Origin of the sequence: Allostigmatella hybrida, from assembly GCF_020103775.1 — a bacterium.
GTDB lineage: Bacteria > Myxococcota > Myxococcia > Myxococcales > Myxococcaceae > Hyalangium > Hyalangium aurantiaca.
Genome location: NZ_JAHXBH010000019.1, coordinates 1 through 57671 on the forward strand (window position 1 = coordinate 1; position 57671 = coordinate 57671).

Sequence of the window (57671 nt, forward strand, 5' to 3'; positions counted from 1 at the left end):
ACTGCCCGCTCCCTTCAGTCACTTCGACTTCAGGGACGCGGTTTACCCCCTGCACGAACTTTCTTCCGATGGCTTAGGGAGAGCCCCAGGTCATGCCGCCCGTCGCCGAGACCGTACCGCCCGTGTAGACGGTGCTGTTGGTCCAGGCCCAGCTCCCTGGAGACGAGGCGTGAACGCCCAGCGTGTACCGGCACGTGTTCGTGTGGGTGCAGGTCTTGGAGCCTGAGCCTCCGCTCGTCCCGGTGATGGTGCCCGTCACCGTCATGCTCTCCACCGGAACATCACACGTGGTGGTGAAGTGGAAGTACATCAGCCCATTGGGCGGCAGATTGAAGTGCGGGCCCGTGATGGTGGCCGTGCAGGTGGCCGTGGAGGCCTTTACGTCCGCCGCCGCCGTGCTGAGCGATGCCAAGCCCATGAGAATCCATGCCGTCATGTCCCAACCTCCGTGAAATGCACCTGCAGGTCCGCAGGTGCACGCCCAGTATCCATGCCTTCTCAGGGAAGGTCTTTCATAAAAACGCCAATCGCGTGGCGGGATTCTGTTTCAGTCAAGCGCATGGGACTTTGCTTGATGACCTGGAACTGCCCGGGCCAGAACCAGAGCAGCAGGTAGGGAAAAGACAGCACGAAGAGGCCCGTGGAGTAATTGACCAGCGCGACGAAGAACCCCATGAAGAGGTAGAGCGCGAAGACAGCCAGGTCCTTGGGGGTGGCCTTCACCTCTTCCATGGGGACCCCCAGCCGGCTGCGGAGCGCCCCGAGGTTCTCGGCCAACATTCCCTCATGGTATGTCTGCTGGAAGAGGTTCCGGCTGCGGCGGCCGCGGAGGAAGGCTTGCAACGCCTTGCGCGGTGCGAAGAACATGCTCTGGAAGAGCACGAAGAGATCAAAGTACCAGCCCACGAGGCAGTTGGCGCAATGGCTGCCCAACTCCCAGCCCGCGACCTGCGCTTCTCCCTGCCAATCCACGCCATATTCGGTCACCAGGTGGTGGATGTCGTGCAGGGGCAGGGTCCGTTTCCGGGCAGGCGAATTCCACGTGTAGACCGTCAGGGGTCCAATGGACCCCTTGATCCAATTCTTGCCGTAGCTCGATGCATCAATGCCCGAGGCTTCGAAATAGCGGTCGAGGCCTTCACCCACGGACAAGCTGTTGTCATAGCGCAGAGAGGTATTCATATTTTCCGGATTATCGGCGGAGTCATTTTTTTTGTTGCTTTTCCGACTCTATTGACCTGTCCGTGAGCCGCGTTCCAGTTCTCCGCGGCCGCGTTGGCACAGCGAAGGTGACGGGGGTTGGAGCCAACCGGCGCATCGACGTGAGGCCCTGACCCGGCGGCAGGAGGGGCCTCCCAGCTCCCCATGCGGCGGGACAGTGGCTAGGTTCCGGACAGCGCACCCATGGGCCTGGAAGCCCTCGCGCGGAGCGGCCCCGAACCTGCCATGGACCTCTTCCCGCCCCCTATGCCCTCCACCACGCGCTGCCGGGCTGGCTGCGCCGGCTGGAGCCTGTCGAGCGCCGTTACAGAGCACTTCCCCACGGTGGGCACCCACCTGGAACGGTATGCGCGGGTCTTCCCCGCGGTGGAGATCAACTCCTCGTTCTACCGGCCGCACAAGCCCGCCACCTATGCCCGCTGGCGTGACAGCGTTCCCGAGACGTTCCGCTTCTCGGTGAAGGTTCCCAAGACCATCACCCACGAGCTTCGGCTGCGCGACGCGAGGGAGCCGCTCGAGCGCTTCCTGCGCGAGGTGGGCTCCCTGGGGGAGAAGCTGGGCTGCCTGCTGGTGCAGCTTCCCCCCAGCCTTCGCCACGAGCCCGAGGCGGCCCGCGAGCTCTTCGGGGCCCTGCGTGAACGGACCCCGGTCGCCATCGTCTGTGAGCCCAGGCACCCGACGTGGTTCACGGATGAGGCCTGGCAGCTGCTGGCGGAGTTCCAGGTAGCCTACGTGAGGGCCGACCCACCCGCGGTGCATGCGCCTCCGCCGCCCGATGGGCAGGTCGTGTACTACCGGCTGCACGGCTCGCCGAAGATCTACTACTCGGAGTACTCCGAGCCGTACCTGGAGGCGCTGGCCACGAGCATCTCCGCGCATGAGCGGGCCGGGCGGCGGGTGTGGTGCATCTTCGACAACACGGCGGAGGGCGCGGCCGTGCCGAACGCGCTCTCGTTATCGGGGAAGCTCCAGCAGCACCGCCGGTAGCTACGGGTGCGGCGCCTATGGGAGTGCCGGCTCCCAGCGCTCGACCTTGACCGTCAGCGGGCGCTCCAGGTCGTCGCCGAGCAACTGGACATTCTTTCCATCGGACTTCACGTCCATAGCCCCGCGGCCATGGAACCGAAGGTTGCTCCTTGGATGGCGGCCTTCTTGCCTTCAAGGATCTTGCTCAGGAGCGGTTTGCTAGATCACCCGCTCCATCATCACCAAGTCGGTCAACGCCACTGATCCGTTGTCGGCACGCCTGACGCGAAGGTCAGGGACGACCCTGTGCACGGTGCTAAACCCAAGCTTTTCGTAAAACGGTCCGGCAGTTTGGGTGCCAAGGTGAATGGTGCCTACGCCTTCCATCCGTAAGAAGTCGATCAGCGCCTCGCCAAGTTTCCGCCCCGTCCCTGGGGGCAGGCCCGTATCCAAGGTCATCGTTGAGAGATAGCAGAAGCGGGCGCCGTCCCGGTCATGAACCGCCCCGCATGCGCCGCCCCGAAGCTCGCCTCGTCCATCGTGAAGTTGCAGCGCGAAGCTCGGCCTAATCTTCTCGTCAGCCTCGTTTACTGCTTCCACGTAGAGTGTGCGGCCAGGCCTGCGGACAGCCCTGTCTTTCTCGAAATAGCAGGTGAAATCAGGGCCAGCGGGCATGTCAATTCGGGTCATCCGGTAACCTGCCGCTGCAAGGGGAGCAGCCAACTTGTCACCAAACGTTGTCAGGATCACGATGCGCCCGATCGGATCTCCGGCCTGTTCCAATGCGGCGATCCGTCTGTCTATATAGACAGACGGATCGAGGAGTAATGGGCTTGTCTCGGGCGCACCGAGCTCAGGATACTCCACAAAGACTTGAGGGTTGAAGCCGAACTCAGCTTCTCGCGCCTGGAACAGAGCGAATAGCTCTGTTGCGATACGGTCCAGACTTGGCTGTCCGGCAGCGCGCCGCCTGTGACTGGTCAGCTTCAGTTCCGAGTCAGCAAATCTCACAAGCTCGCCCCTCGATTGGACCCACATGCCGCTGTAAGGGCCGTGAGCAGCTGAAGTCTTTGAAGCTTAGGCTCGAAACGCGCCGTCTGGATCCGGTCTCGACACGGTGGTTCTGTAATGAACGAACGATCCCGCTGAAGCGGGACGGGCATTGCCCTCCCTCACGCCCCGGGTTCGGTCAAGGAGCGGGCGATCTCATGCAGTTCCTGGCTGTTGAAGGGCTTCCTCAACTCCACCAGGTGCTCCGTTCCGAACTCCCGGACGATGTCCTCCCAGGAGTAATCGGAGTACGCCGAGCAGAGCACCACCGGCTGCGAGGGCGCCACCTTGCGCAGGTGCCGCAACGTCTCCAGCCCATTCCAGCCAGGCGGCATGCGGTAGTCCAGGAAGACCACTGCATACGGCCGGCCGGTGGACACGGCCTCCTGGACCTTGGCGACCCCCTCCTGCCCCTGGAAGGCCGAGTCCAATTCGAACGTGGGCATGACCACTTTCTCCTCGGAGGCCTCCGGCCCAAAGAGCGCCTCCTCCAGCAAGTCCAACTCCTCTTTGCCCTCACTCGGCTCCGGACAAAGGATCCGGTAGAAATCCGTGTGGATGGCCTCGGAGTCGTCGATGACCAGAATCCGTTTCTTATCCATGGGTGGGCTCGCTCTGGCGCTGGGGCTCTGCGGGGAGGTCCAGGATGAACGCAGCCCCCTGCCCCACCCCCTCACTCTGAACGGACAAGGAGCCCCCGAGTTCCTGGGCGGCCAGCGCGCTGGAGTGTAGACCAAAGCCGTGCCCCTCCTCGCGGGTGGTAAAGCCATACTGGAAGATGCGCGTCTGCATGTCTGGGGCAATGCCAATACCGTTGTCCTGGACCTCGATGCGAATGTGCCCGGCGGAGGAGCGCGCCAGCTTCAGCGTCATCCGGCGCTCGTCTTGAGGCACCGCTTCCAAAGCGTACTTGGCATTGCTGATCAGGTTGACCAGGATCATCAGCACCTTGTGCTTCTCGGTCAAGACGGGCGGCAACGGCTCGAGGCTCCGCTCCACCTTCACCGCGTGGCGGCCGAGCGCAGCCAGATTGATGCGCAGGGCGTCCTCCACCAGTTCCTGGAGATTGACGGGCTCCAGGAGCTGGGGCGTCCGCGCGTAGCGCTGCTGCAGCTTGACGATGGCGCCGATGTGCTCGGTGTGCCGGCTGACATCCCCCATCAGGACGTGAAGCGCCTGCCCCTCCTCCTGCATGTGCTTTCCCAACCGGCTCAGGAAGGGAAGCACATTCTGCCCGCGCTTATCCTGCGTGAGGAAGGTGGCAAGGTCCGCCTGGTGCTGCTCACACAGGGACACCACCCGGCTCAGGCGGTCGAACTTCAGCCCGGTCAGCCGTTGCCTGGCCAGCATGGCCGCGGTGGTGACGCTGTTGAGCACGTTGCCGACATTGTGAAGGACGTTGGTGGCGACCTCCGCCCTGCCCACTTGGCGCGCGGTGTCCAGGAGCTTGCGGTGGAGCTGCTTGAGCTCCAGGGTGCGCGCTTCGACGCGCAGCTCCAGCCCCTCGTTGGCCTGCTTCAGGGCCTCCTCGCGCCGATGCACCTCGGCGGCCATGAGCTGGAAGCCTTGGGCCAGCTGCCCCAGCTCGTCCTCGCGCGAGGTGTCCATCTGGAGCTTGAAGTTGCCGGACGCCACCGTGGTGGTGGCTTGCGTGAGGTTCAGCAGCGGACGGGTGATCTGCTCCCGCAGCACCCAGTACATGACGGTCAGCTCCAGGAGCAGGGACAGCACGCCGAACAGCAGGACATAGCGCGCCGCCTGGAATGCCGCCGAGGTCACCTGGTGCTCCGGCAGCACCGTGACGAAATTCCACCCGGGGCCCCGTATCACGGAAATGGCCGCGTACTCCCCCTGCTCGGGGATTTCCTGCACGTTTTCGCGCGGCGCGCGGTTCATCACCCGGTCGAAGATGTTCTTCAGGTGGACTTGTTCCTCCTCGGAGCCGAACTTCGGGGTGGCGCCCCCGCGTGGCCCGGGAGGACGCAGGATGTTGTAACCCTCCGTGGCCCCCTCCATGTTCAGCGCGGGGTGGGCGATGACCTGGCCATCATCCCGGAAGAGGATGTCGTACGCGCCTGGCAACTGATTGTGGAGGGTGCGGTCCATCAGATCCTCCAGCAGGATGTCGTGGCTGATCGTCGCGACGTGGCGCCCGTCCACGTCCACAGGCGTGGACGCCGACACCATCCAGAGCTTGGCGGTCGGCTCCACGAAGATGCCAGTCCACGCCGGCTGCCTCCGCGCGTTGTGCTCGGGCGTGCTGAGGCTGAAGAGCTCGAAGGGGAGCACCGAGAAAGTGGCCTCGACATCACGGCAAAAGGCCGGTTTCTCCGGCCAGAAGCTCACGAATGCTCCGCTCGGGAACGTGATGTAGGTATTCTTGAAACGAACGAGGAACGCAGGCCCATACTGGGAGAGCACGTCATACGAGGCCAGGAGCGTCCTGCGGAGCGCTGCATCGGGCTGTACCCCCTTGGGGATGAAGACACAGGGCATCTTCGTTCCATCGAACCGCTCGGGCCGGTCACGAATGGAGCCGTCTGGCAGTGGCTGGAACAGACTGTCGAAACGCGCGCTCGGATCCTCCTGGCCCAGGCCCTGGAGCCGCTCCTTCAGCACCTGCCGGAGGAGGCGCTGGTTGTCCTCCGCAAGTACGAAGATGACCTGCTCTCGCTGGCTGCGCTCCGAAACGTGCCCCTCCAGCCGGACCAAGGCCTCGGCGCGCAAGGCGTTGAACATGTGGAGGTAGCTGAAGAAGGTGCTCAGGGCGATGATGACCGCGATGCGCACCCCCATCTTGATGAGCGTCGAGCGGGCCAGGGAGGAGTGAATTCTGGACATGGCAGCTTGCTATCTCCTGGAAAACACTCAGCTTTCCGGGCTGTAGCATGTATTCTAGCACCCGCCGTCTGCTTCCACACCGTTCGCCTTCAATCGATAGACGCGCTGGTACTACTCAAAGAGGCCGGTGGGGAGGCCATCCAGACTGACTTGGTTCTTTTCCCGCCAATAGTCTTCAATGCCTTCCACACCCTTGGCTCTGGCCCAGGCGTCCATCTGGGGGCGTTCTTCCTGATACTCAAAGAGCGGCACCCCGTAGCCGCATGAGGTTTGAACCAGGTCGAAGTCCAGGTGAACCATCTGCCGTGCCCCGAGCGGAGCACTCCCTTCGAAGTGCTCTCTCAGCCGGTGGGCGAACTCGGCACTGTCACGGTGGATCACGCGGCCCCTGCCATAGAGGCGCATGATCAGGGGTGGCCCGGCCATGGCGCAAAACATGATTGTCAAACGGCCATCCGCTTTGAGGTGCGCAGCGGTCTCGTTGCCGCTTCCAGTCCGGTCCAGATACATCACCGCGTTGTCACCCAGAACGCGGAACATGTCTGTGCTGCGCGGCGAGACGTTCACGTGCCCCGTTGGGGCTGCCGACGCAGTGAAAAACATGTGCTGCTCAGCGATGAAACGATGGTGATGCGCTTCGAGCCGTGGGAACTGCTTTGCCATTCATACACCATGCCATTCTTGAACAAGACGGAGCCAGGTTTGCCAGCCGTACAGAAAGCGCGTTTAAAGGAGGCCCAGATCATTGCAGCCTGTGTGGAATGGAGGAAGGCCTGCGGTCCCAATCCCTAAAGACAGCAGAGAAAGGAATACCGGGTCTATTGGGGAAGCAGGCGCCTGAAGCGGAGCACTTTTCTGCATAATTCGCTTGGCTCGGGCATCCTTCATATTGTGAAAAGATGGGAATGAAGATCGGCAGATACGAGATCATCCGCAAGCTGGCGATGGGGGGCATGGCCGAAGTCTTCCTGGCCAAGGCCGCCGGTCCGCTGGGCTTCGAGAAGACCTTGGTGCTCAAGCGCATCCTCCCGCACCTGGCGGACGAGCCCACCTTCGTGGAGATGTTTCTCGCCGAGGCCAAGCTGGTCGCGCACCTGACCCATCCCAACATTGTCCAGATCTTCGACTTCGGCGAGGCGGACAACGCGTACTTCCTGGCCATGGAGTACATCGATGGCCCGAACCTGCGCACGCTCATCAAGCGCGCCATCGCGCTCGACCATCCCTTGTCCCCTGCCATTTGCGCGAAGATCGTCGCGGCGGCGTGCGAAGGTCTGGCCTATGCCCACGACTTCCGGGATCCGGTCACCCAGAATCCCATGGGCCTCATTCACCGCGACATCAGCCCGGACAACATCATGTTGTCGCGGCAGGGCACGGTGAAGGTGGCGGACTTCGGCATCGCCAAGGCCGCGGGCTACGGTCCTCAGACGCAAGAGGGCGTCCTCAAGGGCAAGCTCGCCTACATGGCGCCGGAGCAGCTCAAGGCAGCCCCCCTGGACCGGCGAGCCGACGTCTACGCGCTGGGCATCGTTCTCTACGAGCTGCTCACCCGCTGCAAGCCCTTCGAGGCAACGACGGACGCCTCCCTCATGCGGGCGATCCTTTTCGAGGAGTTCGTTCCCGCCCAGGAGCGGCGCCCGGATCTTCCTGAGCCCCTGCAGCGGATTCTGGCCCGCGCGGTGGCACGCGAGCGCGATCAGCGCTACCCGGACTGTTTTGCCCTGCAGACAGACCTGGAACGTTTCGTCCTCGCCACCGGCGAGCCGTTGAGCAGCTTCTCCGTCTCGGGCCTCATCACCCAGCTGGGCCTCGAGCCCCAGGAGAGCGCGCCGCCCCCCAAGCGGGAGGAGCGCACCCTTCATACCAATGCCCTGCGCACCATCCTGGAGCCTGGGCAGCAGGAAGCGGCCCCCACGGAACCTGCCCCGTCCACCCCCGTGGGCCTCCTTCGGCCGGAGCTCAAGACGGCCCGGATCTCCAAGCCCGAGCACAAGGCGATCTCCGCTGGAACCAACGCCCCCTCCGCGCGCACGTCCGGGATCACCAGTGCCGGAAAGCCGAAAACCCCTCCGCCGGTCCCGTCCGCGGAGGACTTGGATGACATCGCCCAGTTCGAAGCCTCGCTGCGCAGCTCGGTCCGCCGGAGGCAGTGGCTGTTGCCCACCCTGCTCATCTTGACGGCGGTGGGAGGCGGCGGTCATTACCTCTGGCGCCAGGGCGCGCTCCCCTTTCTGGCTGCCTCCTCGGCCGAAGCCGCCGTTGTGGCACCTCCCGAGTCCTCCGCCGAAGAGACCGCTCCCTCTCCCGCCCCCTCGGAAGCGCTCTTCGCGTCGCCTCAGCCCCTCATGGCGCAGGACGTACAGCCCGCTTCCGCTGGCGCGGCGCCGGCCAGCGCCCCCACTCCCGAGGAAGGGAAGCCCGGCCTTCGCAGTGCCCCCTCCAAGAGCGGACTGGTCGACTTCCGCCTGGCCTCCGCCACCCGCGTCCTCCTCAATGGACAGGACGTGGGAGTCACTCCCTTCATGCCGCTGGAAATTCCCGAGGGCCGGCACACCGTCCGCTTCATCAATGCGAAGATGGACAAGGACGTCACCCGTACCATCTCGGTCAAAGCGGGCCGCACGTACGTCCTGAAATACAACCTCAACAAGAATTAGGGCAGCCACCCCATGGACGAGCCGCTGGAGATACAGCGGTACGCGGCCGAGGCGTTCGCCGAGGCGGGCTAGAAGAATTTAGGAGGGACAGCGTGTACGCTCGTACCGAGCATGCTGAACATTCCAGGGTACAGGGTTCTGGGCACGATTCGTGGGACGGGCTCGAACGTGCTGTTCCAGGCGGTGCGTGAGGCCGATGGCCTGCCCGTCATCATCAAGACGCCGATGGCCCCCTCTCCGGGGCCCCAGGAGCGTGAGCGGTACCGCCGGGAGTTCGGCATCCTTCAGCGGCTGCGGGACGTGCGCGGGGTGGCCAGACCCTATGCCTGTGAGCGGCTTCACGAGCGGCCCGTGTTGCTGCTGGAACGGATCCAGGGCGCGTCGCTCGCCGAGTCCACCGGCCAGCCGATGGAGTTCTCCCTGCTCCTGCGCCTGGCCATCTCCCTGGCCTCGACGCTGGCGGAGATCCACCACCGCCATGTCATCCACAAGGACATCAAGCCCTCCAACATCATCCTCGAGCCGTCGGGAGAAGGGCGGCTGATCGACTTCGGGGTGGCCACGCTGCAGAAGGTGGAGCACCTCGATGCGGCCCCCCCTCCCATCATCGAGGGAACGCTGGCGTACATGTCGCCCGAGCAGACGGGACGGATGAACCGGGGGCTGGATTACCGCACCGACTTCTACTCCCTGGGCGTCACGCTCTACGAGCTGTTGACGGGGAAGCGGCCGTTTCACGGGCGGGACGCGCTGGAATGGTTCCACGCGCACATGGCCCAGGTCCCGGTGCCACCGCTCGAGCTCAACCCGGAGGTACCGCCGGCGCTGTCGGCCATCGTGCTGAAGCTGTTGGCCAAGGCCGCGGAGGACCGCTACCAGAGCGCCGAGGGGCTCAAGGCCGACCTGGAGCGGTGCAGGGAGGCGCTGGGAGAGAAACGGCCCGCCATGTTCACGCTGGGTGAGCGCGACACGCCCAACCGGTTCCAGGTGCTGCCGCGGCTCTATGGCCGCGAGGCCCAGGTGGCCTCTCTGCTCCAGGGATTCGAGCGCGTCGCCCAGACGGGGCGCTCCGAGCTGTTCCTGGTCAGCGGCTACTCGGGCATCGGCAAGTCCTCGGTGGTGCAGGAGCTGCACAAGCCGGTGGTGCAGCGGCGCAGCTTCTTCCTGAGGGGCAAGTTCGACCAGTTCCAGCGGGACATTCCCTATGCCACGCTGGTCCTGGCCATCCGCGAGCTGGTGCAACAGCAGCTGTCCGGGAGCGAAGAGGCGCTGGCGCAGTGGCGCGAGCGGCTGAACGGGGCATTGGGGGACGAGGGCCAGGTGCTCGTGGACCTGGTGCCGCAGCTCGAGGTGCTGTCGGGCCCGCAGCCGGCCCTTCAGGAGCTGCCTCCCCATGAGGCGCAGCACCGCTTCCACCGGGTGTTTCGCCAGTTTCTGCAGGTGTTTGCCGGTCCTGGCCACCCGCTCGTGGTGTTCCTGGATGATTTGCAGTGGGCGGACCTGTCCAGCCTGCAGCTCATTCAGCAACAACTGTCTCAGCCCGGCACGCTTCCGGTGTTGTGGCTCGGTGCCTACCGCGACAATGAAGTGAGCCCCGAGCATCCGCTGGTCTCCGTGCTGGAAGAGGTGCGCAAGGCGGGTGCGCCCATCACGGACATCCGGCTGGAGCCCCTGAGCCTGGCGCATGCCGGGCAGCTCGTGGCCGATGCCCTGCCTGGAGCGGCCCCGGAGGCGGCGGCCTCCCTGGCGAAGCTCGTGCACGAGAAGACGGGCGGAAATCCCTTCTTCCTCCTCCAGCTGATGACGGCGATGGACCAGGACGGCCTGCTGGTGCGCGACCCGGAGGGTGGGTGGCGATGGGACGCCGAAGCGGTCCAGCTTCGAGGCTACTCGGACAATGTCGTCGACTTCATGGTGGGCAAGCTTCGCCAGTTTCCCTCCGGAACGCAGCACCTGCTGCGGTTGGCGGCGTGCGTGGGCAATGCCTTCTCGCTCCAGCTGCTGGGCACCCTCGCGGGGCTGGAGGAGGCCACGGAGGTGGAGGACAGCCTGGCGCCCGCGCTCCAGGAAGGCATGCTGGTGCGCACCGGCCCGGAGCACTACCGGTTCCTGCATGACCGCATCCAGCAGGCCGCCCACTCCCTCTTCTCCGAGCTGGAGCGCAAGGAAGTCCACCTGCGCATCGGCCGGTGGATGCTCAAGGGCCTGTCCCAGGAGGCCGTGAGCGAGACGCTTTTCGACGTGGTGAGCCAGCTCAATGCCGGGGCGTCGTTGATCCACGAGCCCGAGGAGCGGCACGCCCTGGCGCGCTTGAACGCCGAGGCAGGCTGGAAGGCCGAGGCCGCGGTGGCGTTCCGCCCCGCCATCGCCTACTTCACGGAGGCCTTCTCCCTCATCCCCGGAGACCCCTGGGAGACGGATTATGAGCTGGCCTTCCGGGTGAAGCAGGACTGGGCACGGTGCGAGATGCAGACGGGCAACGTGCCCGGGCTGCGCCGCCTGGCGGAGGAGCTTCATGCGCGGGCGAAGACTCGCGCGGACCTCACGGCCGCCTACTGCCTGAGGGCCGACGCCCACATGCTCATGGGCGAGATGCCGGACTCCATCGCGTGCATGCTGGAGTGCCTGGCGCGGCTGGGCATCTGCCTGCAGCCCCACCCTTCCTTCGAGGAGGCCGCCGCGGCCCATGCGGAGACGTGGGCCCTGCTGGGAACACGCCCCATCGAGGGCCTCATCGGCCTGCCGCTCATGACCGATCCCGAGGTGAAGGTGACAATGGGCGCGCTGGCCTCGCTCTACGTGAAGGCGTATGTCACCGACAAACACCTGCTCATCATCGCCATGAGCCGGATGGTTGCCCTGTCGCTGCGCCACGGCTTCACCGGGGACGCCGTGACAGGCTTCGGCTGGTTCGGGTTGCTCTCGGCGCTCGTCTTCAAGAAGTACCGGGAAGGCTATGCCTTGAGCCTGCTCTCCCGGGCGTTCGTCGACCGGTACAACCTGGCGGCACACCGGGCGAGCGCGCTGCTCACCCTGCAGTGCATCAGCTACTGGAGCCAGCCGCTTCCCGCAGTGCAGGAGATGATCCTCAGCGGATTTCAGCACGGGCTCCAGTCGGGGGACTTCTATACCGCCTCCTATTGCGTCAGTACGATCATCTGGAACCGCCTCGCCATGGGACACAACCTGGAGGATGTCCACCAGGACGCGGTGATGCGGGCCGGATTCTTGAGCAAGACCGGGATCCCGGATCCCCAGCTCACGCTCCTGGCCTTCCATCGCCATGTGCAGCAGCTGCGCGGCCGCACGTCCTCGTTCAGCACGATGAACGGGGAGGGCTTCGAGGAGCAGCAGTGCGAAGCCGGGTTGGAGCGTGGGTACCTGAGCAGCACCCAGTGTTGGTACTGGATCACCAAGCTCCAGGCCCGCTTCTTGTGTGGTGCCTACAGCGAAGCGCTCGAGGCAGCCGGGAGGGTCTCGGCGCTCCTGTGGGCCGTGACGGGCGCGATCTCCGTGAGGGAGTTCGAGCTCTACCGGGCCCTCAGCCTGGCGGCGCTCTTCGGGGAAGCCTCGCCGGAGGAGCAGCGGCGCTCCCTGGAAGCCATTGCGCGGCACCAGCAACAACTGGCGGAGTGGGCGGAGCAGTGTCCCGAGACGTTCCACGCCTGCGAGAGAATGGTGGCCGGGGAGCGGGCCCGCCTGGAGGGACGGCCGGACGAGGCGACGCGCGCGTACGAGGAGGCCATCCGCGCGGCGCGGGAGACCGGTGCCCCCCACCACCTGGGGATCGCCAGCGAGCTGGCGGCGAACTTCTGGCGCGCGCGGCAGGCGCCCATCGTCGCCCATGCCTTCGCGCGCGAGGCCCACGCGGCCTACCAGCAGTGGGGCGCCACGGGAAAGGCCCAGCACCTGGAGTCTCAGTGGCCGAACCTGGCGCCGGTGCAGGCCGCCGTGGACCATGACACCAGCAGCACGGACTCGACCCGGATCGACGCGCTCACGGTGGTCAAGACCCAGCAGGCCATCTCCAGCGAGATCGAACTGGACCGGCTCGTCACCACGTTGATGCGGACGGCCATCGAGAACGCCGGTGCCCAGCGGGGCGCCCTCCTGCTGCCCGCCGGGGACTCGCTCGGGGTGGCGGCCATCTCAGGGGATGTGCCGGGCAGCGTGTCCCTCCCCTCGGACCCGGACACGGCCCATGCCCTGCCCTGGACGGTGCTGGCCTATGTCCGGCGGACGCGCGAGCACGTGCTCATTGGCGATGCCTCCAAGCCACACCCCTTCTCGTCCGATGCGTACCTGGCCCGCGGTGGGGCGCGCTCCGTGTTGTGCCTGCCCCTGGTACGGCACGAGCAGTTCTCCGGGGCGCTGTACCTGGAGAACAACCTGGCCGCCAATGCGTTCAACACCCAGCGGCTGGTCTTGCTGGGCCACATCGCCACGCAAGCCGCCATCTCCATCGAGAACGCACGGCTGTACGCGGACGTGCAGCGCGCCAGGGGGGAACTGCGCAAGGCCAATGACGAGCTGGAGCAACGGGTGGAGGAGCGCACCCGTGAGCTGCGGGCGGCGCAATCCCGGTTGGTGGACACGGCGCGCGAGGTGGGCATGGCCGAGGTGGCCTCCAACGTCTTGCACAACGTGGGCAACGTGCTCACCAGCGCCGTCATCAACCTGGAGATGATGCAGCGGGCCGTGGGCGCCTCGCGGATTGGCAAGCTGAACCGGGCCACGGCGCTGCTCCTGAAGCACCGGGAGGACCTGGCAGGCTTCCTGGCCCGGGGCGCGCGCGGAGGAAATTTGCCGGACTACCTGGCCGCGCTGGCCGGCGAATTGCTCGGGGAGCAGAAGCGCCTGATGGAGGACATGGACATGATGGGCCGGTACATCGAGCACATCCGGGCCATCGTCCAGGTGCAGCAGACCTACGCCCGGACCTCGCTGATGCCGGAGGAGTGCGACCTGTCCCAGCTCATCCAGGACGCCCTGCGCATCCAGATGGTGGCGCTCCAGCGGCACGGCGTGTCCGTGAGGCGCGAGCTGGCGGCAGTCCCCAGGATGAAGGTGGACAAGCACAAGGTGCTTCAGATTCTCATCAACCTCATCGCCAACGCGAAGTACGCGCTGGACGCGGTGCCGGAGGGGCAACGCAATCTGCGCGTGCGGCTGGGGATGGAGGGCAACTGGGTGCACATCCAGGTGGAGGATGATGGGATAGGGATCGAACCGGGGGTGAAGGAGCGTCTGTTCTCGCACGGCTTCACCACGCGCAAGGACGGGCACGGCTTCGGGCTGCATTCCAGCGCACTGGCGGCCCAGATGCTGGGCGGCCAGCTGGTGCTGGAGAGTGAGGGGTTAGGCAAAGGCGCCGTGGCCACGTTGAAGCTGCCGCCCCGCCCTGAGTGGCGAGACAAGACCCGCTCCTAAACCTGATGCCAGACGATGCCTACAGCCCCGTGCTCTTCAGCAGCAGGCGCGCGTTCTCGTCGGGGAAGAAGCCGGGGGAGTAGATGTTCGCGTCCGTGACGAAGGCCTGGTCCCCGAGGATGGCCAGCTTCGGTCCGGTGGTGGAGCGGACGAACAGGGGCACCGCCAGCTGCGTCTCCGGCCAGCGCACCATGCCGTCCGTGCCGAAGGACGTGTCCAGGTCTCCGTTGGCCTGGAGGCGGAAGAGCACGGGCTTCGCGTACACGTCCGCGAAGACGAGGATCTTCCCATCCGCCTGGATGCGCAGGCCGCTGACGTCCACCACGTCGAGCACGCCCGCCGGCGCGGTGAGTTCCCGCACGCCCGCGGGGCCGAAGGTGACGTCCGGCTTGCCGTCCGCCGTGTACGCCACGAGCTTGAGCACGCCGTGCAATTCGCCGCCAACCTTCACGTCCTGCCGTGAGCCCGCGAGCAGCAGGCCGCCGTTGGGCCGCGCCACCAGGGTGTGGGCCTGTCCGCCTTCGCTCTTCGCGATACCGGAGGTGCCGAACGTCATGTCCTGGCTGCCGCTGGAGGTGATGCGCACGGCCGCGAAGTGGTCCCCCCCGCCCAGCACGACGCGGGAGCCCTGGAGCACCATGCCCTGCACGGACTCCGCGTCCGTGTACGCGCCGCCAATCCAGCTGCCCGCCGGGCTGCCCGCGGACTTGAACGCCGTGTCGAGCGAGCCGTCCGCGTTGTAGCGGATCAGCGCGAAGTCCTCGTCGAGCCCGTCGGACTTGGTCAGGAAGCCGCCGGCGTAGAAGCGGCCATCGGCCAGGGGCAGGAGGCTGCGGACGGTGCCCACGAAGTCGACGGCGTTCTCCTCGCCGAAGTGCAGGCGCGAGCGGCCCGTCTTGTTGAAGCTCGTGTCCAGCTGGCCGTCGGGCCTGAGCTTCACCACCACGAAGTCTCGCGAATCCGAAGCGCTGCCGCCCCGGGCGAAGCCCGCGGCCAGGATGCTGCCGTCCGCGAGCACCGCCACCGTGTCCGCGCGGTCGTCCTGCTCACGCTGGCCGGAGATGGGGCCCTTGGCGGGACCTTCGAAGTCGAGCACCACGGAGCCCTGCGTGCCGAACGACGTGTCCACCTCACCGGACGGGGTGTAGCGCCGCACGAGCAGGTCCACGCCCGTGGTGGCCAGGTTCGCCTCGGTGGAGCCCACCACGACGAGGCCGCCATGGGACACCGCAAGCGACCGGCCCTCCTCGGCGGGGAGCTTCGTGCCGGCGTCGGGTGTCGTCCCCGCGTCCGGAGGTGGATTGCCCTCCGAAGGGCCGTCGTCCCCTCCGCAGGCCCCGCCGCCCACGAGCAGGGCTCCTGCCGTCAATACCGCCCACAACCCTTTGCGCACGCTGTGATTCATTCGAGCTGTCCCTTCCGGCCTGTCCGGTGCTGCCGCCGCACCGGGGTTACGCCGCCGGGGACATTTATTTCCGGCCGGGCAGAAGAGGGGGCCTCCGCTCCGGACCGTCTTCACGCGGAGTCCTTCCTCAGGGGCTGTCTCCGTGTGGCATGTTGAGGTGGGCACCGGATGGTACCAGTTCGACCTGAACGAGCTGCCCGTGTGGTGAGCGGGGATGGAGAGCGTGGGCTGCGCATGAATTGCCGGGATCGACTGGAAGCGCTCACGGGCCTGCTCAGGCCCTGGTCCGGGCTCTGGTCACGTTCCATCCTCCAGAATTGGCCGGAGTCCGGAGCCGCTTATCCCGCAGCCTGGCTGTCCTATGCGGAGTCCCTCGATGAAGCGGGCGAGCGGATGCTGGATCATGGAGCGCTTCCAGGGGCCCCGCCTCCATCGTTGCATTCGCTGCTGCTCGCGCTTCATGAGCTGACCGGACTGCCGTGGCACCAAGGCGTTCAACCGCTGACGGCCGCAGACGTGCAGGGCCTCACGGCCAAGAAGACGCATGAACTCGAGAGGGTCCTCGCCCTTCTCGGACAGAGAGCGCAGGCCATCCGCCAGGCGGTCGACATCGGTGGCGGCATGGGACATCTCGCGCGGCTCTGTGTGAGGACATTCGACTGGACGTTCCACAGCATCGACCGGGATGCCGCCTTGCAGGAGAAGGGCCGGGACTGGCTGCGCAAAGCCCGGACACTCCCCCGGGACAAGCTGTGTTTCATCCACGCGACTGTCGAGGAAGGGCCGCAGCCCGGGATTGATCCGCTCTTTTCCGGCCAGGACAGCGCCTCGATCGGTCTCCACACCTGTGGGCCGCTCGCCCTCACGCAGATTCGCAAGAGCCAGAAGGCAGGCTTCCTTCTGAACTTTGGCTGCTGCTACGACAAGCTGGATCCCACGCGGGATTATCCCGTGTCCCGCTTTGGGCAAGCGCATCCCCTTCCCTTCACACAGCATGCCCTGGCTCTGACAGCGCGTGGGCGGCACCAGAAGACCGAGGCGGAATTCGCGCTGATGAAGCAGGTCTACGGACAGCGTTTCGCGCTGGATCTTCTGTTGCGGCGGCAGTTTCCCGCGCTCGGCTTCGTGCGGGCGGGGGATGCCCCGAAGGCGCTGTATGCCCAGAGCTTCGCGGCCTATGCCCGCGACCGGTTGGAGCGCCTGCGAATCGACCCCGGCATGACGGACTCTGAGCTGAACTCATTCGAGTTGTCCGTTCGCGCCGAGACGAGGCGCATCTTTCTCTGTCATCTGCTGAGGGATCGCTTCGCGAGGGCCCTGGAGGTCGTGATTCTGCTCGATCGCGCGATCCTCCTAGAGGAGATGGGCTTCCAGGCCGAGCTCCTGCAGGTCTTCGAGCCGTGCCTCTCCCCGCGCAACATCGCGCTCATCGCGTCAAAAGCCTAAGCAAAGTCGGCAACTTCCGAGGCGGCCACCGCGATACACCCTCAGCATTAAAAGCCAACACTCGGCGAGAACATCCGCCCAGAACGAGGGTTCCCATGATGAAGCAAGGTCGTAGTGCAGGCTCGCTGTTCGCAGCATCCGCTCTCAGCATATTCATGATGCTGGGCTGCAACGCACAAACGGACGAGGCGGACCCGGCAGGACCGAACGAGGGAGACCTGGCCCAGGTCGAACAGCACTTCACCCAATGTGGGTCGAGTTGCCCGAGTGGCTACCACCCGACGAGCCGCAGCTGCAGCGCGATCACCTGCGGGGGCACGTGTTCCTTCGGTGCCCTGAACCAGGTCACCTGTGAACCGAATGTCGGCACGTTTCTCCAGTGTGGAACGAGTTGCCCGAGTGGCTGGTACCCGACGAGCCGCAGCTGCAGCGCGATCACCTGCGGGGGCACGTGTTCCTTCGGTGCCCTGAACCAGGCCACGTGCGCGCCCATCTGCGATCCAAGGGCCGGGACCCACGGTCAGAAGTGGGAAATCCGCAGTGCCCAATCGCAATACGTGTACCGGGATGCGTGGTGCAGCATCGGCACCCACCGGCCTCCGATGTGCTTCCAAGGCACCTACTATTACGACCAACAACTGGTCAAATGGACCTGCGCGGAGGAGGGAAGCACCGGCTCGTGCAACGACCCCGATGCGTGGTGGAATGTGAGCTGCAACTCACTCATCGACTGCGTCTACGACTGCAATGGGCAGTGTCAGCCGGCGAGCTGCTGAGCCCCACGGAGCCACTTGCCGTCTCCTGCATCCGGGGTGATGGCGCACGAGAACCGGGCCCGGCCACGGGTGGGGTCCTGCGCCTGGCGGTACGCCAGCGGGCTGCCCCCTTGGCCGGCGCCCTGAAACACCCGGAGTGCTTGGACGATGGACACACCGGAACACGTATGATCCGGCGGATTGGCGTGACGAAGTCGTAGGGACCGGTTCACGCCAACGGGGTGGGTCATCCGTGTTGGACATACCGGGATACAGGGTGCTGGGCACCATCCGAGCGACGGGCTCGAACGTGCTGTTCCACGCGGTGCGCGAGGCCGATGACCTGCCCGTCATCATCAAGACGCCCATGGTGCCCTCGCCCGGCCCCAGCGAGAACGAGCGGTACCGGCGGGAGTTTGGAATCCTGCAGCGGCTGCGGGACGTGCGCGGGGTGGCCAGGCCCTATACCCACGAGCGGCTCCGGGAGCGGCCCCTGCTGCTGCTGGAGCGGGTGCAAGGCGAGCCCCTGTCCGAGTCCACGGGCCAGCCGATGGAGCTGTCCCAGTTCTTGAGCCTGGCCCTCTCGCTGGCATCCACCTTGGGGGAGATTCACCACCGCAACGTCATCCACAAGGACATCAAGCCCTCCAACATCATCCTGGAGCCCTCGGGGGAGGCCCGGCTCATCGACTTCGGGGTGGCCACGCTCCAGCAAGTCGAGCACCTGGACGCAGCTCCGGCAAACTTGATCGAAGGGACGCTGGCGTACATGTCGCCCGAGCAGACGGGGCGGATGAACCGGGCGGTGGACTACCGCACGGACTTCTACTCGCTGGGGGTGACCTTCTATGAGCTGCTCACGGGGCACCGCCCCTTCCAGGGCAAGGATGCGCTCGAGTGGTTCCACGCCCACATGGCGCAGAAGCCAAGGCCCCCGCACGAGCTGAACCCGCTGGTGCCCCTGGGCCTGTCCGCCCTCGTGCTCAAGCTCCTGGCGAAGGTGGCCGAGGAGCGCTACCAGAGCGCAGAGGGCCTCCACGCGGACCTGGAGCGCTGCCGCCAGTCCCTGAGCCAGTGCGAGCAGGAGGTGTTCGCGCTGGGGACGCAGGACACGCCCAACCGGTTCCAGCTGCCACAACGGCTCTACGGGCGTGAGACGCAGGTGGCCACCCTGCTCGAGGGCTTCGAGCGGGTGGCCCGCACGGGCCAGCCGGAGCTGTGCCTCATCAGCGGCTACTCGGGCATTGGCAAGTCTTCCGTGGTGAACGAGCTGCACAAGCCCGTGGTGCAGCGCCGCGGCTTCTTCCTGAGCGGCAAGTTCGACCAGTTTCAGCGGGACCTTCCGTACGCCACCCTGGCCCAGACGCTCCGCGGGCTGGTGCAGCAATTGCTCGCGGGGAGCGACGAGGAGATTGCAGGGTGGCGTGAGCGGGTGAACCAGGCCTGGGAGGGCCACGGCCAGTTGCTCGTGGACCTGGTGCCACAACTGGAAGTGCTGGCGGGCCCGCAGCCTGCCCTCCAGCGGGTGCCACCCAGCGAGGCCCAGCGCCGCTTCTACCGGGTGGTCCGTCAGTTCTTCGCGGTGTTCGCCACCCCGGAGCACCCCATGGTGGTGTTCCTGGATGACCTGCAGTGGGCGGACCTCGCCAGCCTCCAGCTCCTCTCGCAACTGCTGTCGAGCGCCCCGCCGGAAGCGCTGCCCATCCTGTGGATTGGCGCTTACCGGGACAACGAGGTGAGCCCCACGCACCCGCTCATGCCCATGCTGGAGGAGGTGCACAAGACGGGGGCCCGGGTGACGGACCTCCGGCTGGCGCCACTGAGCATGGAGCAGGTGGATCACCTGGTGAGCGACGCGCTGCCAGGGGCGGGAAGCGAGGTGCGCGCCTCCCTCTCCGCGCTGCTTCACGAGAAGACGGGGGGCAACCCCTTCTTCCTCCTGCAGTTGCTGGTAGCGCTCCACCAGGACGGTCTGCTGGTGCGCGCGTCCGAGGGCGGGTGGCGGTGGGATGCCGAACGCGGGCGGGCCCGCGGCTACTCGGAGAACATCGTCGGCTTCATGGTGGGCAAGCTGCGCCAGTTCCCCGACGGCACGCAGCACCTGCTGCGCCTGGCGGCGTGCGTGGGCAGCCGCTTCTCCCTCGAGGTGTTGGGCACGCTCGCCGGCCTGGAAGCGCGGGGGCAGGTGGAACAGGGACTCGAGCCCGCGCTCCAGGAGGGCATGCTGGTGCGCGCGGGGCCGGAGCAGTACCGCTTCCTGCACGACCGCATCCAGCAGGCGGCCCATGTCCTCCTCTCCGAGCCGGAGCGCAAGGCCGTGCACCTGCGCATCGGCCGGTGGCTGCTCAAGCGCCTCTCCCAGGAGGAGGTGAGCGAGTCGCTCTTCGACGTGGTGAGCCAGCTCAACGCCGGGGTGGACCTGATCGAAGACGCCGAGGAGCGCTACCACCTCGCGCGGCTGAACGCCGAGGCGGGTACCAAGGCCAAGGCCGCGGTGGCCCCCCTGGCCGCCATCACCTACCTCTCCACGGCCTTCACGCTCATTCCCGGAGACCCCTGGGAGACGGACCCCGCGCTGGCCTTCAAGCTGAAGCTCGCCCAGGCGCGCTGTGAGCTCATGAGCGGCCACATGGCCGAGGCGCGCTGTCTGGCCGAGGCGCTGCTGCCCCGGGCGAACACCCGCCCGGACATCGTGGCCGTCTACGGCCTGAAGCATGACCTCCACTTCGCCCTGGGGGAGCGCCAGGAGGGCATCACCTGTGTGCTGGAGTGCCTGGCGCTGCTCGGCATCGTGCTCTCACGGACCCCCTCCTGGGAGGAGGCGGTGGCCGCCCACGAGGAGGTGTGGGCCTTGCTGGGGGAGCGTCCCATCCCGAGCCTCATCGGGCTGCCGCGCATGACCGACCCGGACAGGAAGCTGGTCATCGACGCGCTCTTCATGCTCTTCAATTCCGCATACTCCACGTACCCGCACCTGCTCATCATCCTCCTGAGCCGGATCGTCTCCCTCACCCTCCGCCACGGCTTCGTGGATGCCGCCGCCCCGGCCTATAGCTGGTTTGGGGTCATCACCGGCTCGTTCTTCAAGCGGTACCGCGAGGGCCTTGCCTTCACGAAGCTCGCCGCCGAGTTCGCCGAGCGGAACCACCTGTCCGCCTTCCGGGCGAAGATTCTCCTCAGCTCGCAATTCAGCAGCTACTGGACCCAACCCCTCCCCCAAGCGCAGGAGCTCGTCCTCAGCGGTCTCCACCACTCGCTTCAAACCGGGGACATCATGGCTGCCGCCTACTGCAGCCTGGACATCGTCACCAACCGGCTGGCCATGGGACACAACCTGGAGGAGGTCCACCAGGAGTCGCTCGTGCGCGGCGAGTTCTTACGCAAGACGGGAATCCTGGACACCCAGGAGTCGCTCCTCCTGACGCAGCGCTACGTGCAGCAGATGCGCGGACACTCCCTGTCCTTCGGAACGCTGAACGGGGAGGGCTTCGAGGAGCAGGCCTTCGAAGCCCAGCTTCCGCCCATGCCCCGCCGAAGCACGCGCTTCTTCTGGATCACCAAGCTCCAGTCACGCTTCATGTGCGGCGACTACGCGGGGGCCCGCAGGGCCGCGGACAAGGCCGAGGAGCTCCTGCGGGCCAACAATGGCATCCTCTTCTTCCGCGAGTTCCACCTCTACCGCGCCCTGGCCCTGGCCGCGTGCTTCGGGGAGGCCCCGCCGGAGGAGCAGCCCCAGCTCCTGGAGGCCATCGGGCGGCACCAGGAGCAGCTCGCGGAGTGGGCCCAGCATTGCCCCGCGAACTTCCACGCGCTCGAGCAATTGGTGGCCGCGGAGCGGGCCCGCCTCGCGGGACGGCCGGACGAGGCGGCGCGCGCTTATGAAGAAGCCATCCGCTCCGCGAGGGAGAATGGCGCTACCCCGTACGTGGCCCTGGCCAGCGAGCTGGCGGCGAACTTCTGGCGCACGCGGCAGGCGCCCATCGTCGCCCATGCCTTCGCGCGCGAGGCCCAGGGGGCGTACCGGCAGTGGGGGGCCCTGGGCAAGGTCCAGCATCTGGAGTCTCTCTGGCCACACCTCGCCTCCCCGGCCATCCCCCAGGACACCCTGACCACCAGCAGTACGGACTCGACCCGCATCGACGCCCTCACGGTCATCAAGGCCCAGCAGGCGGTCTCCAGCGAAATCGTCCTGGAGCGCCTGGTGAAGACGCTGGTGCACGCGGCGATCGAGAACGCCGGAGCCCAGAGAGGCATCCTGCTGCTGCCCAACGGCGACACGCTCCAGGTGGCGGCCACCTCGGATACCGCGCCGGAGGGGAAAACCCCCGAGCTTCCCTGGACCCTGCTCTCCTATGTCCGGCGCACCCGGGAGCACGTGCTCATCGGCGATGCCTCCAAGCCCCATCCGTTCTCGTCCGATGCGCACCTGGCGCGCAGCGAGGCGCGCTCGGTGTTGTGCCTTCCGCTGCTGAGGCAGGAGCAGTTCTGCGGGGCGCTCTACCTGGAGAACAACCTGGCCACCCATGCCTTCAGCCCCTCCCGCCTGGCGCTGCTGGGACACATCGCCTCCCAGGCGGCCATCTCCATCGAGAACGCGCGGCTCTACGCGGATGTCCAGCACGCCAAAGCGGAGCTGCGCCGGGCCAATGACGAGCTGGAGCAGCGGGTGGAGGAGCGCACGCGCGAGCTGAAGCAGACCCAGGCCCGGCTGGTGGACACCGCGCGCGAGGTGGGCATGTCCGAGGTGGCCTCCAACGTCCTGCACAACGTGGGCAATGTGCTCACCAGCGCCGTCATCAACCTGGAGACGATGCGTCAGGCCTTGGGCGCCTCGCGCGTGGGCCGGCTGAAGCGGGCCTCGGCCCTGCTGCTGGAGAACCGGGCGGACCTGGCCAGCTTCCTGGCGGAGGGCGCGCGCGGCGGCCACCTGCCGGACTACCTCTCAGGCCTGTCGGACGAGCTGGTGCGCGAGCAGACGCGCCTCATGGAGAGCATGGATGCCATGGGCCGGCACATCGAGCACATCCGCGCCATCGTCCAGGTGCAGCAGACGTACGCCAAGACGTCGCTGATGACGGAGGAGTGCGACCTGGCCCAGCTCATCCAGGATGCCCTGAGCATTCAGCTGCCGGCGCTGCAACGTCACGGCGTCTCGGTCGTCCGCGAGGTGGCGCCCCTCCCCAAGGTGAAGGTGGACAAGCACAAGGTGCTGCAGATCCTCATCAACCTGCTCAGCAACGCCAAGCACGCCCTGGACGCAAAGCCCGAGGGGCAACGCCACCTGTGGGTCAGGCTGAGGGCGGAGGGACCGGTGGCGTGCATCCAGGTGGTGGACGACGGGGTGGGAATCGCGCCGGAGGAGAATGAGAAGTTGTTCGAGCACGGGTTCACCACGCGCAAGGACGGCCATGGCTTTGGCCTGCACTCCAGCGCGCTGGCGGCGCGGCTCCTGAATGGCCGTCTCACGCTTCAGAGCGATGGGCCGGACAAGGGCGCCGTGGCCACGTTGGAGCTTCCGCTGACCTGAAGGCGGGCCAGGGCCAGCGCCACGATGCCCAGCAGCTCCTGCTCGCTGGCACCATCCCGGGCCTGCACGGACATGCCCTGGATGATGGCGCCATAGAACCGCGCGAGCGCCGCCGCATCCGCGGTGGGGGGCAGCTCTCCTTCCGCGATGGCCCGCTCGAAGCGCGCCTGGAACAGGCGCAGGGACTTCGTCCGGAGCTGGGCGACGTGCTCGGACACGGACCGGTTCTCCTCCGAGCAGGCGAGCACCGCGGTGGAGACCATGCACCCGGCGGGGTGGGCACGGGCCGTGAAATGCCGGGCCGCGCCCTGGAGCACCTGGGCCAGGGCGTCATGGATCCGGGGCCCCTCCAGGACCAGGTTGGCCCAGGCGCCATACTCCGCCTGGTAGTGCGCCACGGCCTCCTGGAACAGCGCCTCCTTCGAGTGGAAGGCCGTGTAGAGGCTGGGCGCGGTGATGCCCATCGCCCCCGTGAGGCTGGCGATCGACGCACCCTCGTAGCCGTGCCGCCAGAACACCTCCAAGGCCCGCGCCAGCGCCTCGTCCCGGTCGAACTCCCGGGGACGGCCCCGGGGACGGCCTCCTGAGGAAGAAGTTTTTTTCATAGCGATCACTCTGTAATCCGCCCTGCCGGGCTCTATTTACGTACCGGTCATTATGTAAAGGAGTTTACCCCGATGCGCACACCCCTTCGTCCCCTGCTCACCCTCTTGCTCTCCCTGGCCCTGGCGGGAAGCGCCGCCGCGGACACCCCGCCCCCCTTGGCCACGCGGCTCGACCGCGTCATCGACCAGGCCATCGCGGACCAGCGCATCGTCGGCACGGTGGTGCTGGTGGCCCAGGACGGGAAGCTGGTCTACCACCGCGCCGCCGGGTACGCGGACCGGGAGGCGAAGCGGCCCATGCGCGAGGATGCCCTCTTCCGGCTGGCGTCCATGAGCAAGACCCTGGTGTCGGCCACGGCGCTGGCGCTCGTGGACCAGGGCAAGCTGACGCTCGATGAGCCCATCACCCGGTGGCTGCCCACCTTCCGTCCCAAGCTGGCGGACGGCCGCGAGGCGCCCATCACGGTCCGCCAGCTCCTCACCCACACCGCGGGCCTGTCCTACGGCTTTGGGGACCCCGCGACGGACCCCTACCTCCAGGCCCGCGTCTCGAACGGGATGGATCAACCCGGCCTGAGCCTGGACGAAAACCTCCAGCGGATCGCCTCCGTGCCGCTGCTGTTCGAGCCCGGAACCCAGTGGAACTACTCCGTCGCCACGGACGTGCTGGGCGCGGTGCTCATCCGCGCGGGCGGAGCGCCCCTGCCCACCCTCGTCGAGCGGCTCCTCACGCGGCCCCTGGGCATGGCCGGCACCGGCTTCACCGTGAAGGCCCGGGACCGGCTCGCCGTGCCCTATACGGACGCGAGCCCCGCGCCCGCGCGCGTCGACGGCCCGCGCCAGGTGCACGCCGGGGAGATGCACTTCGGCGTGGACGCCACCCGGGTGTTCGATGCCCGCTCCTTCCCCTCGGGGGGCGCAGGGATGGTCGGCTCCGCGAAGGACTACGTGGCCTTCCTGGAGGCGCTGCGCACCGGGAAGCTCCCGGGCCTGAAGAAGACCACCCTGGCGCAGCTGACCTCCAACCAGCTGGGCGCGTTGGCGATGCCCACCCCTGGCCTGGGCTTCACCTTCGGGGCCTCGGTGCTCCTGGACCCGGAGCTCGCGCACACCCCCCAGTCCCGGGGCACCTATGCGTGGGGCGGCGCCTATGGGCACAGCTGGTTCGTGGACCCGGAGCGGCGCCTCACCGTCGTGGCCCTCACGAACACCTTCCCCGAGGGCATGTCGGGCGCGTTCCCTACCGCCCTGAGGGATGCGCTCTACGCGGCCCCCTCCCCGTAACGCATCGCAGCGTGTCGGGTGTTTCACGTCCTCGGATTTTGACGGGACTTTACTGGCTCTCCCAGTAATCGACAGCCTACATTCCCTGCCGCCCACTCTCCCGGAGCGGGATTCTGCTCCTCCGGGGCTGTGACACCACACAGCGTGGCCCACCTGAAACACAAGGCAGAGGGAATGCTCGCTCAATCAATCAGGCGCGGTGGAGGACTGCTCACGCTGGCATGCTCGTTGTTCCTGGGCATGCCGGGGGAGGCCCAAGCTCAAACCTATGTCCACCTGTTCGAGTGGCGCTGGCCCGACGTCGCCAAGGAGTGCGAGACATTTCTGGGGCCCAAGGGCTACACGGCGGTCCAGATCTCCCCGCCCAACGAGCACATCTCGGGTTCGGAGTGGTGGGCGCGCTACCAGCCGGTGAGCTACAAGCTGGACAGCCGTGGCGGCTCGCGCGCCCAGTTCATCGACATGGTGCAGCGCTGCAACGCGGCCGGGGTCGCCATCTACGCGGACCTGGTCATCAACCACACCGCCGCGGGCACCGGGGGCACTGGCTCGGGAGGCTCCACCTGGAGCAACCGGCGCCACCCCATGTTCGGTCCCCAGGACTACCACTCGCCCATCTGCAGCATCAGCAACTACCAGGATGCCTGGAACGTGCAGAGCTGCGATCTCGTCGGGCTGCCGGACCTGAACACCGGGTCGAGCACCGTGCAGCAGACGATCGCCAACTACGTCAACGACTTGACGGCCATTGGCGTGAAGGGCTTCCGCATCGACGCGGCCAAGCACATGAGCGCCGGGGACATTTCGGGCATCCGGGGCCGGTTCACCGGCTCGCCCTACGTCTTCCTGGAAGTGATTGACCTGGGCGGCGAGGCGGTGACGGCCAGCCAGTACTTCGGCCTCGGCACGGTGACGGAGTTCAAGTACAGCGCGAACATCGGCACCCAGTTCAAGGTTGGCCAGCTCAAGAACCTGAATGCCTTTGGCGAGAGCTGGGGCTTCATGGGTGGCGACAAGGCGGTGGTCTTCACCGACAACCACGACAACCAGCGGGGCCACGGCGCGGGCGGCGCCAACGTGCTGACGTACAAGGACGGCGGCCTCTACACGCTGGCCAACGTCTTCATGCTCGGCTGGCCGTACGGGTACCCGCAGGTGATGTCCAGCTATGCCTTCAGCAACGCGGACGTGGGCCCGCCGGGCAGCAACGTCCACAACGGCTCCATCGTGGACTGCTTCGGCAGCACCTGGCAGTGCGAGCACCGCCGGCAGGCCATCGCCAACATGGTGACCTTCCGCAAGGTCACGCAGGGCACGCCCGTGTCCCGGTGGTGGGACAACGGCAACAACCAGGTGGCCTTCGCGCGCACGGGCAAGGGCTTCGTCGTCATCAACCGCGAGGGCGGCACGCTCAGCCGCACCTTCGCCACCGGCCTGCCCGCGGGCACCTACTGCAACATCATCACCGGTGACTTCGTGAACAACGCCTGCACGGGGAGCACCGTCACGGTGGACGCCAGCGGCAACGCGGCCTTCAGCGTGCCGGGCATGACGGCGGCCGCCATCCACATCAACGCCAGGGGCACGGGCGGCGGGGGCTACACGAAGACCTATCCCCAGGTGTACTTCCGCGGCACCGCGAACAACTGGGGGGCCACGGCCATGACGCTGGTGGCGAACAACACCTGGCGGACGACGGCCACCTTCGGCGCCACCACCACCGAGCGCTTCAAGTTCGACATCTACGGCGACTGGACGCTGAACTTCGGCGACACCCAGCGGGACGGCATCGCCGAGAGCGGCGGCGGGGACATTCCCATCTCCCAGGCGGGCACCTATACCCTCACCTTCAACGACAGCACGCTGGCGTACACGGCGCAGCGGGACTCCAGCGGGGGCGGGGATGGCGGCAATGGCACCGTGGCCGTCACCTTCACCTGCAACAACGGAACGACCGTGGCGGGCCAGAGCGTCTACGTGGTGGGCAGCCTCAGCGCGCTGGGCACCTGGGCACCGGCGAGCGCCATCAAGCTCACGCCCACGAGCTATCCCACGTGGGCGGGCACCGTCACCCTGCCGGCCAGCACGGCGGTGCAGTGGAAGTGCCTCAAGCGCAACGAGGCCGATGCGACGCAAGGGCTCCAGTGGCAGGGGGGCGCCAACAACGCGCTGACCACCCCGGCCACGGGAACGGCCTCCGCCTCGGCCAGCTTCTAGGTCCGGAAGGTGCCCGCACGCCGTGACAGCGTGCGGGCATAGGGCTCAGGCCAGGTCGAACAGCAGCGCCTCCAGGGGCTCGGTGGCCGAGAGCACCAGCCGGGACTCGTTGGACACCGCCACCCCGTCGCCCGCGCTCACCGCCACGCCGTTGAGCGTCCCCGCCCCCCGGGCCATCTGCAGCCACGCATGCCGGCCGGGGGCCAGCGTGTATTCGGTCTGCTCGCCCTTGCCCAGCAGCGTGCTGTACAGCCGCATGTCCTGGTTCACCTTCAGCGAGCCCTCCGCCCCTTCCGGCGACACCACCAGCCGGAAGCGCCCCTGGCGTTCCTGCTCCGGGAAGGCCTTCTGCTCGTAGCTCGGCGTCAGCCCCTGGCGCTCCGGGAGGATCCAGATCTGCAGCAGGTGCAGTTCCTCCCCCGTGGGGTTCTGCTCGCTGTGGAGCACGCCCGTGCCCGCCGTCATCCGCTGCAGCTCTCCCGCGCGCAGCACGCCCACCGAGCCCATGCTGTCGCGGTGCTCCACGGCGCCCGAGAGCACATAGGTGATGATCTCCATGTCCCGGTGCGGGTGCGTGCCAAAGCCCCGGCGCGGCGCCACGCGGTCCTCGTTGATGACGCGCAGCGCGCGGAAGTTCATGTGCGCCGGGTCGTAGTACCCCGCGAACGAGAAGGTGTGGTGGGCATCCAGCCAGCCATGGTTCGCATGGCCACGCGCATTCGACGGACGAACGGTCAACATGGTGGGTCTCCTGTTCCCAAGAACTGCATCCGGGAATCATCATGCCGGCGAGTCCCCCGCCGGACCAGCCGCCGGCGGCGGGAAGGACCCTTCCACCCATGGAACAATGGGCCTGGATTGGCTCACACCTTGTGCGGCCACCGCTCCTTGAGGAAGTCCACGAAGGCCATCACCTTCGGCGAGTGGTGCCGGGTGGCCGGGTAGACCGCATTCACCGGCGCCCCGGGGGAACTCCACTCCGGCAGGAGGCGTTGCAGCCGCCCGGCGTCGATGTCCTTGGCATAGTGGGTGTTGGGCAGCAGGGCGATGCCAAAGCCCGCCAGCGCCACCGCGCGCAACATGTCGGGCTCGTTCACGGTGAGCCGGGCCCGGATGGCCACATCCGCCGTCCGGCTGCCGGAATGCAACGTCCAAACGTTGCCCAACGCGCCCGCGCCAAAGAGCAGACAGTCATGCGCGGCGAGCTCCTTGGGGGACTTGGGCGCGCCGCGCTCCTGGATGTAGCGGGGCGAGGCCATGGCCACGCGCTCGATGCTCCCGAGCCGCCGGGCGATGAGCGACGAGGAGTCCGCCAGCTTGCCCGCGCGCACGGCCAAGTCGAACCCCTCCTCCACCAGATCGACGGTGCGGTCCGTGCACACCATCTCGATTTGCACATCGGGGTAGCGCGACAGGAACTCCGCCACCATGCTCCCCATGAAGTTGAAGGCCAGCGGGGCCGTGACGCGCAGGAGCCCATGCGGCGCGGACTGCATGCGGGTAACGGCCAGCTCCGCCTGCTCGGCCTCGGCGACAATCCGGGCGCAGTGCTCGTAGTAGGCCTGCCCCACGTCCGTGAGCCGCAGCTTGCGCGTGGTGCGCTGCAGGAGCTGGGCGCCCACGCGCTCCTCCAGCTCGGACACCTTGCGGCTCACGGTGGACTTGGGCATGCGCAGCCCGCGCGCCGCGGACGTGAAGCTGCCGGCCTGGACGACCTTCGCGAAGACGAGGAGTTCGTTGAGATCCATGGAGGGTGCCAACGCCGGGGGTTTGTTCCACCCATGGAACAGAACATCCAGCCCAGCCCATCTAATCAAGCCCGGGGGAGCCCGCTACCTTCCAGCTCATCCAACCCGCTTCTCCGAGGACAAGACCATGGCCACCACCACCTGGAACATCGACCCCACCCACTCCGGCGTCCACTTCACCGTGCGCCACATGGTCATCTCCAAGGTGCGCGGAAACTTCCGCAAGTTCACCGGCACGGTCTCCCTGGACGAGCAGGCGCTGAGCGCCTCGTCGGTGACGGCCACCATCGAGACGGTGAGCATCGACACGGGCGTCGAGCAGCGCGACAACCACCTGCGCTCGCCGGACTTCTTCGATGCGGCGAAGTTCCCCACCATCACCTTCCAGAGCACGAAGGTGGAGAAGGGCGCGGGCGAGGGCTTCCGGGTGACCGGCAAGCTGACCATCCGCGACGTCACCCGCGAGGTGGTGCTGGAGGCCGAGCAGCTCGGCATCGGCAAGGACCCCTGGGGCAACACCAAGGCCGCCTTCGAGGCGAAGACCTCCATCGACCGCAAGGAGTTTGGCCTGACGTGGAACCAGGCGCTGGAGGCGGGCGGCGTGCTCGTCGGCGAGAAGATCGAGATCGGCCTGGAGATCCAGGCGGTCAAGGCGCAGGCCGCCGACAAGGCCGCCTGAGCCCCTTCCCCTGTCACCGCGCGGCTAGGACGGGCCGGTCTTGCCGCCGGCCCCGAAGGGCGCGCGGTAGCCGGACCGGGCCACCACGAAGTCCCGGGAGCGGTACACCCGCTCCCGCAGGGCGGACAGGTCCACCCCGGTCAGCTGGCCGCCCCGCTTGAGCACCTTCCCCGCCACCAGCACGGTGTCCACGTTGCTGGTGTCCATGCCCAGCACGGCGGCGCCCACGGCGCTGTTCACCGGCAGCACGTTGATGAGGTCCGTGCGCAGCAAAATGATGTCGGCCTGCTTGCCCGGCGTGAGCGTTCCCACCTTGTGCCCCAGCCCGTTGGCCCGCGCGCCTTCGACCGTCGCGAACTCCAGCACCTCCCGCGCGGTGAGCAGCCTGGGCGCCACGCCTCCCGCATGACCCCGGGCGTGCGCCAGCCCGCGCTGCAACGCGAACACCGCGCGCATCTGAGTGAAGAAGTCCCCGGGCACCGAGGTCTCCACATCCACGCTCAGGCTGGGCCGGAGGCCCGCGTCCAGCGAGGCCTGAATGGGCGGCATGCCATGCCCCATCTGCAGCTCCACCGGCGCGGAGAGCGACACCGTGCCCCCGGTGTCCGCGATGGCCTTCCACTCCTCCGGGGAGAACATGCCGCAGTGGATATAGGTGACATCCGGCCCCAGCACCCCGGTGCGGGCGGCCTCCGCGAACCGGCCGGGGGGAATGCCCGGGAAGCCCGCGTGCACGCTGATCCGCGCGCCCGCCTCCCGGGCAAACCGCCACGTCCGGGCGGTGTCCTCCAGCGCCCCCTGCTCCGGGCTCATCCCGGCCCACGCCAGCGTCAGCAATTGCTCCTTCGATGCGAAGGACTGCGCGCTGATGCGGCGCAGGTCCTCGGGGTAGCGGGGGTTGAGCCCCTCCCGGGACGGCGCGCCATAGGCAAACACGGCCCGCATCCCGGAGTCCCGCAGCGCCTGAAGCGAGGCGTCGGTGTGCTCCGGAGAGTTCTGGATGTGCGCCCAGTCGAGAAGGGTCGTCACCCCCGCGTTGAGGGCACCCAGCGCGCTCACGAGCGTGCCCACGTAGACATCCTCGGGGCGGTAGACGGGGCCCAGGACGCCCATGATGTCCCGGAAGTAATCCTCCAGCGTCCCATCCGGCAGGATGTTGCGCAGGATGCCCTCCCACAGGTGCCGGTGGGTGTCCACGAAGCCCGGCAGGACGAGCCGGTTCGAGGCGTCGATGACCTCCGCGCCCGGCACCTTCAGCGTGGGCTGGATGGCCGCGATGCGCTCCCCCTCGATCAGCACATCCGCCCGCTCGAAATCCCCCACGGATGAATCGAGGGACAGGACACACCCTCCCTTCAACACGATCGACCCCATGCGCACCCCTTCCGGCAGACGAAATTCCCCCCCGCCCTACCGGAACAGCCCCCCGGCTGGCGACAGCGCCGCACCCCTTCCGTGACGTGGGCCACACTCCCGGAGGTATGCTGTGCCCATGAACGCGACGCGCCGGCGGTTTCTCCGTGACTCGGTCCTGACAGGAATGTCCCTGGCGATGGGATGCCGTGCGAGCACGGAGCCCGGCGCCCAGGCGCCCCTCTTCGTCCCCACCTCGGACCGGACCGTGGTGCGCACGCTCGCGGGGGTGCCCGCCACGGACGGCGCGGGGGTGAAGCTCACGCGCGTCATCCACCAGCCCGCGCTGCGCCACCTGGATCCGTTCCTGATGCTCGACCGGTTCCACTCCGACGACGCCAACGCGTACATCGCCGGCTTTCCGGACCACCCCCACCGCGGCTTCGAGACGGTGACGGTGATGATGGACGGGCGCATGCGCCACCGCGACAGCCGGGGCAACTCGGGGCTCATCCAGGGCCGGGGCGCCCAGTGGATGACCGCCGGCCGCGGCATCATCCACTCGGAGATGCCCGAGCAGGAGGCGGGGCTGATGTCGGGCTTCCAGCTGTGGATCAACCTGCCGGCGAAGGAGAAGCTGTGCCCGCCGTACTACCAGGACTTGCCGCCGGACCGGCTCGCCGAGGCGAAGCTCTCGCCCGCGGGCAGCCACCTGCGCGTCATCGCCGGCAGCCCCCAGGGCCTCGCGGGCCCCGTCCGGGACCGGCCCACCCAGCCCACCCTGCTCACGCTCGCGCTGGAGGATGATCAGCCCTTCGAGCTGGAGCTGCCCGAGGCCCACGTGGCCTTCGCCTTCGTCCATGGCGGCCAGGTGCACGTGGGCCCCGGCGACAAGGCCTCGGCGGTGCGAGAGGGCCAGCTGGCCCTGCTCGGGCCAGGCAAGCGCCTGCGCCTCCAGGCCCGGGACCGGCGCAGCGCGGTGCTGGTGGCGGCGGCCAGGCCGCTCCACGAGCCCATCGTCCAGCACGGCCCCTTTGTCATGAACACGGAGGCGGAAATCCGCCAGGCCATCGCCGACTACCAGCGGGGCGTGCTCGACAGGATTTGAGGGCGCCGCGCGACGCCGCGGGAGGGGTTGCCAAACCGTGTCAGAAGACCGTCCCAGGACGCCTCCGGGAGTCCTGGGATGTCAGATGCCTCGCGTACTGTGATTCCCACGTCGCCGCTTGAAAACAGCGGCTTCTCCCTCGATGGGCGCGTGCCGCGTCCATGGGGGTCCACGCCCTTTTCATAGGTGTCTGCAGCCATGGAACAGCGACTGGCGACCATCATCGGAGCGGCCGTGCGCGCGGCCCGGCAGCGGTTGGACCTGACCCAGGCGGATGTGGCGGAGCGGGTGGGCATCGCCACGGAGGTGTACGGAAGGCTCGAGCGCGGCCACATGCTGCCCAGCGTGAAGACGCTGCGGCGCCTGTGCCTCGTGCTCAGCTGCTCCTCGGACGTGCTGCTCGGCGTCACCTCCCCGGACAAGCCCGTGGAGGTGGTCGAGGATCCGCACGAGTACGGGGAGCGGCCCGAGGTCCGCCGGGTGCTGCGCACCCTGCGGCGGCTGGAGCCCGCGCAGCTCAAGCTCATCAGCCAGGTGGCGGGGGCCATCCGCTAAACGCCCGGGGGATCGCTTTTTCGCAACTTCTTGGCGCCTGAAAAGAAGCCGGGAGGCACCGCGAGACGTACATCAGCGGTGTGACTCCTCCTTCCTCGGCGTCTCCCTCGTTGGACTGGCCCAGCCTTGCTGTTCACGCGCTCTGGTGGGGCTGGTTCCCCGCCTTTCTCGTCACCTGGGAGGCGCTGCCGTGGGGAGGGAGGCTGGGCCTGCTCGTGCTGGGGTGGGCGGTGATGTTCTGGAACTACGCCGTGCTGCACAACCACATGCACGTGCCCATCGCGAAGCCCGCCCTCCTCCGGGCCGTGGTCTCCCGAACGCTCGGGCTCGCGTGTGGGTTCCCCTTCCGGGGCTACTCGCTGCACCACTTCAACCACCACAAGTTCAACGACGGGCCCGGGGACTGGGGCCAGCGCCGCCCCGGCGAGAGCGTGCCGCGCTACCTCGTGCGCTCCGCGCTGACGCCCTGGGTGTGGCCCTTCGGCGTGCTGCGCCAGGTGTGGCGGGCCGCGAAGACGCGCCGCCGCCGGCTGGAGCTGCTGCTGGACTTCGCGGTGGTGGATGGCACCCTGCTCGCGCTGCTCTGCTGGAGGCCCGCCCAGGGGCTGGCCCTGCTGGGCCTGTGGCTCGCAGGCCAGGTCTCCATCCACTGGCTCAACCTCGCGGCCCACTTCGACACGGACGCCCGCCACCGGGATGCGCTCGCCACCACCTCTTTTTCCACGTTTTACAATTTTTTCTTCTTCAACGCGGGGCACCACCAGGCGCACCACCTGTGGCCGCAGGCGCCGTGGCGGGAACTGTCGTCCGCCACGCAGAAGCTGGCGGCGGCGGGGCGCATTCGTCCAGCACTGCAAACCTCCCAGGCCCCCATCAATCCCCGGTGGGTGACGCGCGTGGTCAGGCGCTATGGTGCGGCACCGTGCGCTCGGCAGACGGAGTCGACGATTACCTCGGGGACCCCATCGGCCGGTACCTGATGGGCGATGGGTTTCTCCACTGGTACGCCGAGGCGGACCTGTGCGGGTTCGTCCTCTGGGGCCGCCCGGCGGAATCCCAGGTCCGGCGGCTCATCGAGGTGCTGGACGTGGAGCGGACGCCCCGGGCCCCGCATGGCTCGCTGGTGGATGCGCGGTGGCTGGAGGCGCCGGACCCGGCGGCCTTCACCCTGTTCGTGAAGTACATGCAGCAGCGCGAGCGCGAGTTCGCCTCCTCCGTGGTGCGCCAGGCGCTGGTGCGGCCCGAGGGGCTGGTGGGCGCCACCGTGGGCGGCTTCTACAGCCTGCTGAGCCCCTCCTACCCCAGCAAGGTGTTCACCCGCACGGAGGAGGCCATGGCGTGGCTGGGCCTGCCGGAGGCGCGCTCGGCGCCGCTGCTCGCGGAGATTCAGCTGCTCATCGACGCGGCCACGGGCCAGTCCCCGGTGTTGCAGGAGCTGCACCGGGTGCTGCGGCCCCGGCTGGTGAACGCCAACCTGGCGGACACCGCGCGCGAGATGGGCATGTCCGAGCGCACGCTCCAGCGCCGGTTGAAGGAGGCGGGCACCTCCTTCCAGGCGGAGCTCAACGCGGTGCAGGTGCGCACCGCGCAGGCGCTGCTCCTGGAGACGGACATGAAGCTCACCGCGGTGGCGGTGGATGTCGGCTGCGCCTCGCTGCAGCACTTCAGCAGCCTGTTCCGCAAGCTCGTGGGCGAGTCCCCCAGCACCTGGAGGGACCAGCACCGCCACGCCCCCGCCCCGGCGGAGGCGAAGCAGGAGCGCGAGGAGACGGGCCGTTCCTAGGCGAAGGCCTTCTTCGCCGCGGGGCGCGCGGTGACGCGCCCGAGGTAGGACTGCAGGGCCGGGAACTCCTTGCCCTGGCCGAGCATGGTGCCGAAGAACAGCACCGCGCCCACGACGATGTCCGCGGCGGAGAAGCGGTCCCCGACGATGTACTCGCGGTTCTTCATCCGCTCCTCCAGGACGGCACACACGACCTTGTAGCGGGCCACCGCCTTGGCCATGGCCTCGGGGCTGCGCTGGTCCTCGGGGATGAACCGGGTCTGCATGAGGATGGTGACGAGGCTCGGCTCCAGCTCCGTCATGGCGAAGGAGATCCACTGGTAGTACTCGCCGCGCTCCTTCGAGCCCAGCGCCGGGGCAAAGCCCTTGTCCGCGTACTTGTCGGCCAGGTACTGCACGATGGCCGCGGACTCGAAGAAGATGTGCCCACCGTCATCCAGCGCGGGCACATACCCCAGCGGGTGGACCTTCATGTACGACTCCTGCTTCTGCTCCCCCTTCATCACGTCGATGAGCGCCAGCTCGTAGGGCACGCCCAGCTCCTCGAGCATCCAGCGGGGACGGGTGGCACGGGTCTGCGGGCAGAAATAGAGCTTCATCGTGGAACTCCCCTTGTCAGCGCCGGAGGCGCCGGGACTGGCCCAGGCGGATGGCGCCGGGCTCCCGCGTTTTTGCCGGCTTCCCGACAGAGGACAAGATCGGGTCCGGACAGACCGCCTTCAACCGGCAGCCCCGGCACTCCGCCCCATCCCACACCGCCGCATAGAGCGCCGTGACGCGGTCGATGACGTCGAAGTCCTCGGTGACGAAGCCCAGCTCGAAGTTGCGGACATCCTCCCCCTTGGCGCCCAGCCCCGCGCCGGTGAGGTTGGCGCTGCCCACGTAGGCCCACGCCCCATCCACCACCACCGCCTTGAAGTGCACGCGCGGGCACACCTTCAGCTCCAGCCCCCCGCGCACCAGCCGGGAGCGCGCGTCGAACGCCTCGCGGAAGGGCCGGCTGGGCAGCTCCGCGTGCAGCAGCCGCAGCGCCACCCCGCGCGCCGCCAGCCGGTCGAACAGCTCCAGCACCGGGGCGAACTGGCCCCCCTGCTCCACGAACATCGCCTTCACGTTCGCGGTGGCCACCCACACGGACTCCCGGGCGTGCGCCAGCTTGCCCAGCACCACTTCCCGGTAGAGCGCCCGGCCCTGGAGGAGTTCTGCCTGGAGAGGCCGCATCATTATCCTACATTCTCGCACAGCCGCCCTGGACTTCCAAGCGATTGACGGGGCCCCCTCCAGGCTCTACGGACCCTGCTGCCAAGGAGCATGCCCATGATGGAAAACACGAACAAGGTGGCACCGGTGCCCGAGGACTTCGTGGACCCGAAGCGCGTGCGCGCGGTGTTCGAGGCGCAGCGGGCCCACCGCTGGACGATGTCGCGCACCACGGCCGCGGAGCGCATCGCGCGGCTGCGCAAGCTCAAGACGGCCATCCTGGAGCGGCGCGAGGCGCTGGCGGCCGCCATCCACGCAGACTTCCGCAAGCCGGGCATGGAGGTGGACCTGTCGGAAGTGCAGGCGGTGATGGGGGAGCTGAACCACACGGTGAAGCACCTCAAGGCGTGGATGAAGCCCCAGCGCGTGGGCACCCCGCCGCTGCTGGCGGGCACCGTGAGCCACATCCGCCCCGAGGCCAAGGGCGTGGTGCTCATCATCTCCCCGTGGAACTACCCGTTCGCGCTGGCCATCAACCCGCTCATCGCCGCGGTGGCCGCGGGCAACTGCGTGGTGCTCAAGCCCAGCGAGAAGACGCCCCACACCGCCGCCTTCCTGGAGACGCTCGTCCGGGACGTGTTCGAGGAGCGCGAGGTGGCGCTGCTGCGCGGCGGCGCGGCCCTGGGCGATGCGCTGCTGGAGCAGCCCTTCGACCACTTCTTCTTCACGGGCAACCCGCGCATCGGCCAGCGGGTGATGATGGCCGCGGCGCGGCACCTGGCCGGGGTAACGCTGGAGCTCGGCGGCAAGTCCCCGGTCATCGTGGATGCCAGTGCGGACGTGAAGGCCGCGGCCGAGCGCATCATGTGGGGCAAGTGCATCAACGCGGGGCAGACGTGCATCGCCCCGGACTACATCTTCGTCCACGCCTCGCGGGAGCGGGAGTTCCTGGAGCACGCCAAGCAGACCCTGGCGGCCTTCTACGGCGCCGAGGAGAAGGCGCGCCAGGACAGCCCGGACTTCGCCCGGCTGGTGGACGACGGGGCATTCCAGCGCATCCGGGACGTGATTGCCCGCTCGGTGGCCTCGGGGGCGAAGCTCGAGGTGGGCGGCCAGGAGGATGCCGCGGCGCGGTATGTGGCCCCCACGCTGCTGTCGGGCGTGCGGCCGGACATGGCCGTCATGGAGGCGGAAATCTTCGGCCCCGTGCTGCCCATCCTGACGTTCCGCGAGCTGGACGAGGTGTACGGCCACATCAACGCGGGCGGAAAGCCCCTGGCCCTCTACATCTTCAGCCAGGATGGCCGGCGCGTGGACGAGATTCTCCAGCGCACCACCTCGGGCGGGGCGGTGGTGAACAACGTGCTCTTGCAGTTCGTCAACCCGAACCTGCCCTTTGGCGGCGTGGGCATGAGTGGCCTGGGCAACTACCACGGCCACCACGGCTTCCGGACGTTCAGCCACGAGCGCGCGGTGATGACGCAGGCGCTGCCCTCGGCCGCCTCGGTCTTCTACCCCCCCTACACGGGAAAGGGCATGAAGGGGCTTGCGGCGCGGCTGGCGCGTTGGCTTGAGTAACGCGCCGCCTCGGGAAGAGGCGCGGGCCCCCCGGCGTTGGGGGGTTCGCAAGCAGGAGCAGGAGAGCAAGCCATGCGCCTCGTGGTACCCGAAGCAGCGCAGGACACCCACCACCCCCTGCGGGACTCCTTCGAGCGGCTCCAGGCGCGCCGCTGGGACATGGCCCAGACGAACGCGGCGGAGCGGCTCTCCCGGCTCGCGCGGCTGAAGACGAACCTGCTGGCCCGGCGCGAGGCGCTCGCCGAGGCGCTGTTCGCGGACTTCCGCAAGCCGCGCGCGGAGGTGGAGAGCACCGAGGTGCTGCCGGTGCTGCTGGAGCTGGCGCACACCGCCCGGCACCTGAAGACGTGGATGAAGCCGCGCCGGGTGGGCGCCCCGCTGCTGCTGGCCGGCACGCGCAGCGAGGTGCACGCCGAGGCCAAGGGCGTGGTGCTCATCCTCTCGCCGTGGAACTACCCGTTCTGCCTGGCCATCAACCCGCTCATCGCCGCGGTGGCCGCGGGCAACTGCGTGATGCTCAAGCCCAGCGAGCGCACGCCGCACACGGCCGCGTTCCTGGAGGCGCTGGTGCGTGACACCTTCGAGCCCTCCGAGGTAACGGTGGTGCAGGGCGGCCCGGAGGTGGGCGATGCGCTGCTGCAGCTGCCCTTCGACCACTTCTTCTTCACGGGTGGCGGCCGCGTGGGCCAGAAGGTGATGGCCGCGGCGGCGCGGCACCTGGCCAGCGTGACGCTGGAGCTGGGCGGCAAGTCCCCGGTCATCGTGGATTCCACCGCGGACGTGAAGGCCGCGGCCGAGCGCATCATCTGGGGCAAGTTCGTCAACGCGGGGCAGACGTGCATCGCCCCGGACCATGTGTACGTGCACGCCTCGCGCGAGGAGGAGCTGCTCGCGGGGATGAAAGATGCGCTGGAGCGCTTCTACGGCAGGACGGAGGAGGCCCGCCGCGCCAGCCCCGACCTGTGCCGCATGGTGGATGCCGCGGCCTTCACCCGGGTGCGGGGCCTGCTGGACCGGACGGTGCAGGCCGGCGCGCGGCTCGTGGCCGGCGGGGGCGTGGACGCGGCGAGCCGCTACATCGCCCCCACGGTGCTCGCGGACGTGACGGCGCGCTCGCCGGTGATGGAGGAGGAAATCTTCGGGCCGCTCTTGCCGGTGCTGCGCTACGAGCAGACGGACGCGCTCGTGGAGAGCCTGCGCGCGGACGGCAAGCCCCTGGCCCTCTACATTTTCAGCCAGGACGAGGCCGCGGTGGACTTCCTGCTCAAGCGCACGAGCGCGGGGGGAACGGTGGTGAACAACGTCCTCCTGCAAGTCACCAATCCGCACCTGCCCTTCGGGGGCGTGGGCCCCAGCGGCCTGGGCGCCTACCACGGCGAGGAGGGCTTCCGGGAGCTGAGCCACGCGCGCGCCGTGCTCTGGCAGGGGCGCGCCTCGCTCGCGCACTTCTTCTTTCCTCCGTACACCGGCAAGGCCCAGCAGCTCGCGCGCCTCGCCAGCCGCATGTTCGAGTAACCCGTGCTGACCTTCGAGCCCCACCCCCTGCTGGACCCGCTGGCCTTCACCGCCACCCTGCCCGCGCCGCTCTCCGCGCTGCCCTCGCCGGACTGGCTGACGGCCCTGCTGAAGGCGGAGGCACAGGCCCCCCTGTCCAGCGACGACGCGGTGCGAGGCGCCGTGCGCGACGTGCTCCGCCACGGGGGCTACAAGCCCACCGGCCGCGGCAAGCCCGCCTCGGAGTACCTCGTGCGCGCCGCGGGGGACGGGACGCTGGGCCCCATCAACGCCGCGGTGGACGCCTGCAACGCCGTCTCCCTGCACAGTGGCCTGCCCATCAGCGTGGTGGACCTGGACCGGGCCCGGGCCCCCTTCCGCGTGGGCATCGCCCCCGAGGGCGCGCAGTACGTCTTCAACGCCTCGGGGCAGACCATCGAGCTGTCCGGGCTCCTGTGCCTCTTCGACGCGGAGGGCCCCTGCTCCAACGCGGTGAAGGACGCCCAGCGCACGAAGACGTCCCCGGACACCCGCCGCACCCTCACCGTGCTGTGGGGGGCGAAGGCGCTGGGCGGCCGCACGGAGCGTGCGTTCGCCTGGTACCGCGAGCTGCTCGAGCGCCTGGGCGCCACGGTGGAGCGGCTGCCCGGCGCTTAGATGCGCAGCCCCGCGCGGAGGGTGTCGATGACAGCCCGTTGGCCCTGGGAGACATCCACCCCCAGCGCGTCCTGGGGCTCCTCCAGCACGTTGAATTGGCTGTCCAGGAGGCTCGGCGGCATGAAGTGGCCCCGGCGGGCCGCCAGCCGCTGGGCAATCAGCGAAGGAGCGCCCCGCAGGTACACCCACCGCACCTGCGCCGGATCCACCGAGAGCACCTGCCGGTAGCGTGCGCGCAGCGCCGAGCAGGCCAGCACCACGTTCTCGCCCCGCGCCACCGCCTCGGCGAGCACGCCGCGCAGCGTCTCCAGCCACGGCTCGCGGTCCTCGTCGGTGAGCGGCACCCCCGCGTGCATCTTCGCGACGTTCGCGGGAGGGTGAAAATCATCCCCTTCCAGGAAGCGCCATCCGAGGGTATGGGCCAACAGGCGGCCAATGGTCGTCTTGCCTGCCCCTGATACGCCCATGAGAATGACCACCATTCGCCACGATCCTCGCTTCCCGGTCCCCGCCTGCCATGGTGCCCCAGGAAGCGTTCCCTTTCCAACGGCTGCCCGGAGTGATTCCGGCAGGGGCTCCAGCCACGTGAGGGCACGCGGTAGCGTGCGGGCATCATGAGCGGGAGGTTCCTGAAAGCGCGAGGGAACGGCGGGTGGGCGCATCGGCTGTGGAGTGTCGTGTTGCTAGGCCTGCTGCTGGGGGCCTGCCGCGATGCCAGCAAGGCCTCGGGCACGGCGCTGTTCGTCACCATCGACTTCCCCACCACGCTGTTCATCGACCAGCTCGTCGTCTCGGGCAGCGTGGGCGAGAGCGGCATTGGCCCCTATGTGCTCCCCGGGCAGCCCGAGCGGCTGCTGACCAACGGCGAGACGTTCCGCATCCTGCTGCCTCCGGTGGAGAACGAGACGCCGGCGGAGGTGAACGTCGAGGGCCTGCATGAGGGCGCGCGGGTGGCGCTGGGCACCGGCTCGGTGCAGCTCCGGAAGGGCTACGAGGTGGAGCTCACCGTGCGGATGGAGTCCGCCCCGCCCGTGGACCCCTCCTTCTGCGTCGACTGCCCGTCGGGCTGCTGCATGAACGGCTACTGCACCAGGTCCACCTTCCAGACGTGTGGCACGGGCGGCATCAGCTGCACCTCGTGCAACCCGGCCACCGCGAACGCCTGCTCGGAGGATGGCTTCTGCGCCTGTGGCTCGACCCCCGCGTGTGACCCCATCGCCTCGGACCGGTGCGACAAGGGCAAGTGCCGGTGCGGTGGCAAGGACGCATGTCCCTCCGGCCTGCAGTGCGTGGGCGGCCAGTGCCAGTGCACCCCGGAGTCGTGCAGCGGGTGCTGCGATGGGAACACCTGCGTGCCGGGCAACCAGCGCGAGAAGTGCGGCTCGGGCGGCCAGGGGTGCAGGAGCTGCGGCTTCTTTCAGTGCAAGGCCGGCGGGACCTGCGGCTGACCGCCGCCTACCGGCAGTGTGAGAGCACTTCGATCATCAGCCGCTGGACGTCCGCCTTGTCGAAGGGCTTGTCCAGCACGCGGTGAGCGCCGTTGGCGAGGAACTCGCGCGCGCGCGGGGTGAAGCCCCCGCCCGTCATGAAGATGAACCGGTGGGCCAGCGCGGGCAGCCGGGCGGACACCTCGGCGTGGAAGTCCATGCCCGTCAGCTCCGGCATCAGCAAGTCGCAGAAGATGACGTCGTACTGCTCCCCGAGCAGCAGCAAATCCAACCCCTGGGCCCCGCCGTGGGCGATGTCCACCACGTGGTCCTCCAGCAGCCGGCCCAGCGCGGCGGCCACCTGGGGCTCGTCGTCCACGATGAGCACGCGCATGCGCGTGGGCACGGCCGCCACCGCGGGCTCGGGGCGGGTGCCCTGCTCGTGCCGGGACGGGGGCAGGGACACGCGGAACACCGTGCCCCGGCCCACCGTGGACTCCACGGTGATGTCGCCGCCGTGCGCGCGCACCAGGGTGAGGCAGATGGACAGCCCCAGCCCGGTGCCCACCCCTTGGGGCTTGGTGGTGAAGAAGGGATCGAAGATGCGGCCCAGGTTCTCGGGGGCAATGCCCCCGCCCGTGTCCCGCACCTCCACCACCGCCCACCCGCGCGCGTCCTCCACCGTCACCAGGCGGATTTCATTCTCGTCCACGCCGCCCTCGGGGATGGCGTGCGCGGCGTTGATGACGAGGTTGAGGAAGACCTGGAAAAGCTTGCCGTCGTTGCCGGTGATGGCCGGCAGCGGGCCGTACTCCTTCACCAGCCGGGCCCGGTGCTTCACCTCGCTGGTGGCCATCTGCGCCACCGAGTCCAGCACCCGGTGCAGGTCCACCTGCTCCTGGCGCTCCTCCTCCACGCGGGAGAACGTCTTGAGCTGGCGGACAATCTGCCGCACCCGCTCCGCGCCCTGGCGGGCCTCTTCGAGTGCCTGGCGCCAGTCCGGCACGCGCGCCAGGTCGAACTCCTCCGGCTGCAGCGTGGCATGGACGAACTCCAGGTTGGCGATGACGTAGGAGAGCGGGTTGTTCAGCTCGTGCGCGATGCCGGCCGACAGCGTCCCCATGGAGGCCATGCGGTCGCTGAGCATCAGCCGCGCCTGCATCTGCTTGCGCTCGGTGAAGTCCCTGGCGATGGTGACCAGGGCGGGCCAGCCCTCGAAGGTCATCTCCAGGGTGACGATGTCCGCCACCACCTCCTGCCCATCCGTGCGCACCAGCGTCACGTCCGAGGCGCGCACGGACGTCTGCCCGCTGCGGGCCTCGGCCACGTGCCGCATCAGCGAGTCCTGGTCCTTGAGGGGCAACAGCCGCTGCAGGGGCAGCCCCACGAGCCCCGCCTGGCCCTCGTACCCCAGGTAGCGCACCGCGGCCGGGTTCGCGTAGAGCACGTGCAGGTTGGCGTGCACCATCACCGGATCCGGGAACCCCTCGATGAGCAGGTGGAACCCCGCCTCGGTCCGCCGCAGCGTGGCCTCCGCGCGGGCCCGGAGCGCATCCGTGGAGCGCTGCTCCAGCGCCAGCGACAGGGCGCCCGCCGCGCCCGCCAGCAGGCTCACCGCCACCGCCTCCCAGCGGTGCGCCTCCACGCAGTTGTCGAAGCCGATGAAGCCGAACACCTCCCCGTTCACCCGCACTGGCAGCAGCAGCGCCGAGAGGATTCCCTGGCGGGCCAGGCCCGCCCGGAAGCGCGGGGGCGTCTCCGAGGCCAGGAACTGCAGCGGCTGGCCCGCGGACAGCAGGGCCGCCTGCTCCGGGAAGAGCTCCTCCTCCAGGGCAATCTCTCCGGGCATCTGGCTGCGGGCGGCGATGCCCGCCATGCACCACTCGGCGCGCTGAGTCACCCGCAGGCGCCCCATCACGTCCCGGTGCGCCTCGAAGACATAGGCCCGGCTGGCGCCCGAGGCCCGCCCCAGCGGGGCGAGGATGTCCTGGTAGAGGTAGCCCTCGGGCTCATGCATCAGCAGCCGGCGCTGCACCTCCACCACGGCGGCCAGGCAGCGCTCCCGGGTGGTGACGGCATCCTGCGCCCGGCGGCGCTCGGAGATGTCCGTGAGGATGCCCACCACCTCCCCGGCCAGGGACGGCGAGGCCTGGGCGAACAGCTCCACCCAACAGGTGCCCGTGCGGGTGAGGATGCGCACCTCGTGCCGGAAACCCTCCTGCTCCCGCGCCGCCAGCGCGCGCAGCCAGCCGCGCACCGGCTCGCGGTCCACCGGGTGCAGCGCATCCACCAGCGAGGTGCCCAGCGTCGAGGCCACCTTGAGATCCGTCAGCTCCTCCCACGAGGCGCCCAGGACGGTGAAGTGGCCGCGCGCGTCCAGCTGGAAAATGACCGCACGCAGGTGTTGGGCCAGCATGCGATAGCGCAGCGCATCCGCTTCCATGTCCGTGCTCACCAAGCTCAGTGGCTTCGGGCCCGGAGCCGTCCCCTGCGGACCCGCCCGGGGCCCCTGCCCCGGTCCTGGCACCCACTCCTCTGCCACTTCGCCTCCTCCCGTCCTGTGTTCCCAGGACGGTATGGCCAGGAGCCTTCCGGGCCGCTGAGGTTCCTACTGCCCTGTCATCCGTTGGCGGCCTGGCTCAGGGTCAGATAAGAGCCCAAGGTGTGTAAAAGTCAACCGTTGCTGAAAGTCCAACTTGCCCGGGGGCCTGGCAGCCGTCCGGACGTCTGCTTGCTTGCCCTGCGTGCCGGTTGTCAGGCGCCCGCACCCCTTCCTGACTACTGAATCGGTTGGAGAAAGGGAGACTCCCTTTGAGAGGACTGTCGCCGTGCGGACATCTCCATACACCGCCTTCCAGACCGCAGGGCCTGGGGACTGTTCTCCGCGCTTCGCCTTCTTACCTTGCTGCTCCCTCACCGTTTGCCTGGAGTCCCCTCACATGAAGAGCGCCCCCCTGCCCAGGAACGAGGAAGCTCGCCTGGAGAATCTGGTCTCTCATGGCATCCTCGATACTCCGCCAGAGCAGGGGTTCGATGATCTGGTGCGGCTGGCCTCCCTGTTCTGCGCGGCCCCGGTGGCGCTGGTGTCGCTCATCGACCAGGGCCGCCAGTGGTTCAAGGCGCGCGTGGGGACCGAGGCCACCGAGACGCCCCGGGACATCGCCTTCTGCTCCCACGCCATCCTGCAAGAGGGGCTCCTCGTGGTGCCGGATGCCCGCCAGGACGAGCGCTTCCACGACAACCCGCTCGTCATCGGAGATCCCCACATCCGCTTCTACGCGGGCACGCCCCTCAAGAGCCAGGGCGGGCACAACCTGGGCACCCTGTGCGTCATCGACAGCGTGCCGCGCGAGCTGAAGCCGGAGCAGGCCGAGGCGCTGCGGCTGCTGGGCCGGCAGGTGGAGTCCCAGCTCCAGCTTCGCCTGCACGCGCTGGAGCTGGCGCGCCGCGAGGCCGAGAGCCGCTCCCAGCGCGACGCGCTCGCGCGGATGCAGCGCCACAAGGACGAGCTGCTGCAGCTCGTCGCGAGGGACTTGCAGACGCCGCTGAGCACCATCCAGACGCACGCGGCGCTCATGCAGGTGCGGCCCCAGATTCCCGACGACGCGCGGGGGGCGGCGCGGGACATCCGCGAGACGGCCGAGGGCGTGCAGCGGCTGGTGGGCAACCTGCTGGAGGCCAGCCGCGAGGACTCGCCCCTGGTGCCCCGGCTGGCCGAGTTCGACTTCACCGCGCTCATCGCCGAGGTGGCGCGGGACTTCTCCATGCGCACGCACGGCACGCACCGCCAATTCACCCACGGCATCCGGGTGACGGAGCGGCTCGTCACCGCGGACCGGGACCTGCTGCGGCGTGCGGTGGAGAACCTGCTGGACAACTCGTTCCGCTTCACGGCGCTGGGCAGCGGCAAGGTGGCGCTGGAGGCCACGCAGCCCGAGCCGGGACTGCTGGAGGTGCGCATCCGCGACGAGGGCCCCGGCATCCCCTCCAACACCCGGCCCTACGTCTTCGAGACGCAGCTGCCCGAGGGCGTGCCCAGCGCCGCGCGCGCCCGGGCCAGCAACAGCCTGGGGCTGGCCTTCAGCCGGCGCGTCATCGAGGCGCACGGCGGGTGGATCTGGGTGGAGGACAACCAGCCCAAGGGCGCCCTGTTCTGCCTGCGCATCCCGGTGCGCCCGGCCAACACCCAGGCCCTGGCCTCCTAGCCTCCGCGGGCCGGGAGTCCCTCGGCCCCGGACCGAAGGGCCACGCCCCGCAGACCGAGCTGCTGGGCCATGAAGCGCAGCATCTCCTGTACCTCCCGCCGCGCATCGCCCGCGGGGGCGCTGAGGGGGCCCCGCGCGGGCGGCCCGCGCAGCGTGTCGACGAACAGGACGTCCGCGTCCTCCACGCGCGCGCGCCGCAGGACACAGTCCACCAGCACCTGCTCCTGCCCGTGCGCCCGCCCCAGGAGCTGGAGGCGCTCGCCGGCCGCGGTGACATCCACGGACACCCGCGGCGGGCCGTAGCCCTGGCGCTCCAGGGCGGGCCCCACGCCGGAGCGGAACAGGACGTACTCCAGGGACTGCTCGGTGTAGTGGCCCAGCAGCCGGGGAGGGTCCAGGTGCGCGAAGCCCAGCGCCCCCTCCAGGTCCTCCAGGGTGATGGCCTCCCAGGGCTGCGGCGGCGCGTGGGCCCCCAGCGGCGAGCGGTGCCGCGCGAGCATGCCGCGCGGATCAAACCGCTCGTCGATGGGCTCGTGGCCCCAGCCGTTCAGGACCAGCACCGAGCCGGCGAACACCTTCCAGGCCTCCGCGTGGTAGCCGCCCCCGGGCAGCCACACCGAGGGCACGCCGTGAAGCGCGCGCGCCACGGCCAGGTCCCTCCTGCGGGCCCCCTTCAGCGAGAGGCCCAGGCGGCCGAAGCGGTCTCCGCGCAGCACATCGCCCCCGGCGATGACGAAGGCGAGCTGCGCGGGGGGCATGCGCGAGAGCAGCGCCTCCAGCGCCGCGAGGTACTCGGCATCGCCACAGCCGTGGGCCAGCAGCACCTCCTGCGCACCGGGCACCTGGCCCCAGTCGCTGCCGGACAGGGAGCCCACCCAGACGCGCGGGTCGCCCGTGAGACACGCGGCGGTGCCATCCGAGGGGTGCGCATCGAGGTCAATCACCGCCACGGTGCCCGCGAAGCCCTCCTCGCGCAGGGCGGCGAGCGCCACGGCGATGTCGTTGAGCACGCAGAAGCCGCCGCCATGGTCCGGCGCGGCGTGGTGGAAGCCCCCGGCCATGTTGACGGCGGGGCGCCCGGTGGAGAGCGCCAGCCGGGCCGCCTCCAGCGTGCCGCCGCAGATGCGCCGCACCGCGTCCAGCACGATGTCCACCGGCACGTCCGCGGGCTCCACGGTGAAGATGCGCGCGAGCGTCTCGGGCGCGCCCAGCGACTCCAGGTAGGAGGCCCCATGCACCCGCGCCAGCTGCGCATAGGAAACGGGCCGGGGGCGGTGGAGCTCGGCGGCGCGGATGATGCCGGCCTCCAGCAGGTACCCGGTGGTGAAGTCCACCTGGCACGGCTCCAACCCGTGGGTAGCGCCGAGACGGGAGAGCGGCAGCCGGTAGGGCTCGTCATAGAAGACCGGCACCCGCGCCCGGTCCGGACGCAGCCGCCTCTTCCACTGCCGCAGCCAGGCTCTCATCAGCAGTGAAACCCTACGCCTGGAACACGGGGGGCGGGAACACTTTCCGCGCCCCTCCGCTCAAGGCCCTCACGCCGCGCCGCGTTAAGGGCGCTTCGCCTTCTGCCGTTTGAACGTGTTCGCCTGCTTACCGGGCGCGGAGCGGGTGGACTGGGGCCGCTTCGCCAGGATGCGCCGTTCAGCGCTTGCTCTTGGAGGTGCCGCGCTTGGCGGTACTCCGCTTGGCGGTGGTGGCCTTCTTCGCGGTGGTGCGCTTGGCGGCGCCGCGCTTGGCGGCCGTGGCGCGCTGGAGCGTCTTGCGCTTGCGCGTTGCCGCCCCCTTCTTCGCCGCGGCCGAGCGCTGGGCCTGGGTGCGGCCCGCCTGGCTCCGGGTGCCGCCCCGGCTCGAGGACTGGTGCGTCTCGGGCTTCCCGTAGCCGGAGCCCCCGGGCTTCTCGCCCCCATGCGACTCGGCGTTCACGGTGGCCCACGCCCGGGCCTTGGCCTCCTTCGCGTTGGTGCCGTGCTCCACGTAGCTGTCGGCGATGTGCTCCGCGCGCCGCTTTTGCTTGTCGGTGTATTTGCTCTTATCCCCACGAGGCATTGTGTCCTCCTTGCCACTGCACCCAAACACCTCACAAGGTTTGCATTCAGACGCGGGATGAACAGGGGGGGGAGCCCCTTGTCCCCAGGTTCCATGAAGGAAGAGAAAGGAAACACCATGCGCGCGCTGCAACTTCAGACGCTGGACGGGCCCGCGGGGCTCCACCTGCTCGACGTGCCGGAGCCCGAGGCGGACGGGGATGTGCTCATCGACGTGGTGGCCGCGGGGGTGAGCTTTCCGGACCTGCTGCTCACCCGGGGCCAGTACCAGGTGAAGCCGCCGCTGCCCTTCATCCCGGGGGTGGAGGTGGCCGGGGTGGTGCGCCGGGCCCCGGCGGGCGCGGCCGTGCGGGAGGGCGACCGGGTGATGGCCTTCACCATGTTCGGGGGCTTCGCGGAGGTGGCCAAGGCGCCGCCGGAGATGACCTTCCGCATCCCGGACGCGTGGAGCTTCGAGGCCGCCGCGGGCGGGGTGATGAACTACCACACCGCCCACTTCGCGCTGCACCGGCGCGGCCGGCTGAAGGCGGGCGAGGCCGTGCTCGTCCACGGGGCCGCGGGGGGCGTGGGCACCGCGACGATTCAGGTGGCGCGGGGGGCCGGGGCGCGCGTGCTCGCCGTGGCCAGCAGCCCCCAGAAGGCGGAGGTGGCCCGGAAGGCGGGCGCGCACGAGGTGCTGCTGTCCACGGAGGACTGGGTGAAGCAGGCCCGCGAGAAGACGGACGGCCGCGGCGTGGACGTGGTGATGGACCCGGTGGGCGGCGACATCTTCGACAAGAGCCTCAAGTGCCTCGCCCCGGAGGGCCGGGTGCTGGTGGTGGGCTTCGCCGGGGGGCGCATTCCCGAGGTGGCGGTGAACCGGCTGCTGCTGCGGAACATCGACGTGGTGGGGGTGGCCTGGGGCGCCTTCCTGATGACGGACCCGGCCCTCACGCCCGCCATCGCCCAGGACCTGGCGGCGCTGGCGGACCAGGGGCTGCTCGCGCCCGTCATCGGCCCCGCCTACCCGCTGGAGCAGGGCGCGCAGGCGCTGCGCGACCTGGAGGAGCGGCGCGCCACCGGCAAGGTGCTCCTGCGCGTGCGCCCCGGCTGAGGCAGGCCCTCCCCTCAGGGGGAGGCGGGCGTGGGAGGCTCGGGGGGAGGCTCGCCGGGCCCGCTGGCGCCCTTGCGCACCTCGTCCCGCAGGGCGGGGCTCTGGCGCTTCGCCCCGCTCACCAGCAGCGCGGCCAGCAGCGCCCAGGCCAGCCCCACCATCCACCCGCCGAGGACGTCGGTGAGGTAGTGCACCCCCAGGTACACCCGCGTCAGCCCGACCACGAAGCTCAGCAGCACCGCCATGCCCAGCACGTACGCCTTGAGCCGGCGGCGCTCGGTGAGCTGCGACACCAGGGCGCCCAGCGTGAGGTACACGATGGCCGACAGCATCGCGTGGCCGCTGGGGAAGCTCGGCGCGAAGGCCTCGGCCAGGTGGGGCACCACCGAGGGCCGCGGCCGGGCGAAGAAGTGCTTGAGCAGGGAATTCACCAGCGCGCCGCCCGCGGTGGAGCAGGCCACCAGCAGCAGCGAGCGGTAGCGGCGGATGAGCGCGAGGAAGCCACACACCGCCAGCGTGATGAGCGTGAGCACCGTGCCGCTGCCCAGCGATGTGATGTCCCGCGCGGAGGCCAGCAGCCACCTCGGGCCGATGGGCACCTGGGGGTCATCCGCCCGCCGCAGCGCGAGGACCACGGTCTCGTCGAAGCCTTGCGTCTCGCGCTCCACCACTTCGTCGGCCAGCATCGCGAAGCCCAGGCAACAGGCCACCACCGCGGCCAGCCCCCCTAGCAGGCGCAGCCGCTCCGGCCCCGTCAGCGGGGCGATCCACTTTCCCAGTCGATGCCGCATGGAGCCCCCACCCTATGCATTTCCCTGGCGGGACGGCGGACAGACCCACGCCGCCGCCAGGAAGTGCACAAAGCCGCCGCGGAAAGCCCCCCCGCATCCGCCTGGCGGCACCGCTAGATGCGGATCCGGTCCCTTCCGGCGCTGCCGAGCACGGCGCCCGTCACACAGAAGAAGTGGATGATGATGCCGGGAAACACCAGCGCCAGGTACCCCATGCCGGTGACGACAAACCAGAGCAGCGCGCCCCAGAATTGTCCTTTGTAGAGCTGCCCCAGCCCCGGACAGAAAAACGACAACACCCCAGCGAAGACAGGATTGAAACGGCGCTCTTGGACCAATTCATAGTTCATTGGAGCCTCCAGACCACACACGGCGCAGCGCCTACGGGCCCCAGCGTAGTCTGCTTAGCCACCGTTAGGGAATTCGCCCCCCCTCGCGGCAATGACTTCCATTCCGCTACAGGACTGTAGACACCAGGGCTCGCCGTGCGGGGCTGAACCCTTGAAGCAGGCAAAGGTTGTCCTGGCGCAACAGGCTGCTATCACTGCCTACAGGAGGAAGACCCTTGGCCATCGCCACCACCGAGCCCACCACCGGCACCACCTTGCGGACCTTCACTGCGCTCACCCCCGGGGAGCTCGAGGCCCGGCTGCGCCTGGCCGAGGAGACCTTCCGCACCTACCGCCACACCCCCTTCGCTGACCGCAAGCGCTGGCTGGCCCGGGCCGCGGAGCTGCTGGAGGCGGAGGCCGCCACCTTCGGGCGCATCATGACCCAGGAGATGGGCAAGCCCTTCGAGGCCGCCAAGGCCGAGGCCCAGAAGTGCGCCCAGGCGTGCCGCTACTACGTGGAGCACGGCGAGGCGTACCTGCGCGACGAGCCCATCGACACGGGCAAGGACCGCAGCTACGTGCGCTACGAGCCGCTGGGGCCCGTGCTGGCCATCATGCCGTGGAACTTCCCCTTCTGGCAGGTCGTCCGCTTCGCGGCCCCGGCGCTCATCGCCGGCAACGTGGGCCTGCTCAAGCACGCGCACAACGTGCCGCAGTGCGCGCTGGCGCTGGAGGACCTCTTCCTGCGCGCGGGCTTCCCCAAGGGCGCGTTCCAGAACCTGTTCATCGAGACGCGGGAGATTGAAAGCGTCATCTCGGACCGCCGGGTGAAGGCGGTCACCCTGACGGGCAGCGAAGGGGCCGGCCGGGCGGTCGGTGCCCAGGCAGGCAAGGCGCTGAAGAAGGTGGTGCTGGAGCTGGGCGGGAGCGACCCCTTCATCGTCATGCCCAGCGCGAAGCTGGAGGAGGCGGTGGAGACGGCGGTGAAGGCGCGGCTCATCAACAACGGCCAGTCCTGCATCGCCGCCAAGCGCTTCATCGTCCACGACGCCATCTACCCGGAGTTCGAGCGGCGCTTCGTGGAGCGCATGGCCCGGGTGAAGGTGGGCGACCCGATGGATCCCCAGACGGAGGTGGGCCCGCTGGCCACGGAAGGCATCCGCCAGGGCCTGCATGCCCAGGTGGAGAAGAGCCTCGCGGCGGGCGCGAAGGCGCCGGTGGGCGGCAAGCTCCCCACGGGCGCGGGGTATTACTACCCGCCCACGGTGCTCACGGACGTGCCCGATGAATCGCCCGCCGCGCGCGAGGAGCTGTTTGGCCCCGTGGCGGTGCTCTTCCGGGCGAAGGACGTGGAGCACGCCCTCGCGCTGGCCAACGACACCCCGTATGGCCTGGGCGCGAGCGTCTGGACGAAGGAGGAGGCGGAGGCCCAGCGGTTCATCGAGGGCATCGAGACGGGCATGGTGTTCGTCAACGCGATGGTGGCCTCGGATCCCCGGCTGCCCTTTGGCGGGGTGAAGCACTCGGGCCACGGGCGCGAGATGGCGCTGCACGGCCTGCGCGAGTTCCTCAACGCCAAGACGGTCCGCGTCAGCTCGGGCTCCGTCCCGCCCCCCACCCAGGCCTCCGCCAACGAATAGGCCCCTCCGGGCTCGCCTGTCCTCCCGGCAGGGGAGCCCGTGAGGACCGCAACTGATGGCGGTGATGGCCCCGGCGCGGGGCCCCGGCGGTGGGCAGGAGGCATCCGGGCGCGAAGTGCGCTAGGGAGAGACGAGTCGCCTTTCCGAGCCGGTCCTCCGATGAACGTCCCCGCTTCGTCCCGCCGCTTCCAGGTCTTCAGCTACGCCGTCCTCGCCTACACGCTGGCCGTGGTGCTGTGGGGCGCCTTCGTGCGCGCCACGGGCTCGGGGGCGGGCTGCGGGGACCACTGGCCCCAGTGCAACGGGGTGGTGGTGCCGCGCGCGCCCACCGTGGCCACGCTCATCGAGTACACGCACCGGGTGACGAGCGGGCTGGCGCTGGTGCTGGCCGTGGTGATGTGCGTCTGGGGCCTGCGCGCCCACGCCAAGGGGCACCCGGTGCGCCTGGCCTCGGTGCTGTCGCTCGTCTTCATGCTGACGGAGGCGGCCGTCGGCGCGGGCATCGTCCTTCTGAAGTACGTGGCGGACAACCCGTCCATCGCGCGCGCGTACTGGATGGCCATTCACCTCATCAACACGTTCCTGCTGGTGGGCGCCCAGGCGCTCACCGCGTGGTGGGCCGGTGGGCGCTCGCGGTGGGTGCTGCGCGGCCAGGGGCTCGCCGGCGCGCTGGTGGGCGTGGCCGTCACCGGGCTGCTGCTGCTGGGGGTGACGGGGGCCATCGCCGCGCTGGGGGACACGCTCTTTCCGGCCACGAGCTTCACGGAGGGCTTGCGGCAGGACATGTCCGAGACGTCCCACATCCTGCTGAGGCTGCGCGTGCTGCACCCGCTGCTGGCGGTGGGGCTGGGCGCGCTGCTGGTGGCGGTGGGCAACGTGCTCGCCCGGCTGCGGCCCTCGGCGGAGGTGCGGCGCTCGGCCACGCAGCTCACCGTGCTGTACGCGGTGCAGCTGGGCGCGGGGCTCACCAACCTGGTGCTGCTCGCCCCGGTGTGGATGCAGCTCGTGCACCTGCTGCTGGCGGACCTGGTGTGGATTGCCCTGCTGCGGCTGTGCGTGGCGGCGCTCGCGGAGGACGCGCCCCGCGCCGTCCTGCGCCCGGATGCCCTGACAGCCCAGTGACTTCCGGACAACCGGGCCCGAAAACCGGTGCGCGCGCACGGGGCCGGGTACAGGCTGCCGCGCATGCAACCTGGCTTCGGACGTGACCTGACCACCGGCAGCATCCCCCGGCTCATGGTGACCTTCTCGCTGCCGATGCTCCTGGGCAGCTTCCTCCAGACGGCCTACAGCTTCGTCAACGCCATCTGGGTGGGGCAGTACCTGGGCACCGCCGCGCTCGCCACGGTGACGGTGAGCTTCCCCATCGTCTTCGTGCTGTTCGCCATCGGCATGGGGCTCACGCTGGCGACGAACATCCTCGTGTCCCAGAGCTTCGGGGCCCGGCGGATGGACGAGCTGAAGCGGACCGTGGACAGCTCCACGGTGCTCATCGGCTCGCTGGGCATCCTGTTCACCGTGCTGGGCGAGCTGTTCGCCCCCAGCATGCTGCGCGCCATGGACACGCCCCCGGACATCCTCGACGCGTCCGTCGCCTACCTGCGCATCTTCCTGCTCTCGATGCCCCTGGGCTTCGGCCTGTTCCTCACGCGCAGCCTGCTCCAGGGCGTGGGCGACTCGAAGACCCCGCTCTACTTCCAGTCCGGCTCGCTGCTCCTCACCGCGGCGCTGGACCCGGTGCTGATGCTCGGCTGGCTGGGCTTTCCCAAGCTGGGGCTCAACGGCACCGCGTGGGCCACCGTCGTCTCCCAGCTCCTGTCGCTCACGGCGCTCATCGCCTACCTGCACGCGAAGAAGGTCCCCGTCGCCCCCTCCTGGCCGCGCTTCAGCCACCTGGGGCCCATCACCCGGAAGACGCTGCGCATCGGCCTGCCCTCCGCCGTCCAGCAGTCGCTCGTCTCCATCGGCATGGTGTTCGTCACCAGCATCGTCAACGGCTTCGGAGAGACGGCCACGGCCGCCTTCGGGGCCGCCTCCCGCATTGACCAGATCGCCTTCCTGCCCGCGATGACCTTCGGCATGGCCATCTCCACCCTCGCCGGGCAGAACCTCGGCGCGGGGCGCCAGGACCGGATCCGGGAGATCTTCCTCTGGGGCTGCGTGTTCAGCGGGGGCATCACCCTGGTCATCACCGCGGTGGCCGTGTCGGTGCCCCGCGCGCTCCTGAGCATCTTCGTCACGGATGCCGCCGTCCTCGAACCGGGCGTCGCCTACCTGCACACCGTGGGTGCCTGCTACCTCTTCTTCGCCCTCGTCTTCGTCAGCAACGGCATCATCAATGGCGCGGGCCACACGCTGGCCACCACGCTCCTGGCGTTGATCAGCCTGTGGGTCGTCCGCGTGCCGGTCGCCTACTGGCTGTCACGGCGCATGGGCAGCGTGCAGGGCGTCTGGTATGCCATTGCGCTGAGCTTCGCCGTGTCGCTCGCCGCCAGCATGGCCTACTACTTCTCCGGCCGGTGGAAGCGCCCGCTCGGCAAGAAGCCGCCTCCAGGCACGCCCCCCTCCACCCCGGACGAGACGCTCACCCACGGCACCACCGGGGCTTGAGCCCCCGGGCCAAAGAGGGGATTCCGGGGATACGTTTAAAAGAGGCTCGTTGCGCTGCCCCCTCAGGCAGTATCCCTAAAACTTTCCGTCTGGTTTCCTTGTGGGTAGCAAAGCGTTGCAACAGAAGGGGTGCGGCGGCGTGCTGTGGGTTGCAGGTCTCTAACAACCGGTATTAGTCTCAAGAATGAGACGCAATCCCATAACCGGGGGAGACGTCTCGCGAAGCGAGGGTGGACGGTGAAGCCGGACGCCTGGCGCTTCCAGGTGGGTGGGTAGCGGGCAGCGGGCCTGCCTCTCTGCACTCTCGGGGGATGGTGCAGAGGGGGGCCCGCTGTGGGTGTTGCCTAATCGCCAGAGCCCGCCGGCCGGGCCGGGGCCGGCATCCGCCCGGGCGCCACCGCGTTCAGGCCCAGCGGGAGCACGGGCTCGGCGGCCGGCGCCAGGTGGCTCGCCTCGGCGCGCAGCAGCGGCAGGCCGTGCGGCTGCGCCTGGAGGAACGTCATCAGCTTCTCGCGCACCAGGCACCGCAGGTCGAACGCCTTGCCCGCGTCCGAGGCGCTCACCAGCGCGCGCAGCTTCATGGTGCGCTCGGAGCAATCCGTCACCTGCAAGCCGTGCACCTTGCCATCCCAGAGCCCCTGGGACTCCTGCTGCAGGATGCGGTGAAGCTCCGCGCGCACCGCGGCCACGTTCGTGCGGAAGTCCACGTACAGCTCCGCGGTGCCCAGGATGTCCGGCGACACCTTGCTCCAGTTCTGGAAGGGCTTCTCCAGGAAGTGCGTCATGGGCACCACCAGCCGCCGCAAGTCCCACACCTTCACCACCACATAGGTGAGGGTGATTTCCTCCACCCACCCCCACTCGCCCTCCACGATGACGGTGTCGCCGATGCGGATGGGCTGGGTGATGGACAACTGGATGCCGGCCAGCAGCGTGGAGATGGACTTCTGCGCCGCCAGACCGATGACGAGGCCCGCCAGGCCCGCGGAGGCCAGCAGGGACACGCCCACGTTGCGCACCGCCTCGAACTGGAGCAGCAGCAGGGAGGCGGCCACCAGCACCACGGCCACCTCGATGATGTGGCGCATCACCACCAGCTGCGTGCGCAGCCCCCGGATGCGCCCCACCTCCGCGCCGGCCGCCGAGCTGCTACTCACCTTCTGCTCCACGAAGCGGGCGGCCAGCCGCAGGAAGCTCATCAGGAACCACGCCAGGGCGATGATGACGATGGAGCGCGCCACCACATCCACCACGTGCTGCACGGGCGCGGGAAGGCCCAGCAGGCGCGAGCCCGAGGCCACCAGCACCGCGAAGATGGGATAGCGCAGCGGGCCTCGCCCCGCCGTCACCAACTGGTCATCCCACCCCGACTGCGTCAGCCCGGCGGCGCGCACGCCCAGCCGCAGCAGCAGCCCCTCCATCAGCCGCCCCACGAGCACGCTGCACGCCAGCACCAGCCCCAGCCCCAGCGCCTGCCAGAGCTCCACCTCCCACAGCGGCCGGTGCAGGAAGAACGCGGGCAGGTGCCCCCGCAGGGCGGAGCCGCCCTCCTCCTGCGCCAGCACGGACGTGGACGGCAGCAGCATCAAGAGCAGGGCAAGGCGGCGCGGCATGGCGGGAACTCCTGAACTCGGGGCCGATGGCCCAGATATTTTGACCTCAAAGATACTAGATGCTGACGGTGGCCTGTCCATGGGTATGAGGCCAGGCCCTCAGGCAGGCGCGCGACAGCCCAGGTGTCTTAAATCCAGGAGTTGCCGGACGCATCCTGGGCGCGCCCGCGTTCAATGGTATCTGCTTGCCGCGAGCCTCCGCGTGTCCCTCCCCATGCCCCCATTGCCCACGCCGCGTCCGGCCTCGGGCGACTCCCGCCCTGGCGCGGCATTCGTGGATGGCGCCTCGCCCGCGTCCCGCCGGCGCGGGGGGCTGACGCCGGTCACGGTGCTGAGCATCTGCCTGGTGGTCACGGCCCTCTCCACGGGGGTCTTCCTGCTGACCACGCGGGGATGGGATGACACCCGGTTCGAGAACCTCGCCCGGCTGAGCCAGGATCGCATCCTGGCCCACCTGGGGGCGGACACGGCCTTGCTGCTGGGCACGGCCGGCTTCTTCACCGCCAGCGACCACGTCACGCCCGAGGAGTTCCGGCTCTACGTCGAGCGCCTGGGGTTGCAGCGCTACGGCCTGGGCATTCGCGAGATGGGCTACAGCCGCCGCCTGCCCGCGCAGCCGGGCCAGAACGAGGCCCACGCCATCACCTCCCTGGAGCCGGCCTCGCCGCGCCAGCAGGAGGTGCTGGGCTTCGACATGTTCTCCGGGCCAATCCACCGGGAGGCGATGGAGCGGGCCTGGCGCACCGGGATGCCCGCGCTCTCCGGCAAGCTCACCCTGGGCGTGGAGTCGGGGGCCACCGGCCAGGAAGGCTTCGTGCTGTACATTCCGGTGTACCAGGGGCACGCCATTCCCCCGAGCGAGCCAGAGCGCTGGCGGACGCTGGATGGCTTCGTCTACGGCCCCATGGCGGCCGAGGCGCTGTTCTCGGAGATGTTCCCCGCCGCCTTTCAGACGCGCGTCACGTTCCGCCTCTATGACGGGCGGACGCCGGCGCCCGAGGCCCTGCTGTATGACTCGGGCGCCTCGCTGAAGACGGCGTCCGCCACGCCCCGGCTCACCACCACGGCGCACATCGAGGTCGCGGGCCGCCCGTGGACGCTGGTGTACTCCTCGCAGCCGGATTTCGAGCGGACGCTGATGGCCTCGTGGGCGCCGGCGGTGGGAGGGATTGGAACGCTGATGAGCCTGCTGGTGTTCGCCTTCGCGCGCTCCCAGCAGGGTGCCCGCAAGCGCGCGGAGGCCAACGAGGCGGAGCGCGCCTGGCTGCTCGCGCGGGAGCGGGGGGCGCGGGCCGAGACGGAAGCCCAGCGCATGCACCTGCAGCAGATCTTCATGCAGGCCCCGGCGGTCATCGCCATCCTCGCGGGCCCCCAGCAGGTCTTCGAGTTCGCCAACACCGAGTGCCAGAAGGTGCTGGGCCACCGGGAGCTGCTGGGCAGGCCGCTGCACGAGGCGGTGTCCGACCTGAGGCAGCACGGCCAGGCGCTGCTGGACGAGGCGTACCGGACGGGACGGGCCCTGTCGGGCCGGGAGGTATGCCTGCCCCTGCGCTACACGGTGGGCGGCCCCCTGGAGGAGCGGTACTGGGACTTCTTCTTCCAGCCCCGCCGCACGCCGGAGGGCAGGGTGGATGGGATGATGGTGTTCGCCTTCGAGGTGACAGCCCAGCTCCAGGCGCGCCAGGAGGTGGAGCTGAGCCGGGAGGAGGCTCGGCGCAGCGCCGCCCAGCTCCAGGCCATCACCGATACGCTGCCGGCGCTGGTGGCCTACCTCGATGTGACGGAGCGCTACCGCTTCGCCAACCAGGCGTACGAGACGTGGTTCGGGGTGAAGCCCGAGCTGGTCCTGGGCAAGACGGCGGAGGAGTTCGTCGGCCCGGCGAGCTATGCGGTGGTGAAGGACCGGCTCCACCGGGCGCTCGCGGGCGAGACCGTCCAGTACGAAGTCGAGCTGCCGCTGCGGGATGGGCGGAAGATCTACATGCAGTCCAACTACCTGCCGGACCGGGACGCGCAGGGCCACGTGCGGGGCATCGTGGTGCTGGCGCATGACCTCACCGAGCGGAGGAAGGAAGAGGAGATTGTCCGCAACGCGGTGCGCCTGCGCGACGAGTTCCTGTCGGTGGCGAGCCACGAGCTGAAGACGCCGCTCACCCCGCTGAGCCTGAAGCTCCAGGCGCTCGCGCGGGCGGTGGAGGGGCAGCCGGAGACACCGTTCACCCAGAAGGTCCGCGCGCACGTGGAGGCGGGGCGCAAGCAGCTCAACCGCCTGTCGGTGCTCATCGGGGACTTGCTGGACGTGTCGCGGATCGGCTCGGGCCAGCTGCGGCTGCGCTGGGAGCCGGTGGAC

General features: G+C 68.9%; 43 protein-coding genes (1 of these 43 running past the window's edge). 22 read left to right on the forward strand and 21 right to left on the reverse strand.

What is annotated here, in order from left to right:
- Positions 1-73 precede the first annotated feature (73 nt).
- Positions 74-436, reverse strand: coding sequence for a hypothetical protein (locus KY661_RS24810; RefSeq protein WP_225412574.1), 363 nt, complete (start codon positions 434-436; stop codon positions 74-76).
- Between the two features lie 62 nt (positions 437-498).
- Entirely contained in the window at positions 499-1182 is a 684-nt protein-coding gene (locus KY661_RS24815) for a hypothetical protein (protein ID WP_225412575.1), read from the reverse strand.
- Positions 1183-1404: 222 nt separating this feature from the next.
- Between KY661_RS24815 and KY661_RS24820 the strand changes: the two genes are divergently transcribed.
- Positions 1405-2208, forward strand: a complete 804-nt coding sequence (locus KY661_RS24820) for a DUF72 domain-containing protein (RefSeq protein WP_225412576.1) — start codon at positions 1405-1407, stop codon at positions 2206-2208.
- 198 nt (positions 2209-2406) lie between these two features.
- Here the strand turns inward: KY661_RS24820 and KY661_RS24825 are convergent, their stop codons facing one another.
- From KY661_RS24825 to KY661_RS24840, 4 genes are all read right to left on the reverse strand, one after another.
- Positions 2407-3198, reverse strand: a complete 792-nt coding sequence (locus tag KY661_RS24825) for a GNAT family N-acetyltransferase (RefSeq protein ID WP_225412577.1) — start codon at positions 3196-3198, stop codon at positions 2407-2409.
- Positions 3199-3359: 161 nt separating this feature from the next.
- Positions 3360-3839, reverse strand: coding sequence for a response regulator (locus KY661_RS24830; RefSeq protein ID WP_225412578.1), 480 nt, complete (start codon positions 3837-3839; stop codon positions 3360-3362).
- Positions 3832-6078, reverse strand: coding sequence for an ATP-binding protein (locus KY661_RS24835; protein ID WP_225412579.1), 2247 nt, complete (start codon positions 6076-6078; stop codon positions 3832-3834). Before KY661_RS24835 ends, KY661_RS24830 begins: the two co-directional genes overlap by 8 nt.
- Before the next feature lie 111 nt (positions 6079-6189).
- Positions 6190-6741: a pyridoxamine 5'-phosphate oxidase family protein gene (locus tag KY661_RS24840; RefSeq protein WP_225412580.1), complete on the reverse strand. Its 552-nt coding sequence runs from the start codon at positions 6739-6741 to the stop codon at positions 6190-6192.
- Between the two features lie 242 nt (positions 6742-6983).
- Between KY661_RS24840 and KY661_RS24845 the strand changes: the two genes are divergently transcribed.
- Entirely contained in the window at positions 6984-8738 is a 1755-nt protein-coding gene (locus KY661_RS24845) for a serine/threonine-protein kinase (protein ID WP_225412581.1), read from the forward strand.
- Positions 8739-8849: 111 nt separating this feature from the next.
- Positions 8850-14168 (forward strand): trifunctional serine/threonine-protein kinase/ATP-binding protein/sensor histidine kinase, encoded by a 5319-nt coding sequence (locus KY661_RS24850; RefSeq protein WP_225412582.1) that lies wholly within the window; start codon positions 8850-8852, stop codon positions 14166-14168.
- Between the two features lie 19 nt (positions 14169-14187).
- On the opposite strand, the gene KY661_RS24855 is transcribed toward KY661_RS24850, so the two are convergent.
- Entirely contained in the window at positions 14188-15561 is a 1374-nt protein-coding gene (locus KY661_RS24855) for an NHL repeat-containing protein (RefSeq protein WP_225412583.1), read from the reverse strand.
- A 246-nt stretch (positions 15562-15807) separates the two neighbouring features.
- Between KY661_RS24855 and KY661_RS24860 the strand changes: the two genes are divergently transcribed.
- Positions 15808-17019: a methyltransferase gene (locus KY661_RS24860; RefSeq protein ID WP_225412584.1), complete on the forward strand. Its 1212-nt coding sequence runs from the start codon at positions 15808-15810 to the stop codon at positions 17017-17019.
- A 757-nt stretch (positions 17020-17776) separates the two neighbouring features.
- On the opposite strand, the gene KY661_RS24865 is transcribed toward KY661_RS24860, so the two are convergent.
- Positions 17777-17950, reverse strand: a complete 174-nt coding sequence (locus KY661_RS24865) for a hypothetical protein (protein WP_225412585.1) — start codon at positions 17948-17950, stop codon at positions 17777-17779.
- Positions 17951-18027: 77 nt separating this feature from the next.
- On the opposite strand from KY661_RS24865, the gene KY661_RS24870 reads away from it, so the two are divergent.
- Positions 18028-23301 (forward strand): trifunctional serine/threonine-protein kinase/ATP-binding protein/sensor histidine kinase, encoded by a 5274-nt coding sequence (locus KY661_RS24870; protein WP_225412586.1) that lies wholly within the window; start codon positions 18028-18030, stop codon positions 23299-23301.
- On the opposite strand, the gene KY661_RS24875 is transcribed toward KY661_RS24870, so the two are convergent.
- Positions 23244-23906, reverse strand: a complete 663-nt coding sequence (locus tag KY661_RS24875; protein WP_225412587.1) for a TetR/AcrR family transcriptional regulator — start codon at positions 23904-23906, stop codon at positions 23244-23246. The genes KY661_RS24870 and KY661_RS24875 overlap by 58 nt on opposite strands.
- Positions 23907-23978: 72 nt before the next feature.
- On the opposite strand from KY661_RS24875, the gene KY661_RS24880 reads away from it, so the two are divergent.
- Positions 23979-25190, forward strand: a complete 1212-nt coding sequence (locus KY661_RS24880) for a serine hydrolase domain-containing protein (protein ID WP_225412588.1) — start codon at positions 23979-23981, stop codon at positions 25188-25190.
- 174 nt (positions 25191-25364) lie between these two features.
- Complete coding sequence (locus KY661_RS24885) at positions 25365-27407, forward strand: carbohydrate-binding module family 20 domain-containing protein (RefSeq protein ID WP_225412589.1); 2043 nt, start codon at positions 25365-25367, stop codon at positions 27405-27407.
- Between the two features lie 45 nt (positions 27408-27452).
- Here the strand turns inward: KY661_RS24885 and KY661_RS24890 are convergent, their stop codons facing one another.
- Together KY661_RS24890 and KY661_RS24895 are read right to left on the reverse strand one after the other, a co-directional pair.
- Positions 27453-28148 carry a pirin family protein gene (locus KY661_RS24890; protein WP_075009054.1) on the reverse strand — a complete coding sequence of 232 codons (696 nt, stop codon included), beginning with the start codon at positions 28146-28148 and terminating at the stop codon, positions 27453-27455.
- A 122-nt stretch (positions 28149-28270) separates the two neighbouring features.
- Complete coding sequence (locus KY661_RS24895; RefSeq protein WP_225412590.1) at positions 28271-29155, reverse strand: LysR family transcriptional regulator; 885 nt, start codon at positions 29153-29155, stop codon at positions 28271-28273.
- Positions 29156-29282: 127 nt separating this feature from the next.
- Between KY661_RS24895 and KY661_RS24900 the strand changes: the two genes are divergently transcribed.
- Complete coding sequence (locus KY661_RS24900; protein ID WP_075009056.1) at positions 29283-29834, forward strand: YceI family protein; 552 nt, start codon at positions 29283-29285, stop codon at positions 29832-29834.
- Positions 29835-29858: 24 nt separating this feature from the next.
- Here KY661_RS24900 and KY661_RS24905 read toward each other — a convergent pair whose 3' ends face one another.
- Positions 29859-31208 carry an amidohydrolase family protein gene (locus KY661_RS24905; protein WP_225412591.1) on the reverse strand — a complete coding sequence of 450 codons (1350 nt, stop codon included), beginning with the start codon at positions 31206-31208 and terminating at the stop codon, positions 29859-29861.
- A 118-nt stretch (positions 31209-31326) separates the two neighbouring features.
- On the opposite strand from KY661_RS24905, the gene KY661_RS24910 reads away from it, so the two are divergent.
- The 4 genes from KY661_RS24910 (at position 31327) to KY661_RS24925 (ending at position 34633) form a co-directional block, all read left to right on the forward strand.
- On the forward strand, positions 31327-32295 hold the full coding sequence (locus tag KY661_RS24910; protein WP_225412592.1) for a pirin family protein: 969 nt from the start codon (positions 31327-31329) through the stop codon (positions 32293-32295).
- 198 nt (positions 32296-32493) lie between these two features.
- The gene (locus KY661_RS24915) at positions 32494-32850 is read left to right on the forward strand and encodes a helix-turn-helix domain-containing protein (RefSeq protein ID WP_075009059.1); all 357 of its coding nucleotides are present in this window, start codon (positions 32494-32496) and stop codon (positions 32848-32850) included.
- Positions 32851-32930: 80 nt separating this feature from the next.
- Positions 32931-33830, forward strand: coding sequence for a fatty acid desaturase (locus tag KY661_RS24920; protein WP_225412593.1), 900 nt, complete (start codon positions 32931-32933; stop codon positions 33828-33830).
- A complete protein-coding gene (locus tag KY661_RS24925; protein WP_225412594.1) occupies positions 33773-34633 on the forward strand; it encodes a helix-turn-helix transcriptional regulator in 861 nt (286 codons plus the stop codon). Before KY661_RS24920 ends, KY661_RS24925 begins: the two co-directional genes overlap by 58 nt.
- Here KY661_RS24925 and KY661_RS24930 read toward each other — a convergent pair.
- Together KY661_RS24930 and KY661_RS24935 are read right to left on the reverse strand one after the other, a co-directional pair.
- Complete coding sequence (locus KY661_RS24930; protein WP_225412595.1) at positions 34630-35232, reverse strand: glutathione S-transferase family protein; 603 nt, start codon at positions 35230-35232, stop codon at positions 34630-34632. The two genes, KY661_RS24925 and KY661_RS24930, sit on opposite strands and share 4 nt — an antisense overlap.
- Before the next feature lie 16 nt (positions 35233-35248).
- Positions 35249-35854: a phospholipase D-like domain-containing protein gene (locus tag KY661_RS24935; RefSeq protein WP_075009180.1), complete on the reverse strand. Its 606-nt coding sequence runs from the start codon at positions 35852-35854 to the stop codon at positions 35249-35251.
- A 96-nt stretch (positions 35855-35950) separates the two neighbouring features.
- Here KY661_RS24935 and KY661_RS24940 point away from each other — a divergent pair, with 96 nt between their 5' ends.
- The 3 genes from KY661_RS24940 to KY661_RS24950 all read left to right on the forward strand — a co-directional run bounded on the left by KY661_RS24940 (position 35951) and on the right by KY661_RS24950 (position 39562).
- A complete protein-coding gene (locus KY661_RS24940; RefSeq protein ID WP_225412596.1) occupies positions 35951-37411 on the forward strand; it encodes an aldehyde dehydrogenase family protein in 1461 nt (486 codons plus the stop codon).
- Positions 37412-37483: 72 nt separating this feature from the next.
- The gene (locus KY661_RS24945) at positions 37484-38926 is read left to right on the forward strand and encodes an aldehyde dehydrogenase family protein (RefSeq protein WP_225412597.1); all 1443 of its coding nucleotides are present in this window, start codon (positions 37484-37486) and stop codon (positions 38924-38926) included.
- A gap of 3 nt (positions 38927-38929) precedes the next feature.
- Entirely contained in the window at positions 38930-39562 is a 633-nt protein-coding gene (locus tag KY661_RS24950) for a phenylalanine--tRNA ligase beta subunit-related protein (RefSeq protein ID WP_225412598.1), read from the forward strand.
- Here the strand turns inward: KY661_RS24950 and KY661_RS24955 are convergent.
- Positions 39559-40044, reverse strand: a complete 486-nt coding sequence (locus KY661_RS24955; protein ID WP_225412599.1) for a gluconokinase — start codon at positions 40042-40044, stop codon at positions 39559-39561. The two genes, KY661_RS24950 and KY661_RS24955, sit on opposite strands and share 4 nt — an antisense overlap.
- Before the next feature lie 195 nt (positions 40045-40239).
- Between KY661_RS24955 and KY661_RS24960 the strand changes: the two genes are divergently transcribed.
- Positions 40240-41010 (forward strand): hypothetical protein, encoded by a 771-nt coding sequence (locus tag KY661_RS24960; RefSeq protein WP_225412600.1) that lies wholly within the window; start codon positions 40240-40242, stop codon positions 41008-41010.
- A gap of 7 nt (positions 41011-41017) precedes the next feature.
- Here the strand turns inward: KY661_RS24960 and KY661_RS24965 are convergent, their stop codons facing one another.
- Positions 41018-43432 (reverse strand): ATP-binding protein, encoded by a 2415-nt coding sequence (locus KY661_RS24965; RefSeq protein WP_225412601.1) that lies wholly within the window; start codon positions 43430-43432, stop codon positions 41018-41020.
- A 496-nt stretch (positions 43433-43928) separates the two neighbouring features.
- Here KY661_RS24965 and KY661_RS24970 point away from each other — a divergent pair, with 496 nt between their 5' ends.
- On the forward strand, positions 43929-45194 hold the full coding sequence (locus tag KY661_RS24970) for a GAF domain-containing sensor histidine kinase (RefSeq protein ID WP_225412602.1): 1266 nt from the start codon (positions 43929-43931) through the stop codon (positions 45192-45194).
- Here the strand turns inward: KY661_RS24970 and KY661_RS24975 are convergent.
- Entirely contained in the window at positions 45191-46660 is a 1470-nt protein-coding gene (locus tag KY661_RS24975; RefSeq protein WP_225412603.1) for a histone deacetylase family protein, read from the reverse strand. The genes KY661_RS24970 and KY661_RS24975 overlap by 4 nt on opposite strands.
- Before the next feature lie 178 nt (positions 46661-46838).
- A complete protein-coding gene (locus tag KY661_RS24980; RefSeq protein ID WP_225412604.1) occupies positions 46839-47243 on the reverse strand; it encodes a plasmid stabilization protein in 405 nt (134 codons plus the stop codon).
- Between the two features lie 117 nt (positions 47244-47360).
- Here KY661_RS24980 and KY661_RS24985 point away from each other — a divergent pair, with 117 nt between their 5' ends.
- The gene (locus tag KY661_RS24985) at positions 47361-48335 is read left to right on the forward strand and encodes an NADPH:quinone oxidoreductase family protein (protein ID WP_225412605.1); all 975 of its coding nucleotides are present in this window, start codon (positions 47361-47363) and stop codon (positions 48333-48335) included.
- A gap of 14 nt (positions 48336-48349) precedes the next feature.
- Here KY661_RS24985 and KY661_RS24990 read toward each other — a convergent pair whose 3' ends face one another.
- Together KY661_RS24990 and KY661_RS24995 are read right to left on the reverse strand one after the other, a co-directional pair.
- A complete protein-coding gene (locus tag KY661_RS24990; protein WP_225412606.1) occupies positions 48350-49126 on the reverse strand; it encodes a phosphatase PAP2 family protein in 777 nt (258 codons plus the stop codon).
- 113 nt (positions 49127-49239) lie between these two features.
- On the reverse strand, positions 49240-49476 hold the full coding sequence (locus KY661_RS24995) for a hypothetical protein (protein ID WP_075009071.1): 237 nt from the start codon (positions 49474-49476) through the stop codon (positions 49240-49242).
- A 215-nt stretch (positions 49477-49691) separates the two neighbouring features.
- Here KY661_RS24995 and KY661_RS25000 point away from each other — a divergent pair, with 215 nt between their 5' ends.
- From KY661_RS25000 to KY661_RS25010, 3 genes are all read left to right on the forward strand, one after another.
- Positions 49692-51098 carry an NAD-dependent succinate-semialdehyde dehydrogenase gene (locus tag KY661_RS25000; RefSeq protein WP_225412607.1) on the forward strand — a complete coding sequence of 469 codons (1407 nt, stop codon included), beginning with the start codon at positions 49692-49694 and terminating at the stop codon, positions 51096-51098.
- Positions 51099-51257: 159 nt separating this feature from the next.
- The gene (locus KY661_RS25005) at positions 51258-52220 is read left to right on the forward strand and encodes a COX15/CtaA family protein (RefSeq protein WP_225412608.1); all 963 of its coding nucleotides are present in this window, start codon (positions 51258-51260) and stop codon (positions 52218-52220) included.
- Between the two features lie 63 nt (positions 52221-52283).
- Entirely contained in the window at positions 52284-53708 is a 1425-nt protein-coding gene (locus KY661_RS25010) for an MATE family efflux transporter (RefSeq protein ID WP_225412609.1), read from the forward strand.
- Between the two features lie 344 nt (positions 53709-54052).
- Here KY661_RS25010 and KY661_RS25015 read toward each other — a convergent pair whose 3' ends face one another.
- Entirely contained in the window at positions 54053-55321 is a 1269-nt protein-coding gene (locus KY661_RS25015; RefSeq protein ID WP_225412610.1) for a mechanosensitive ion channel family protein, read from the reverse strand.
- Positions 55322-55535: 214 nt separating this feature from the next.
- On the opposite strand from KY661_RS25015, the gene KY661_RS25020 reads away from it, so the two are divergent.
- On the forward strand, positions 55536-57671 hold the 5' portion of the coding sequence (locus tag KY661_RS25020; protein WP_225412611.1) for a CHASE domain-containing protein. The gene runs 456 nt beyond the window's last position; only the first 2136 of its 2592 coding nucleotides appear in the window; the start codon lies at positions 55536-55538; its stop codon lies beyond the right edge, outside the window.

What these genes read in the sequence shown, in the direction of transcription:
- KY661_RS24860 (WP_225412584.1), top strand. Translation starts at nt 15,808, where the DNA reads ATGAATTGCCGGGATCGACTGGAAGCGCTCACGGGCCTGCTCAGGCCC.
- KY661_RS24930 (WP_225412595.1), bottom strand. Translation starts at nt 35,232, where the DNA reads ATGAAGCTCTATTTCTGCCCGCAGACCCGTGCCACCCGTCCCCGCTGG.
- KY661_RS24815 (WP_225412575.1), bottom strand. Translation starts at nt 1,182, where the DNA reads ATGAATACCTCTCTGCGCTATGACAACAGCTTGTCCGTGGGTGAAGGC.
- KY661_RS24905 (WP_225412591.1), bottom strand. Translation starts at nt 31,208, where the DNA reads ATGGGGTCGATCGTGTTGAAGGGAGGGTGTGTCCTGTCCCTCGATTCA.
- KY661_RS24975 (WP_225412603.1), bottom strand. Translation starts at nt 46,660, where the DNA reads ATGAGAGCCTGGCTGCGGCAGTGGAAGAGGCGGCTGCGTCCGGACCGG.
- KY661_RS25005 (WP_225412608.1), top strand. Translation starts at nt 51,258, where the DNA reads ATGAACGTCCCCGCTTCGTCCCGCCGCTTCCAGGTCTTCAGCTACGCC.
- KY661_RS24840 (WP_225412580.1), bottom strand. Translation starts at nt 6,741, where the DNA reads ATGGCAAAGCAGTTCCCACGGCTCGAAGCGCATCACCATCGTTTCATC.
- KY661_RS25010 (WP_225412609.1), top strand. Translation starts at nt 52,284, where the DNA reads ATGCAACCTGGCTTCGGACGTGACCTGACCACCGGCAGCATCCCCCGG.
- KY661_RS24965 (WP_225412601.1), bottom strand. Translation starts at nt 43,432, where the DNA reads ATGGAAGCGGATGCGCTGCGCTATCGCATGCTGGCCCAACACCTGCGT.
- KY661_RS24810 (WP_225412574.1), bottom strand. Translation starts at nt 436, where the DNA reads ATGACGGCATGGATTCTCATGGGCTTGGCATCGCTCAGCACGGCGGCG.
- KY661_RS24830 (WP_225412578.1), bottom strand. Translation starts at nt 3,839, where the DNA reads ATGGATAAGAAACGGATTCTGGTCATCGACGACTCCGAGGCCATCCAC.
- KY661_RS24980 (WP_225412604.1), bottom strand. Translation starts at nt 47,243, where the DNA reads ATGCCTCGTGGGGATAAGAGCAAATACACCGACAAGCAAAAGCGGCGC.
- KY661_RS24850 (WP_225412582.1), top strand. Translation starts at nt 8,850, where the DNA reads ATGCTGAACATTCCAGGGTACAGGGTTCTGGGCACGATTCGTGGGACG.
- KY661_RS24995 (WP_075009071.1), bottom strand. Translation starts at nt 49,476, where the DNA reads ATGAACTATGAATTGGTCCAAGAGCGCCGTTTCAATCCTGTCTTCGCT.
- KY661_RS24835 (WP_225412579.1), bottom strand. Translation starts at nt 6,078, where the DNA reads ATGTCCAGAATTCACTCCTCCCTGGCCCGCTCGACGCTCATCAAGATG.
- KY661_RS24885 (WP_225412589.1), top strand. Translation starts at nt 25,365, where the DNA reads ATGCTCGCTCAATCAATCAGGCGCGGTGGAGGACTGCTCACGCTGGCA.
- KY661_RS24820 (WP_225412576.1), top strand. Translation starts at nt 1,405, where the DNA reads ATGGGCCTGGAAGCCCTCGCGCGGAGCGGCCCCGAACCTGCCATGGAC.
- KY661_RS25015 (WP_225412610.1), bottom strand. Translation starts at nt 55,321, where the DNA reads ATGCCGCGCCGCCTTGCCCTGCTCTTGATGCTGCTGCCGTCCACGTCC.
- KY661_RS24895 (WP_225412590.1), bottom strand. Translation starts at nt 29,155, where the DNA reads ATGGATCTCAACGAACTCCTCGTCTTCGCGAAGGTCGTCCAGGCCGGC.
- KY661_RS24880 (WP_225412588.1), top strand. Translation starts at nt 23,979, where the DNA reads ATGCGCACACCCCTTCGTCCCCTGCTCACCCTCTTGCTCTCCCTGGCC.
- KY661_RS24900 (WP_075009056.1), top strand. Translation starts at nt 29,283, where the DNA reads ATGGCCACCACCACCTGGAACATCGACCCCACCCACTCCGGCGTCCAC.
- KY661_RS24875 (WP_225412587.1), bottom strand. Translation starts at nt 23,906, where the DNA reads ATGAAAAAAACTTCTTCCTCAGGAGGCCGTCCCCGGGGCCGTCCCCGG.
- KY661_RS24910 (WP_225412592.1), top strand. Translation starts at nt 31,327, where the DNA reads ATGAACGCGACGCGCCGGCGGTTTCTCCGTGACTCGGTCCTGACAGGA.
- KY661_RS24915 (WP_075009059.1), top strand. Translation starts at nt 32,494, where the DNA reads ATGGAACAGCGACTGGCGACCATCATCGGAGCGGCCGTGCGCGCGGCC.
- KY661_RS24940 (WP_225412596.1), top strand. Translation starts at nt 35,951, where the DNA reads ATGATGGAAAACACGAACAAGGTGGCACCGGTGCCCGAGGACTTCGTG.
- KY661_RS24955 (WP_225412599.1), bottom strand. Translation starts at nt 40,044, where the DNA reads ATGGTGGTCATTCTCATGGGCGTATCAGGGGCAGGCAAGACGACCATT.
- KY661_RS24845 (WP_225412581.1), top strand. Translation starts at nt 6,984, where the DNA reads ATGAAGATCGGCAGATACGAGATCATCCGCAAGCTGGCGATGGGGGGC.
- KY661_RS24985 (WP_225412605.1), top strand. Translation starts at nt 47,361, where the DNA reads ATGCGCGCGCTGCAACTTCAGACGCTGGACGGGCCCGCGGGGCTCCAC.
- KY661_RS24890 (WP_075009054.1), bottom strand. Translation starts at nt 28,148, where the DNA reads ATGTTGACCGTTCGTCCGTCGAATGCGCGTGGCCATGCGAACCATGGC.
- KY661_RS24990 (WP_225412606.1), bottom strand. Translation starts at nt 49,126, where the DNA reads ATGCGGCATCGACTGGGAAAGTGGATCGCCCCGCTGACGGGGCCGGAG.
- KY661_RS24935 (WP_075009180.1), bottom strand. Translation starts at nt 35,854, where the DNA reads ATGCGGCCTCTCCAGGCAGAACTCCTCCAGGGCCGGGCGCTCTACCGG.
- KY661_RS24970 (WP_225412602.1), top strand. Translation starts at nt 43,929, where the DNA reads ATGAAGAGCGCCCCCCTGCCCAGGAACGAGGAAGCTCGCCTGGAGAAT.
- KY661_RS24945 (WP_225412597.1), top strand. Translation starts at nt 37,484, where the DNA reads ATGCGCCTCGTGGTACCCGAAGCAGCGCAGGACACCCACCACCCCCTG.